Raw genomic sequence first — 57,671 nt, 5'->3', positions numbered from 1 at the left:
ATGACTGAATGTATGGAGGAAGTTCATGATATCTGTTAATGATTTTAAAAATGGCTTGACGATCGAGGTCGATGGTGACCTTTGGCGGATCGTTGAATTTCAGCATGTTAAGCCGGGTAAGGGATCGGCATTTGTCCGTTCGACTTTGAAGAACCTGCGAACCGGTGCCGTTCAGGAAAAAACCTTCCGTTCGACTGAAAAAGTTGAAAAAGCCCAGATTGATAGCAAAAACATGCAATATCTTTATGCCGATGGCGACAACTATGTATTCATGGACACCGATACTTATGATCAGCTGACACTCCCAGGTGACGAAATTCGGGATCAGTTGAATTATTTAAAAGAAAACATGAATGTTAAAATTATCATGCACGGTAATGAAACGCTAGGTATTGAGCTGCCAAAAACAGTTGATCTGGCAGTTAAAGAAACCGAACCGGGTATTCGCGGCAACACCAGTAGCGGCGGTTCAAAGCCGGCAACCATGGAAACCGGTTTGGTTGTTCAAGTGCCATTTTTCATTAATAACGGTGATGTGTTGACGATCAACACCGATGATGGCACTTATATCTCACGTGCTAACAACTAAGGCTAGGAGGATCTCATAATGGCTGAAGAAACCAATATCATATTAGCAAATCGGACTGATGCACAAGGGACGATTGAAATTGTTCCTGAAGTTTTGGAGGTCATTTTGGGCATCGCTGCCAGTCAAGTGGACGGGGTCTACCAAATGCGCGGCACATTAGGATCTTCCATTAATGCCTGGTTTGGCCGGGCTAATCACGGTAAAGGTGTGAGTGTGACAGTTGCCGATGATAAGATTACGGCTGATGTGTACGTCTATTTGGATTATGGTGTTTCGGTACCCAAGGTTGCATTGGCGATGCAAGAGCAGTTACGCGAGCAATTGCTATTCATGACCGATCTTACTTTGGATGAAGTGAATGTTCATGTCGTTGGTGTGATTCCCGAAAAGACCGAGCCAGTCAATCCGGAAGACCTGTTTAAGGATGACGACACAGATGACACGGATGATGCAGCGACAAAAAGCGGACAGGATGACGAATAAGATGGAATCACGACATGCAATCCGTGAAGCTGCCTTTCGGGCGCTCTTTGCCTTGGCAACGAATCCGGAAGCTGATAAAAATGCGGTGTACGCCGAAGTTTTACCTAAAGATACAGAAGTACCGTCATATTTAACGGCATTAGTTGAAGGCGTTTTGGCAAATCAAGCAGCCTTAGACGCAGCTTTGACGCCGCAACTAAAAAAAGGCTGGACGCTGAGTCGGTTAACGAAACCAGATTTAATCATTTTACGTCTGGGCTTATATGAAATTCGTTATGAAGAAGCAATGCCGGAAGCTGCAGCGATTAATGAGGCCATTAATCTGGCTAAACGTTACAGCGACGAGCAGTCGGCGAAGTTTGTCAATGGCATTTTGGCAAACTTCATCGAAGCAGCGCCAAAAGCGTAAGTTAACCGGTCAAAGGCAATTACTTTGACCGGTTTTAATTTATCCGCGAATCTTTAACGATCAAGGTAACAAACAACATCGGGCGTCTGCTGCGAGCAGCGTCAAAAATGAGGAGTGGTTTTTGTGGCAACGCGATTAGATGGCCGGGTAGTGTCAAAGAAAATACTTGGTGAACTTAAACAGACGGTAGCAAAACTGGCACAACAAGACGTCACGCCTACGTTGGCCGTTGTTTTAGTTGGTTCGGATCCTGCTAGCGAAGTCTATGTTCGTAACAAACAGCGGCGGGCTGAAGAAATTGGCGTTCGCTCGTTGATGTATCGATTGCCAGAAGACACTTCTCAGATGACATTGTTAGCTAAGGTGGCCGAGTTGAATCAGGATCCTGATGTGGATGCTATTTTGGTACAGCTTCCGTTACCTGCTGGCTTAGACGAACGCGCGGTTATTGATGCGATTGATCCTAATAAAGATGTTGATGGCTTTAGTCCGGTTAGTGTCGGACGGTTGTGGACGAATGAGCCAACCGTTGTGGCGTCAACCCCTTATGGCATTATGGCGCTGTTGGATGCTTATGATATTGATGTTGCCGGGCAGCGGGTTGTCATTGTCGGGCGCTCGAATATTGTGGGACGGCCACTGGCTGGATTAATGGTTAATCATGATGCGACGGTTACCATCGCTCACAGCAAAACCCGAAACCTCAAACAGTTGACGCGGGAAGCGGATATTTTAGTGGTTGCTGTCGGACGGCCACATTTTATCGGCGCTGATGCCGTCAAACCCGGCGCAACGGTGATTGACGTGGGAATTTCCCGCGGTGCCGATGGAAAACTGCATGGGGATGTTGACGATGATACGGTCGCACCGATTGCAGGCGCCTTGACCCCAGTACCCGGTGGCGTGGGGCCGATGACGATTGCATCGCTCATGGCCCAAACGGTGGCTTTGGCGAAGAGGCGGTTACATGGTTGAGACAAGTCAATATTTAACCGTTACCGCACTGACGCAGTATTTAAAAAGAAAATTCGATGCCGATCCGTATTTAGCCAAAGTTTATCTGACCGGTGAAATTTCCAACTACCGCAAACGCGTGGGCAATCAATATTTTTCACTCAAAGATGATCATGCCAAAATCGGGGCTCTCATGTTTCGTAACGCATTCAGCAAACTTCAATTTAACCTTGAAGAAGGCATGAAGGTGTTGGTGGTTGGTCGCGTTAGCCTGTATGAACCCAGCGGCGAGTATCGACTGATTGTAGAGCGATTAGAGCCAGATGGCGTTGGTGCCTTGTACCAGGCGTTTGAACAATTAAAGAAAAAACTGGCTGCGGAGGGGTTATTTGAACGCCATCAGCGGCCACTGCCACTTTTCCCTAAACGCGTGGCGGTGGTGACCAGTCCAAGTGGCGCGGTGATTCAAGATATTATCACCACAGTGGCCCGGCGATACCCGATACTGCAGTTGACCTTATTTCCGGCTATCGTGCAAGGGGATCAGGCGGCCGATTCGATTGTGAAACAGTTGAATCGGATTAAGACAATGTCCGGATTTGATGCGGTGATCATTGGTCGTGGCGGCGGGTCAATTGAAGATTTATGGCCGTTCAATGAAGAAAAAGTAGCGCGGGCACTAGCTGAGATGCCAATGCCGATTGTGAGCTCGGTTGGTCACGAAACCGACACAACGATTGCGGACTTTGTGGCTGATCGCCGTGCTGCTACCCCGACCGCAGCTGCAGAAATTGTCACGCCAGTCACTTTGGTGGATGCCTTGAATCGCATCTCAGAAGATCAGGTGCGACTGGTAAACGCCATGCATAACCGCTTGAAAAATGCAGCAACACGCTTACAACGATCCGCCCAAAGCGTTGTCTTAACCCAACCGGATCGGCTTTACGATCAATATGTTCAGCGTGTCGATCAACTACGACAACGGCTGCAGCAGAGCATTAACAATCAGTTACGCGAAAACAAGCATCGGTTAGCAATGGCGACTGCCCAACTGGATGGTCGGCAGTTGCTGGTAAAAGTCGCCAACCTGCAGCGGCAGCAGGTGGATGATCGGCGTCGGCTGGATCGGGCAATGATCGCACTTGTGACCGCTAAGCATCAAGCGGTGGCCAATGCGGCACTTGGCTTGGATCATTTAAGTCCGTTGAAAATATTGGGCCGCGGCTTTGCGTTTGTCACCGATGATGCAGGAAAAATGTTGAAAACGACCGCGGATTATCAAGTGGATGCCGCGATTCATATTCACGTTGCGGATGGGCAAATTGGCGCCCGTGTGACGACAAAGGAGAAAAAACATGGCTGAACCAACGTTTGAAGAAAAACTCGCACAACTTGAAGGTATTGTGAATCAATTAGAACAAGGCGATGTCCCCCTTGAAAAAGCCCTAGATCAATTTAAAGTCGGGGTCAAATTGAGTCAGGAACTCGAAAAAACGCTGAAATCAGCAGAAAAGACGGTGACGGAAATGGTGAGTGATGATGGTACCACCCAACCATTTCAGCCCAAAGAAGGCCAACAATGAGTCCAACGCTAACCGACTGGCAAACAGCAATTAATCATACTTTAGACGAACAATTGGCAACTGTGGTCAATCCCCATTTGCGTGCGGCGATGGCTTATTCGGTTGATGCAGGCGGCAAGCGGTTGCGGCCGTTGCTGTTATTGAGCGTTGTTGCTATGTACGATGGTGTGGTTGCCGAGGCATTACCGGCTGCAGCTGCACTTGAATTTGTACATACCTATTCTTTGATTCATGACGATTTGCCTGCTATGGATAATGATGATCTCCGCCGCGGTCAGCCGACGAATCACAAACAGTTTGGCGAGGCGCTCGCGATTTTGGCTGGGGATGCATTGTTAACCGACGCATTCGCTATCTTAAGCCAGCACTATCCGGGAAAAGGTGCCGAACTCGTTCAAATTCTGGCAGAAGCGGCTGGCAGTTCAGGAATGGTTGCAGGCCAGGTACTTGATATGGATGGCGAGCAAACGCAATATGACCTAGCAACTCTCAAACAGATGCATCAGGCTAAAACCGGCGCGCTGATCCAGGCCGGTGTGGCAATGGGTAGTTTGTTTGTCGCGATTCCCGAAGCCGATCAAGCTGCCTTAGCCGATTTTGCGGCTGCTTTTGGTCTGGGTTTTCAAATCAAAGATGATATCAATGATGTGACTAAAACCACCGCGGAATTAGGTAAGACTGCCGATAAGGATGTGGCCGAACACAAAAATACATTTCCCGAACTGCTGGGATTAGCCGGTGCCAAACAAGCATTGGCGACCCAGTTTCAGCTAGCCACTGCTGCGTTAAACAGCCTGACCGTTGATGCAGCCGACTTAAAATCGATTTTGGCGGTGTTACAAGCATGACAAAGGTAAAAAAAGAACGGGTCGATGTACTGCTTGTGGAGCAAGGCTTATTTGAGTCACGCGAACAGGCCAAGCGTTCGGTGATGGCTGGCGAAGTCTATGATCAGAACAATCAACGTTTGGATAAGCCGGGGGTCAAAATCCCCGGCGATGCCATTTTGCATGTGAAAGGCAAAAAAATGCCGTATGTAAGTCGTGGTGGGCTTAAATTGGCTAAAGCACTGAAAGTATTTGCGATTGATTTGACGGGTAAAACCGTGCTTGACATTGGCGCATCAACTGGCGGTTTCACCGATGTGGCCTTACAAAATGGTGCCAAAATGAGCTATGCCTTGGATGTCGGCTATAATCAACTGGCTTGGAAACTTCGTGAGGATCCGCGCGTGAAAGTGATGGAACGGGTGAATTTTCGTTATAGCAAGCCTGAAGATTTTACCGATGGCCCCGTGGAATTTGCCATGACGGATGTTAGTTTTATTTCGTTGAAACTCATTTTGCCGCCGCTAAAAGCCATCTTAATGCCGCACGGTCACGCGGTGGCACTCATTAAGCCGCAATTTGAAGCCGGGCCTGCGCATGTTGGTAAGCATGGCATTGTCCGCGATCCCCAGGTTCATCGGGATGTGTTGAAGATGATCGTTAACTTTGCCAGCGCCACCGGCTATAACGTTTTAGGTTTGGCGTATAGCCCGATCAAAGGCGGCGAAGGCAATATTGAATTTTTAATTCATTTGCAAAATGCTGACCAAACCCCTGGAGAAATCGCACCAACTGTTGATATCGAGCGAACCCTTAGTGATGCGTATGCTGCATTAAAACGCCCTTAATTGAATATTTATGCAAAAATTTGGTAAGCCTGGTGCGTCTGCGCTATGCTATGGGTAAAGCATTTTTCCACGTTAAAAATGCATTCATGACAGAGGTGAGCACATGCGAAAGCGCGAACGACAAGCGACAATTCAACGGTTAATTCAAAGTGAGCCGATAGAACGGCAGGAAGATTTGGTGGCCCGTTTGACCGAGATGAAAATTCCGGTCACTCAGGCAACGATTTCCCGGGATATTAAGGAAATGCAACTGGTCAAGATTCCGGCAGGTGAGGGACACTATCGCTACAGTATGCCCGCGGAAAAGCAGCTGCCCGCTACGGATAAACTGCGGCGGACATTGGTTACCGCGATGAAGTGGGGCGAAGCAATGGATAATTTTGTCCATTTGGCGCTTTTGCCAGGGACGGCAGCCGCGGTTGAGACGTTGATCGAACAATTGGACGACCGGCGAATTTTTGCGACGATTAGCGGGGATGCATCCATTCTCATTATTTGTCGCTCGGCACAGTATGCAACCGATGTATTGGCGGAACTTGAGGCCATGGTGGGGTGAAAAGATGTTACAGGAGTTAGCAATTCATGATTTTGCCATCATTGATAACCTGGCGTTGAGCTTTCAGTCAGGGATGACGGCGCTCACTGGTGAGACCGGGGCCGGCAAGTCAATTATTATTGATGCGGTGGGTTTGTTGGCTGGTGGGCGCGGATCGGTTGATTTCATCCGAACCGGGGCATCCAAGGCAAGCTTGGAAGGTTTGTTTGACGCGCAGGCAAATCCATTGACGGAAGCCAAACTCCAGGCTTTCGGGGTGATGGATCCGGACCAAAACGACACCGTCTTGTTACAGCGCGAATTATTCCGCAGCGGCCGGAACGTTTGTCGCGTTAACGGTCATCTGGTCAACACCGCCACCTTGAAAGCGATTGGCGAAACGTTGGTGGATATTCACGGCCAGAATGAACATCAGCAGCTGATGCATTCGGAAACGCATCTAGGTTTATTGGATGCCTTTGCCGGTGATGATCTGCTGAAAATTCGCCACCAATATGCAGAAGTTTATCAAAATTATCAGCGTACCTTACAAGCAGTGAAGCAAAAACAGGCAAATGAACAGGAATGGGCGCAACGACTGGATATGTTGAAATTCCAGGTGAGCGAAATTCAAAGCGCCGATCTGCAACCGCATGAAGATACCGATTTAAGCACCGAACGCGATCGGTTGGCAAACTTTCAAAGAATCAATGCTGCATTGCAAGAAAGCTATGCCCTGTTGAGTGATGAGGAAGTCAATGCACTTGATCAAATTGGTCAAGCAATGTCGAGTATGCAAAGCATTGCCGATTTGGATCCTGACTTTGCGGCAATTGCCGACAACTTGCAGAGTGCGTATTACAGTTTGCAGGATGTTCAAAATGATTTATCGAAAGAACTCGATGATCAGGAATTTGACGAAGGCCGGCTGGATGAAGTCGAAAAACGGCTCGATTTATTTAATCAGCTCAAACGCAAATACGGCGAAACCCTTGATGAAGTGATCGCTTATGGCAAACGGGCAGCGGCGGAATTGAATCAGATGGAACAAGCCGAAACATCGGTTGAAGATCTAGACAGCAACCTAAAAGAATCTCAAGCCCAGCTTCAGAAACTCGGTGCGGCACTTTCAAAACGCCGGCACGCTGCTGCCAAACAACTGACCAAAGCGATCCACGAGCAGCTGGCGTCACTGTACATGGATAAAACGGTTTTTTCGGTTCATTTTACTAAGGCCAAAGATTTTCGGGCAGACGGGTTAAACGAAGCGGTCTTTTATATTCAGACTAATCCGGGTGAAGAAGCCAAGCCGTTAGCCAAAATTGCGTCAGGTGGGGAATTATCGCGGCTGATGCTTGCGATGAAAACCATTTTTGCGCGCTCGGAAGGGGTCACGGCGATCATTTTCGATGAGGTTGATACCGGCGTTTCCGGACGGGTTGCGCACGCGATTGCCAATAAAATTAGCTTAATTGCCAAAAGGTCGCAGGTGTTGTGTATTACGCACCTGCCGCAAGTAGCTGCCATGGCCGATCATGAGTATGTTATCAGCAAGGCGGTTCATGACGGTCGGACAACGACCCAAGTCAATAAACTAACCCATAAAGCGCGAGTAGAGGAAATTGCGCGGATGCTGGCTGGCGAAAAAATCACTAAGCTGACGATTGAACATGCCGAAGAACTATTAAGAATGGCCGATGAGTTTAAACATGGCAAAGCGTCATCGTAGTCAGGTGAACTGGTGACGGTATTGGATGCGCTAAAAGTTCAATGTTCGTAGATTTTTTCCGGCATAACAAAAAGCGATTCAAGGAGACATCGGTCTTACTTGAATCGCTTTTTGCTTGGTCACAGGAGCCGTATTCAGAAAAAGCTATTTGAATCGTTTAATGTAATTGACACTGGTGCTAGTCATGATGCGGAAAATATTGCTGTGGTATCCTTTAACCAGGAAGCGTTTTTCACCAAGTGGTCGGACAATGTGGCCCACAAATGGCGCGGTTTCATGGTTAAAATACAGTGCAATTTGGTAATGTCGTTGCATCGCCTGATCAATGAAAAGATCCACTTGATGGGCGGGCATTTGCATCGTGGGTGCTGCCAGATCGAATAATTCCCGGTATGAAGCTACAAGGTGATGGGTCACATTTTGCAGTGCTGACGATTTATTTTCCATGATCGCGCCTCCGAACGTTTGTTTGTAACTTCATTATACGAACATGTGTTCAAACTTGCAACTACTTTTTGAAATTTATTCGACCTGTAACAACGGCAAGCTCGTGACAGAATTGGAGGTGGCAAAGTTGGTATTGGCAGTTGTTTTTGGTGGCGGGGCGGCGCATGGTGCTTATCAAGCCGGTGTCTGGAGCGTGCTGGGTCCGCGACTGGCGCCTGCGTTTGTCATCGGTTCTTCAATCGGTGCCATTAACGCTGCTGCTACGGCTCACATGGCGCCGCAACAACTGGCGCATTGGTGGCAGTCTTTGACCAGCTTAAAGACGCGGGGACCGATCTTTGCCAGACGTAACTTTGTCCCATTACTTGAGCAGATGTTGCGGTTGCCAAAACGTGATCAACGGGCGGTTTTAGCCGTTACCACGCGCTTACCCGACTTACGTGCCCATGTGACGCGCATAGATGAACTTTCGGTTGCTGATGCCAGAGAGTGGTTGCTAGCCTCCAGCGCAATGCCGGGGATTTTTACACCGATTGACCGGCATGGCACCAGTTTTGTTGATGGTGGCGTGGTTAATGATCTGCCCGTTGACATTGCAAGAGATATTGGCGCTGATTTTGTTGTGGCCATCAGTGGCGCGGGGATTGGCCGGATCGGGTCTGATCACGGCGATGTTTATCTGAAACCTAGTCGGCCACTGCCTCGTCTCTTCAACTTTCGTCCCGCAGCGATTACCGAAATGATGGCCTTGGGGAAAAAAGATGCCGAGATGACCTTACGCCATATGACGTTTTCATTACCGCGGTCTTGAAGCAGTTGAAATCGGCGGTGAAAAAGTGCAAAATGTTTAGTAATACTTAACGAAAGAGGTTCACACATGCACGAACGGGGAATGCTGATTGTTTTGTCTGGTCCCAGCGGCGTAGGCAAAGGAACGGTCCGACAAGCCATGCTTGAAGGCAACTACCGGGATTTTCAATATTCTATTTCAATGACGACGCGCCAAATGCGTCCTGGCGAGGTTGATGGCGTTGATTATTACTTCAGAACCAAAGCACAGTTTGAGCACGAAATCGCGACAGGTGGTATGCTTGAGTATGCGAAGTATGTCGACAACTACTACGGTACGCCACTGAAATACGTTAATGAAACGCTTGAGTCCGGGCGTGATGTGTTACTTGAGATCGAAGTCAATGGTGCAATGCAGGTGCGCAAGAAGTGTCCCAATGGGGTGTTCATCTTCCTGACCCCACCAGATTTAAGTGAATTACGTCATCGATTGAAAGGTCGCGGTACGGATGACGACGAGACCATCGATAAGCGCATTCGCAAGGCGGCTTCCGAAATTACCATGATGGAAAATTATGATTATGCCGTGGTTAACGACAAAGTGGATTTGGCCGTCAAGCGGATTGAGCGCATCATTGAAAGTGAACATTTACGTGTTCCGCGTGTCATCGACCGCTACAAAGGTATGTTGGCGAGTGCCGATTTAGCTAGATAATGGAGCGCCAATTTGCGACTTGGCAAATTGGCGATTATGAAAAAAGGAGTCTCATCACATGATTATTTATCCTTCAATTGACAAGTTATTGGAAAAGGTGCCCTCACGTTATTCACTTGCTGTTTTAGCAGCCAAGCGTGCACACGAACTTGAAGCGGGCGATTTGAAAATGTTGTCCGACTATAAATCAGATAAGAGTGTCGGCAAAGCGCTTGAAGAAATTGCTGCTGGCGACGTGATTATTGATCCAAAATCAAAGATGCTTGAACGGGATGCCGAAAAACTCGATCACAAAGATTAAGGATTAAAAGACAAACCATTGAAGTAAGGGGCAACGGTAAGCAGAACAACCGGTTGCTCTTTTTTTATGGCAATATTTTTGGAAACATTAATGGATATGCGTTTGCCGGGTTGGTTTAATCGCCATGACCGGAAACTTGGCTCACGTTTGCTATAATAAAGCTACTACGAAATGTAAAAGGGGTGCCTCATGAAAAAGCAACATATTGCCTTGTTTGTTACTGGCGGGATTGCGGCATATAAAATACCACTGTTGGTGCGCGCGTTAGTCAAAGCCGGGCATGACGTCCGAGTTGCGATGACGGCCAGTGCGCAGAAGTTCGTGACCCCTGAAACGTTGGCCATTGTTAGTAAACATGCTGTGTTGACGGACGGACATGAGTTTGACCATCCGGAACACGTGGCGCATGTTGCTTTAGCACACTGGGCGGATTTGGGGGTCGTTGTGCCGGCAACCGCCAATACCTTGGCAAAGCTGGCAGCTGGTTTAGCTGACAACGTTGTCACCACGACGCTGCTAGCAATGACTGCTCCTAAATTAATGGTCCCGGCTATGAACGATCAAATGTGGCAAAATCCACAAACGCAGCGTAATATTGCGCGGCTGATTAGCAGACAAGGCTATCGTCTGCTGCCACCTGCTACCGGACAATTGGCTGAAGGTTATACCGGAGTCGGACGGATGCCTGAACCGGATCAGATCGCGCTGTTTCTTGAAAATCTTGCGGAACCGCGGTTAAAAGGCCGGCGTATCATTGTCTCGGCCGGTGGGACAAAAGAACGACTAGATCCGGTGCGCTATTTAACGAATGACTCATCAGGTAAAATGGGCACCGCCATTGCCAACGCCGCGGCTGGTGCTGGTGCAGCGGTGACTTTAGTGACCACTAGGGAGCTGCCTGTTGTCCCTGGGGTGACCGTGAAGCCGGTGACCAGCGCCCAGTCGATGGCTGATGCAATATTGGCGGATTTTCCGGATGCCGATGCAGTTATTATGGCGGCGGCGGTTGCAGATTATCGCGCGCCGACGATTAGCGACCACAAAATAAAAAAAGTCGATGCTAACAGCGGCTTGACGTTGACCTTGGTCCAGAATCCGGATATTCTGGCGACATTGGGGCAAAAGAAAACCCATCAGGTAGTCATCGGTTTTGCCGCAGAAACCAATGATTTGTTAGCCAATGCCCAAACCAAACTGACGAAAAAAAAGGCCGACATGATCGTTGCCAATCCAGTCGATGCGACCCATGGGTTTAATGCCGATACGGATACGGTCACCTTTTTGCGGCCTGATCAGCCACCGGTGACGCTGCCGGAAATGACGAAGCAAAAAGTCGCCATGGCTTTAATTGAGCAATTAACAACGATGTTACCGAAACAAAAGGGGTGAGCGCTTGGCAACCATTGCCAAAGTGATTGTGGATGTTCCGACCATGCAAACAGACCGGCCATTTGATTATCTTGTGCCACCAAGACTCGATGGCGCGCTTCAACCCGGGATGCGTGTTTGGGTTCAGTTTGGAAAAGGAGCGCGGAAAGTCAGCGGGATGGTTGTCGCTCTTTCCGATCAAAGTGAGTATGCCGGTGAACTCAAGCCGCTGCTGGATGTTTTGGATCCCGCGCCGGTCTTGAATCAGGAAATGCTGGCGCTATCGAAATGGCTGGCAGAAACCACTTATTCTTTTTGGATTGCCTGCATGCAAACCATGTTACCAACCATGCTAAAAATCGATGCGGTTAAGATTGCCGAACCGATTGCATTGTCTGCTGAGGAGCAAGCCCGCTATTTTGGTCAGGCGGATAGCGTCGCCTTCAACACGCTTTCTGATGAGGATCAGGTTGCTTTGATGAAACTGGCACAGGCTGAAAAAGTGGCCATTTCTTACGTTAAGAAAGATCGCGCCCGAGTTAAACAGGTTTTCTACCTCATTCCTCAGTTGTCAGCTGAGCAAGTTGCCGCAGAAAAACAACAAACACGCAAAAATGCCGTGAAACAATTGCAATTGCTTGACCTGATCGGAACCTGGGCGGCCAAACATGAACGACCATTGCTGACGGATGTGGAACATCGCACTAAGTTAACGAAAGCAACGATTAATCAGGCCGCGGCGAAAGGCTGGTTAAAATTAGAAGCCCATGAAACGTACCGCGATCCTTATCCGCAACTTCGGCATCAACCGTTAACGCAACCCCTACCATTAACGGTCGATCAAAAAAAGATTGTGGACACGATCAATCAAGCCGTGAAAGCAAAAGAGCCGAAAACTTTCTTACTTGAAGGGGTGACGGGATCGGGTAAAACCGAAGTCTATCTACAGGTGATTGCGCAGGTGCTGGCGGCGGGGCAAACCGCGCTCATGCTGGTGCCCGAAATTGCTTTGACGCCCCAGATGGTTGATCGGGTTAAGGGACGCTTCGGGATGCATGTTGCCGTCATGCATTCCGGCCTGTCTGATGGGGAAAAATATGATGAATGGCGGCGCATTGCCCGTGGCGAGGCACAAGTCGTCGTCGGTGCGCGTTCAGCCGCGTTTGCACCGCTCAGGCATATTGGGGTGTTCATCATGGACGAGGAACACGAAACCAGCTATAAGCAGGATTCGGTACCGCGTTACCATGCTCGCGACGTCTTACTCAAGCGGGCACAGATTCATCATGCACCGGTTGTATTAGGATCGGCCACGCCATCGTTGGAATCCCGTGCGCGGGCGGAAAAAGGCGTATACACGCTTTTACGTTTGCCGCAGCGGATTAACGATCAGCCATTGCCACCGGTGCACATTGTCGATATGCGTGAAGCGTTTGCGCAGGGGGCTCAGGAAGACTTTTCGGCGCCGTTGTTAGATGCGTTGAAGGTGCGTCTGGAGCGGCATGAACAAAGCGTCTTGCTGTTAAATCGGCGCGGATACTCCAGTTTTGTGATGTGTCGCGATTGCGGTTACGTTGCAAAGTGTCCTAACTGTGACATCAGTCTAACGTTGCACATGGATACGCACACGCTAAAATGTCACTATTGCGGTCATGAAGAAGCAATTCCGCGCCGCTGCCCGCAGTGTGGATCGGACAAGATTCGCTATTATGGCACCGGCACTCAAAAAGTTGAAGCTCAATTGCAGACGTTACTCCCAAACGCGCGCATTTTACGTATGGACGTTGATACCACGCGGCGAAAAGGGGGACATGCCCGGATTTTGAATGCATTTGGCGCTCATCAAGCCGATATTTTACTCGGCACCCAGATGATTGCTAAAGGGTTGGACTTTCCTGATGTCACCTTGGTTGGCGTCATTAATGCTGATACATCGCTGGGATTACCGGACTTTCGAGCCAGTGAAAAGACGTTCCAATTGCTAACTCAGGTAAGTGGCCGAGCAGGGCGGGCCGATAAACCCGGCGAAGTGTTTGTGCAGACGTTTAATCCGGATCATTACGCCATTCAGTATGCCAAACGTCAGGATTACGAAGGCTTCTTTCGCCAGGAGATGGCAGTGCGCCACCAAGGCAACTACCCACCATATTTCTTTTCAACTAAGATTGGGGTTAGTCATCCTGATGAGACGCAGGCAGCGAAGGCAATTTTTTCCTTGGCTAAGGAATTGCGCGCACAGCTGTCAGATCAGGTAATCATGCTTGGACCAACGCCCGGACCGATTGCACGCTTGAAGAATCGCTATATTTATCAGATCGTTTTAAAATATAAACATGAACCGGCCTTAGCCAAAACCTTGCAACATATTCTTGAAGAGACGCAACAAAGCAGCCGGCAAGGATTTCAGGTAACCATTGATCCCGAACCGCTATCATTTGTTTGAAGTTGTTGTCAACGAAGGGTATCACGCATCATATCGAATCGATCGTTTGGAGGAAAACATGACTTCAGTAATTTTTCTAGGAACACCTGATTTTGCCGTCCCGATCCTTGAAGGACTCATTGCCCAGCATTATGACGTGGTGGCAGTGATGACGCAGCCGGATCGTAAAGTCGGCCGTAAGCAGAAACTGGCCGCAAGCCCGGTCAAGCAAGCAGCCGTCGCTCATAACATTCCGGTTTTACAGCCAGAAAAGCTTAGCGGCAGTCCTGAGCTGGCGCAGGCGATTGCCTTAGCGCCGGATCTTATTGTGACAGCAGCGTACGGGCAATTTTTGCCGACCAAATTTTTACAAGCAGCCAAAATTGCTGCTGTGAATGTCCATGGTTCGTTGCTACCGAAGTATCGCGGTGGCGCACCGATTCAGTACAGCATTATCAACGGGGATGCTGAAACCGGCGTCACCATTATCGAAATGGTTAAGAAGATGGATGCTGGCGATATGTTTGCGCAGGCGAAGTTGCCGTTAACCCGCCAAGACGATACTGGCACTGTGTTTGCGAAATTATCTTTATTGGGTCGTGATTTGTTATTGGCAACCTTGCCGAAGATTATTGACCAAACCGCCACCCGTACGCCACAGGATCCCGAGAAAGTCACGTTTGCCCCGACCATCACCAAAGAGCAGGAGCACCTTGATATTCACTTGTCGGCGCAAGCATTGGATCAATGGGTCCGCGGCTTGCGGCCAGAAGTCGGCGGGTATGTTTATATGAACGGCCAACGAACCAAGCTTTGGGCCATCACACCATTAACCGCGACTACAAACTTGCCTGCTGGCAGCGTGGTCGCACGCAGCAAGCATCAACTCGTCATCGCGGCGGGCGAACAGAGCACCTTTCAAATTGATGAGCTCCAGCCAGCCGGGAAAAGCAAACAGCATATTGCCGACTATTTAAACGGCCCTGGCCGCGATTTAACCGTGGGACAGCAGGTGATCACCGATGACCCCGAATAATCCGCGACTGTTAGCCGTTCAAACCTTAACCCGCGTCATGGGTAAAGGCGGCTATTCCAACCTGACGCTCGATCACGTGATCACCAAATATCAGCTGGATTCGCGTGACGCCGGTTTACTGACAAACGTTGTCTATGGCGTGATTCAGCACCAATTAACGCTAGATTATCTTTTGGCGCCGTTTGTTAAAAACCGACAATTGGATACTTGGGTGCGTTGTCTGTTGCAGACGGCGGTGTATCAGCTGCAGTATTTAGATAAAGTGCCGGCACGAGCGGTTTTCTTTGACAGTACGGAAATCGCTAAAAAATTAGGCCATCAAGGGGTGGCTAAATTTGTGACCGGTGTTTTAAGGCAGGCACAGCGCAGTGGGTACCCTGATCCGATGACAATTGCTGATCCGATTCAACGTTTGGCGATTACCAGCAGTACGCCGGTTTGGCTGGTAAAAAAGCTGCAAGCACAGCTAGGCGAGACAAAGACCGCCAAGATTCTAGCAGCCATTAACCAGCCGGCCCATGCTTCGATTCGCGTCAACACAACGAAAACAACGGCGGCAGCTTTATTGAAGGCGTTGCAGCCGCAATTTCCAGCGTTAAAAGAAAGTCCGCTCACGCCAGTTGGACTAGTTGCGCCAGGGGGGCATTTAGCCGGCACCCGGGAATTTGCTGACGGTCTGTATACCATGCAGGATGAAAGCTCGATGCTTGTTGCACCGAGTCTGGATGTACAACCGGGCGATCAGGTTCTTGATGCGTGTGCGGCTCCTGGCGGCAAAACCACGCACATTGCCCAGTATCTGGATCCTGACCAAGGCGGGCGGGTCACTGCCTTGGATCTGCACGCCAATAAAGTCCGCTTGATTCAACAAAATGCTAAGCGGTTAGACCTTGATGATCGCGTGGCGGCACAGGTGATGGATGCGCGTCAGGTTGCGGCTAACTTTGCTGCTGAGTCTTTCGATAAAATCTTAGTAGATGCACCTTGTTCCGGGTTAGGGCTCATTCGGCGTAAACCCGAGATCAAGTACACAAAACAGCCTGAAGACTTGCAACACCTGCAAAAAATTCAGTTGGCGATTCTCGATAGTGTCGCACCTACTTTAAAAATCGGTGGCCGCTTGACGTATAGTACATGTACAATGGTAAAAGAGGAAAACCAGGATGTGGTGGCCCACTTCTTAGCAACGCATCCCGAGTTCGAACAGGTACCTGTTTTGACGCTAAAACCACTTGCCAAAACGCATGGCGCACCAGCTTTGCAATTATTTCCCGACGATTATGATACCGATGGCTTTTTCATCGCCAGTCTGATTCGCCGTAAATGAGGGGTATGTATGGAGTTTGCTTATCGCACCGATATTGGTCGGCGCCGGCCAAATAACCAGGATTATGTTGGCATCTTTAAGAATCAGTCTGAGGCCACCCTTGCTTTAGTGGCTGATGGAATGGGAGGCCATCGCGGCGGGGACGTGGCGAGTGAAATGGCCGTTTCCCATCTCGGCTATGCTTTTGAGAAAACCGACACTGCCGAGATTGAGTCCATCGTCCGCTGGCTTATTTTTGAGTTGCAGCAGGAAAATGACATGATTCTGCAAAAGGCTAAACAATATACTGACTTATCTGGTATGGGTACAACGGTTGTAGCAGTGATCATCAGCGGTACCCGTTTTGTCGTTGCCAATATCGGGGATTCGCGCGGGTATTTATATCGCAACGGGCATCTGGTTCAGATTACCGAGGATCATAGTTTGGTTAACGAATTGGTCAAACATGGTGAATTAACCCCTGAAGAAGCCAAACGTTTTCCCCAACGCAACGTGATCACCCGTTCGCTGGGAGTTAGCAGCGATGTTGACGCAGATGTGACAATTTATGATATGGAATTTGATGATTATTTGCTGCTGTGCTCGGATGGGTTAACGAATATGATCGATAATGAAGCCATTGCGGCTGTTTTACGTCAGGATATGCCAATTGGCAGCAAGGCCCAGGAGCTAATTCTACGGGCTAATGCTGCCGGGGGTCCGGACAATATCACTGCTTTGATCATTCATCAGGATCGGAGGGAACCGTCATGATCGAGCCGGGGACGATTTTAAATGAACGCTATAAGCTCATCAAAACGTTAGGCGAAGGCGGTATGGCCAACGTTTATTTGGCACGCGATCTGATCCTTGACCGTGATGTTGCGGTCAAAGTTTTACGGCTCGATCTTCAAAATGACCCGGATACGGTGCGCCGATTTCAGCGTGAAGCCATGGCGACAAGTGAATTGGTCCATCCCAATATTGTGTCGATTTATGATGTGGGTGAAAGTCACGGCCAACAGTTTTTGGTGATGGAGTATGTCAAAGGCTCTGATTTGAAACACTATATCGTTGAACACTTCCCGATTCCTTATCAACGCGTTGTCGATATGATGGAACAGATCTTGTCAGCCGTTCAGACCGCGCATGACCACAATATTATCCATCGTGATTTAAAACCGCAAAATATTTTGATTGATCCGGATGGCAACGCCAAGATTACCGATTTTGGCATTGCGGTAGCGTTATCGGAAAATTCAATGACGATGACCAACTCTCTGTTAGGCTCTGTCCATTACTTATCACCGGAGCAGGCACGCGGCAGTATGCCCACACGGCAAAGCGATATTTATGCACTTGGTATTATTTTATTTGAAATGTTAACCGGTTCGGTGCCGTTTGAAGGCGACTCGGCGGTTTCGATTGCGTTGAAACATTTTCAAGAAGAAATTCCATCCGTGCGCGCCTTTGATCCCCATATTCCTCAGGCACTAGAGAATGTTGTTTTTAAAGCCACGGCGAAGAATCCGGCTAATCGGTATACAAGTGCCGACGCCATGGCAAGCGATCTCAGCACGGCGCTCAGTCCTGCCCGGGCTCACGAAGCCAAGTATGTGATTCCAAAAGATGATTTGGATGAGACGCGCATTGTACCGGTCATTCCCAACGGCCCCAAGCCACCGCATGATGATGACGATCACGCAGACCAACCTGCTGAACACCATTCACCAGATGGCCAGGCTAAGAAGAAACGACGGCGATGGTTGATGATCGGCCTGAGCGCCTTGATCGTGATGTTAATACTGGTAGGAATTGGATTGGTGACGGCCAATCAAAAAGCCGATGTGACGGTCCCTGATTTGCGCGGGATGACCAAGACGCAAGCTAAAACGGCACTAACCAGTTCGCGATTGAAGGTCGGAAAGTATCGCTATACTTACTCAACCAAAGTCGATAGGGATCTGGTTATAGACTCTAGTCCTAAGCGGCAGGTCAGTGTCAAAGAAGGCTCGGCGGTTGATCTGATACTGAGTCGCGGACAGCCGCGCATTACCTTGGATAATTATGTCGGTCAGGATTATACGGATGCAAAATCCGATTTGCAAAAACGCGGTGTTACCGTCAAGGAAAAAGTGGTCCGAACAAATTCGGTCGCAGCCGGAAAAATCACGGCACAAAGCATTAAACCCGGCAAAAAAGTCATTGCAAGTAAAACCACGATTACGTTTGATGTTGCAGAGCCGATTAAGAAAGTCAATACGGCCTTTGCACTGCGGGATCTTACCGGTTATACGGAAAAGAGTCTGCGTGACTACGCAAATGAGGTCGGACTTAAGATTGTGATTGCTCAGAGTCATTCCGACACCGTTGATACCGGTATGGTAATTAGCCAGAATCCGGCTGCTGGCACGCAGGTTCACGCAGGCGATACGGTCAATGTGACGATTTCTCAAGGTCCGGATCCCGATGAACTCAAAACCGTTACCAAAACCATTTCAATCCCTTATCAGGCGCCGGCATCTTCAAGCACATCCAGCGACAGCGGAAGCAGTAGTGGCAGTGCTAGCAGCAGTGGACCGACGCCAAACGGGGTTCAGGTGTTCATCGGCGATAAGACACATAACATTAATTCGGTTAACAAGACGTTTAATATTACCGCGGATAATCAGGTCACCATTACCTTGCAAGTCAACAAGACGTATCCGGGTAGTTATCGGGTGGTACGAGATGGCACCGTTGTCGCACAGGAGTACAATATTACACAATGAGTGAAGAATTAACCGGAAGAATTATCAAACAAATCAGCGGGTATTATGATCTTGCAGTTGATGGTGCGATTTATCGCACTCGTGGTCGCGGAAGCCTGCGGAATGACAAGATCACGCCACTAGTTGGCGATTTTGCCGTATTTCAGCCGGGTCAAGGTGATGATGAAGGCTATTTGTTGCGGATACTGCCACGGCACAATGCGTTGGTGCGCCCACCAGTAGCCAATGTGGATCAGGCTTTGTTGATTGTCTCAGCCGTTGAACCGGATTTTTCGTTGAATCTGCTCGATCGGTTTTTGGTTTATCTTGAAGGGCATGCGATTCATGCCGAAATTTACCTCACCAAAACCGACTTGGCGCCTGGACGGCTGTTGAAGCAAATTGAAGAAGCTTTAGCCGGTTATCAGGCCATCGGGTATGCGGTTTTCATGCCCGAAGCAGCCTTTGATCCTGCCACGTTAAATCAAGTTCAGGCTAGTTTTGCTGACAAGCTGACTATTTTTACGGGTCAAACCGGTGCCGGGAAGTCGACCTTGATTAATCATTTGGTACCGGGGTTGGATTTGGCTACCGGAACCATTAGTCGGGCGTTAAATCGCGGTAAGCATACCACGCGCACAACCGATCTATATCCGATTCATGGCGGGCTAGTTGCTGATACGCCGGGATTTTCTTCACTCGGTTTGTTGGATGTGACGCTTGATGACTTGCGGGATCGTTTTCCTGAATTTGTTGCCTTGGCCCCGCGCTGTAAATTCCGGGGCTGTCAGCATGTCAGCGAGCCGCAATGTGCCGTCAAAGCCGCATTGGATGCCGGAAAGATCATGGCCAGTCGCTATGAAAATTATTTACAGTTTCGAGAAGAATTAAGTGGCAAGCGCCCAGTGTATAAGAAAAAGTAGTTCATCTTTTAAAATGGAGGGATTCTCATGAAAATTGCCCCGTCGATTCTAAGCGCCGACTTTGCTCATTTAGCCCGTGATGTTGAAAAAGTGGAGCAGGCAGGTGCCGACTTGCTGCATGTTGATGTTATGGACGGTCATTTTGTCGCTAATCTGACATTTGGTCCATTAGTCGTGCAGGCATTACGCCCGGTTACCAACTTACCGTTAGAGGTTCATCTAATGGTCAGTGATCCAGCAGCGTGGGCGCCTGCCTTTGCCGAAGCCGGAGCCGATACGATTTTGGTGCATGAGGAAGCGACTGATCACTTATATGGCGTTCTTCAGCATATCGCAGCGACCGGGGTGCGTGCGGGGGTCGTGGTGAATCCGGGCACGCCTTTAAGCAGTTTGGAAGAAGTTTTACCGCTTGTTGATCAGGTATTGGTCATGACCGTTAATCCGGGATTTGGCGGCCAGAAGTTTTTGACTGCCATGGTGGATAAAGTTGCCCGATTGCATCAATTACGTCAGGATCGCGGGTTGCATTTTGATATTGAAGTAGACGGCGGCATTAATGCCAAAACCGTGAAAGCTGCAGCAGATGCGGGGACCGATATTTTTGTGGCCGGTTCATACGTCTTTGGTGCCAGTGATGTCGGTGCGGCCATCTCATCTTTACGTGAGGCGGTTCAATGACAACTATCAATATCATGGCTGGCGGCCCGCATGATGATTTACCGACTGACTGGCAAGAGTTGCCGGGGGTATGGATTGGCGTCGATCGGGGAACCTTGCATCTTGTTGAAGCGGGCATTCAGCCGGATCTGGCAGTTGGCGATTTTGACTCATTAACCTTGAGCGAGTTACGCGCCGTCCGTGAACACGTCAAGAAAATTCGGCAAGTCCCTTCAGAAAAAGATGATACCGATACAGAGCTTGCCGTCAAAGCTGCTTTACAATGTTTTTCGACTGGTAACGTGATCATACTGGGGGCAACCGGTGGGCGACTGGATCATTTCTTGTCCAATTTGTTTTTGCCGCTCCAGTCGCGATTCCTACCCGCGATTGAACGCATTCACCTTTTGGATGTGCAGAATCGGGTCGATTACTATGCCCCGGGTGTCCATGAAATTCAACCGCTGCCAGATTATCGCTATGTGGCAGTTGTCAATTTAACCCCTATCACCGACCTGACGATTACTGGCGCCAAGTACCCGTTAAAGGCGTGGGACAATGCTTCGCCATTTTCGTGGGCTTCCAATGAATTTGTCGGGACTAAACCATTTACGGTGAGCTGGACAAAGGGTGTCGTCGCGATTGTCTATAGCCGCGATCGCCGCGGACAAAAAGTCGATAATTAACGCGGTAAGGTCGGAAAAAAGAGCAGATTGAGCTGTTGTTTAAAGCCTGTCAAGTATTTTTACTTTGCAAAACTTCTTGCATTCACCGCGGGCCTATGATAAGTTAGTTGAGTGAAAAATTCGAGGGTGACCTTGAAAAAAAGGAGGTCATATTGTGGCTAAAGATGTTATTACTGGTCGTCATACCACGTTTGGCAACAAGCGTTCTCACGCTTTGAATTCAAGCCGGCGCCAATGGAAAGCCAACCTGCACAAGGTTCGGATCCTTGTTGATGGTAAACCAAAGCGGGTATGGGTTTCTGCACGTGCCCTTAAATCAGGTAAAGTGACCCGGGTTTGATCCCATAACGATTAAAAAGATCCTGACAATGAATGTGATGCATCCTTCATTGTCAGGATCTTTTTGTGTCAGGTCATCAGGGAAGCAATGACAGGCAGCATGATTAGCTTAGTCGACCGTGGTTTCGAATCGTGCGCGCTTTTAATGACTTCTTCCCTATGCTAAACTATCTGTTAGAATTGTATGCGGTGAAAATAGCATCGTTAATGGCTAGGAGGATACAGCATGGCGGTCAAGATCAAAACCAAATATGGGATTATCGACATTTCCAATAGTGTCATTGCAACAGTGGTTGGCGGTGCGGCAACGTCAATCTATGGCATTGTCGGGATGGCCAGTCGTAACCAGATCCGGGATAATCTCAATGATATTTTGAAGCGCGAGAATTATGCGCGCGGTGTTGTGGTACGTCAAACCGACAATGGCGTGAAAATCGAAGTGAATATCATTGTCAGTTATGGCACCAAAATATCCGAAGTTTGCCGAAATGTCCAAGACAAAGTAAAATACAACCTCGAAACGATGTTGGGGGTCACAACCGATGAAGTGACCGTCATCGTCCAAGGCGTCAAGGTATTAGGCGACTGACGTTAACGCACCGTTTTGCGACGGTGATCAGATAATGAAGTTCTTCGAGGAGGATGTTTCGTGGCAGTAACCGAAATTACGGCGACTAAATTCCAGGACATGATCCGGGTAGCCGCACATCGTATTAATAAAAATGCTGAATTTGTGAATTCACTAAACGTTTTTCCGGTTCCGGATGGTGATACCGGAACTAACATGAATCTGACTTTTCAGACCGGTGCCAAAGCAGTATTGGAGTCAAATGAAGACGCTGTCGGTGCGCTGGCTAAACGCCTCGGGAAAGGCTTGCTGATGGGTGCTCGTGGTAATTCGGGCGTGATCAGTTCGCAGCTTTTCCGAGGATTCGCCAAAAGCGTTGAAGGTAAGAAGAATCTGAGCGCACAGGATTTGGCCGATGCTTTTGTCCACGGGGTGGAGACTGCCTACAAAGCGGTCATGAAGCCGGTTGAAGGCACGATCTTGACGGTTGCGCGTGAAGCAGCCAAAGCGGGGCTGAAGGCGGCTAACGGCTCGGACGATGCTTTAGTCGTGATGACCGCGGTGGTTAAAGGCGCCAAACGTGCTTTAGCCAAAACTCCCGATCTTCTTGCGGTATTAAAAGAAGTCGGGGTGGTTGATTCAGGCGGTCAAGGATTGGTTTTCATTTATGAAGGTTTCCGTGAAGGCTTGTCCGGTGAAATCAGTTCAGATGTACATGATGTGACCGATGAAGAAATGACGGAAATGATCAACGCCGTGCATCATCAAAGCGCTCAGACTCAACTTGATCCGGCTGATATCGTGTACGGCTACTGTACCGAAATGATGGTCGAGCTAGGTCATGGCGATCAGTTTAAACACTTTGATTACGAGCCATTCCGTAATTACCTGAATACTTTGGGTGATTCAACGCTGGTCGTGGCCGATGAAGAAGTCGTTAAAGTGCATGTCCATACCGAACATCCAGGAACGGTTTTTCGATACGGGCAACAGTTTGGCGATCTGTTAAAGATCAAAGTCGATAACATGCGTTTGCAACAAGAAAGTATCATCGAACGTGAAGGGGCTTTGGATGCTAAGGCCGATACGCAACCGTTAGCTGAAATGGGCGTGGTTGCCATTGCAGCCGGACAGGGGCTTGGTGAGCTATTCAAGAGTTTAGGCGTCACGTATGTGCTCAACGGTGGCCAGACCATGAATCCAAGCACCAATGATATTTTGGATGCGGTCAAGTCAGCCCATGCCAAGCATGTTATCGTACTACCGAATAACGGTAATATTTTCATGGCCGCTGAAGCCGCAGCCAAGGCCGCCACAGATGTTGAAGTGGCCGTTGTCAAAAGTAAGACGATTAACCAAGGTATGACCGCAATGCTTGGCTATAATCCGGATGCCGATTTGGCGACGAATCAAAGTGAAATGACCGCGCAATTGCCAAATGTTGTCAGTGGTTCCATCACCCAGGCTATTCGGGATACGACCATCAATGGACTTGCTATTAAGAACCACGACTGGATGGGTATCATTGACGGAACGATCAGTGTGACCGATCAGAATCGTGAAGTTGCGGCGATTGCGATGGTGAATAAGATGATTAACGCTGACAGTGAAATCGTCACCATTATTGTTGGGGCAGATGCCAGCCAAAGCGAAGCCAAAGCAATTGCAGCTGCGGTGGGCGATCAGCACCCAGACCTTGAATTTGAAATTCATCAAGGGGATCAACCGGTTTATCCTTATTTTGTTTCGGTTGAATAAAGCGTTTGCCTCACTTGCCAAGGTGTCCCGCATGCGGGGCACTTTTTTACGAGACTGACAGAAGATCCATGCCGTGATGAGGTTAAGGCATCAACGCGAAAGGAGGTAGAAGATGGCGCTCACGGATCCGGTTCGGGTTTTACCTGGTGTAGGGCCAAAACGAGAAGAAGGATTGGCCAGTCTCGGTATTCATACCGTGGGCGACGTCCTTTTTTATTTTCCGTTTCGCTACGACGATCTTAAAGTCAAAGATCTTGCTGAGGCAGCTGATCAGGAAAAATTGACGATTAAAGGTGTCGTGGTGGCTGATCCGGTTATCAGCCGCTTTGGTCCGCATCGCAGCCGGGTGAACGTTAAATTGCAAGTCGAACGCAGCGTGATTTTGGTGACCTTCTATAATCAGCCATGGTTAAAAGATCGGTTCCAAATGGGCGATGAAGCTGCGGTTTTTGGCAAGTGGGATGCTCAGCGGCGCAGTCTTACCGGGATGAAGATTCTGGCAACCCAGTCTCAGAATCAACCGTCAATGGCGGCGATTTATACGGTGAATAAAAATGTCCGTATGGGGACCTTGCTGGAGCTAATCAAGGCAGCGTGGGCACGGGATCATCAAAATATCCATGACTTGATTCCGGCTAGTATCCGCGCGCACTATCGTCTGATGTCTGACGAACAACTGGTCCATGGCATGCATTTTCCGGATACGCCGCAGGAAGCAAAAGCAGCCCGGCGCAGCGGTGTTTTCCGGGAGTTCTTCCTGTTTCAGCTACAGATTCAGGCGCTGAAACAGCTGAACGATAATGCCAATAACGGCCTGGCAATTCCGTATGATAATCATGCGTTGCGGGCGTTGATTGCAACCTTGCCATTTTCGCTGACGAATGCCCAAAAGCGTGTGGTTAACGAAATCTGTGCCGATATGCGCCGACCCAATCACATGAATCGCCTATTACAAGGAGATGTCGGTAGCGGGAAAACCATTGTTGCCGCTATCGTATTATACGCTGCGGTGACTGCGGGCTATCAAGCAGCGCTGATGGTACCCACTGAAGTGCTTGCAGAACAGCATTTTGCCAAACTGGAGGCATTATTTGCTGATTTTCCTGTCAAGTTGGGATTGCTAACAGGATCGACCACGGCAAAAAAACGGCGGGAAATGTTGGCAGAATTGCGCGATGGCACCTTGAATTTAATCATTGGCACGCATGCTTTGATTCAAAAAGGCGTTGATTTTAAAGCGCTTGGCTTAGTTGTCATTGATGAACAGCACCGTTTTGGGGTTAACCAACGGAAAATTCTGCAGGAGAAAGGGCAAAAACCGGATCTCTTGTCAATGACAGCGACGCCCATTCCGCGAACGTTAGCAATCACGGCTTATGGTGAAATGGACGTTTCAACGATTGACGAACTACCCGCCGGACGGAAGCCGATTACGACCACTTGGCTGCGTAAGAATCAGGTAGGACAGGTTTATCGACTGATTCGCAGTCAGGTGCAAGCCGGCAGTCAGGTTTTTGCCATCACGCCGCTAATTGCCGAATCTGAAAAAGTTGATTTGCAAAACGCCGAGCAGCTCTTTGCGGATATGCAAAAGGCCGTGGGGGATGTGGGGCAAGTTGCCTTGCTTCACGGCAAAATGAAGCCGGATGAGAAAGATCAAATTATGCGCGCCTTTAGCCATGGCGACATTGCAGTGTTAGTTTCCACAACCGTTGTCGAAGTGGGCGTGGATGTGCCGAATGCAACGGTGATGGCGATTTTTGACGCTGATCGTTTTGGCTTATCCCAACTGCATCAGCTCAGGGGTCGAGTGGGGCGTGGCAGTAAGGCTGCCCAATGTTTGTTGATTGCCGATCCGAAAAATGAACAAGGAATTGCACGAATGCAAATCATGACCAAGACCAATGACGGCTTTTTGTTAGCTCAAAAAGACTTGGAAATGCGCGGTTCCGGTGATATTTTTGGTGATAAGCAATCAGGTTTGCCGGAATTTAAAGTGGCCGATCCGGTCGGGGACTTTCCGACTCTGGAAGCGGCTCAACAGATTGTTGCTAAAATTTTTAAAACTGATCCTCACTTGCTGGCACCGGAGCATCAACCGCTAGCGGCATACTTAGCCGCGAGTCGCTTGATGCAAGGCAGTTTGGATTAAACTCGAAAGGACCGATAAACTCCATGAAAATTGCAGTAGATGCAATGGGCGGCGATCATGCCCCCGAAGTTGTGATTGCCGGCGTTGAAAAAGCCCGCGACCATGATGCCAATTTAGAATTCCTGCTTTACGGTGATGAAGCTAAGATTAAGCCGCTGATTCACAATCAAGATCGGCTAACGATTATTCACACTGCCGAAAAAATCAATAGTGATGATGAACCGGTACGTGCCATTCGCCGGAAGAAGCAAGCCTCGATGGTACTGGCAGCTCAGGCAGTCAAGCAAGGCGAAGCAGCGGCGATGGTTTCACTCGGTTCCACCGGGGCGCTGCTTGCAGCCGGACTGTTTATCATCGGTCGAATCCGCGCCATTGAACGTCCGGGCTTGCTACCAACGCTGCCGACAGTCGATGGGAAAGGGTTTGTCATGCTCGATGTTGGGGCCAATGCCGAAAACCGTCCGTATCATCTATTGCAATATGCCATTATGGGTAGCTACTATGCCAAAGACGTGCGCGGCGTGGCTAATCCACGTGTTGGCTTGCTTAATAACGGTACAGAAGCAAACAAAGGCGATAAGTTGCATCAGGAGGCGCATGATCTTTTGGCCGCCGCTCCGGGGATTAACTTTGTCGGGAATGTTGAATCTAGTAACATTTTGAACGGCCCGGCTGACGTGGTGGTGACCGATGGCTTTACTGGGAATGCGACCTTAAAAGCGATCGAAGGTACCGTGCGCACGGTCATGCATATGCTAAAAGGCGCGATTTATGACGGCGGCGTCTCCGGCAAATTAGGCGGTTTGTTCCTGAAAAACAATCTGAAATCCATGGCCCAAACATTTGATATTTCGTCATATGGCGGCGCAGTTTTGCTGGGGCTCAAAGCACCCTTAATTAAAGCCCATGGCGCTGCTGATGCCGACACCGTCTACTACACGTTATTGCAAACAGCAACGATGGTTAAAAACGGCACCGTTGCTAAAGTTGCCGATTACTTTGATGCCCACCCGGAAATTGCCGAAGCGAAAACTACTGAGAAAGCGTAGACATTCTTTGAGCAAACAAGTAAACTGAATTGGCAGATGAATGGAGGAGCAGTATGAGTGAAGACGAAATTTATCAAAAGATTGCCGGCTTGATTCAGGATCACTTTCAACTAAGTCCTGATAAGATCAGCCCGAGTTTGAACTTTAAAGAAGATCTTGATGCAGATTCGATTGACATTGTGGAATTCGTTTTGGAACTAGAGGATGCCTTTGGTTCAGAAATTCCGGATGACGATGCAGAAAATATCAAGACAGTTCAAGATGCCGTCGATTATATCAAGGCACATCAAAAATAATGTACAAAGAGCTGTCATTCATGGCGGCTTTTTTATTTTGCCTGAAGGCGTTCCAAAACTGCAAAATGAGCCTTTAAAATGACTTCTAAGCCTTTTTTCTTTTCGTCAAGCAAGCATATTCTTGTAAGCAAAACATGAAGGGGCTTTTCGGGAGAATTCACGGATAAATCGCGCAGGAACGCAATTTTCGCTTGCATAACTACTATAATTTCTTTATACTTAGAGACAATTATTTCGAAAATCTCATCTTGTTTTAATCTTGCGTTTAGGGCGCAAAGGAGGAGTTCGCTTGGATAAACCTGAAGATTTATTATTGGATGTGCAACATTTGCACACCGGATTCAGACTTGGAGATGCTTTTTACGATGCTGTCGATGATGTCAGCATCACGTTACGAAAAGATGAGATTTTGGCGATCGTAGGTGAATCGGGTTCTGGTAAGAGTACCTTGGCAACCAGTATCATTGGCCTGCATGATCCACGTAACACAAAGGTCACTGGTGATATTTTGTACAATAACCTAAACCTAGTTGGCTTAAACGAAACGCTTTTTGATCGAATTCGTGGTAAAGATATTGGCATGATTTTCCAGGATCCCTTGGCTGCTTTGAACCCATTGATGCGTATTGGCGAGCAGATTGAAGAGACGCTTGTCTACCACACCAAGATGAACAAGGAACAACGCGAACAACGGGTTTTGGAATTGCTGAGTCAAGTCGGCATTCCTAATCCGGAGCGGACAGCACGCTCCTATCCGCATGAACTGTCCGGCGGGATGCGTCAGCGGATTGTCATTGCAATTGCGATTGCCTGCAAGCCGCCGATTATCATTGCTGATGAACCAACCACCGCATTGGACGTGACGATTCAGGCTCAAATTCTTGATCTGCTTGAAGATATTCAGCGGGAAATGCATTCAGGCATTATTTTAATTACCCATGATTTAGGTGTGGTGGCAGAAACGGCTGATCGAGTTGCCGTGATGTATGCCGGGCAGATTGTCGAAAGCGGCTCGGTGATGGATGTTTTCAAGCACCCGACTCACCCGTATACGCGCAGTCTTTTGCGCTCCATGCCTCAAGCGGATTCTGATGATGACGAATTGCACGTGATCCAAGGCGTGGTGCCGTCACTGAAGAATATGCAGATGGAAGGATGCCGCTTTGCTCCACGAATTCCATGGATTCCGGAATCGGCACACGAAGAACATCCGACCATGCATGAAGTCGCACCGGATCATTTTGTTCAGTGTACTTGCTACAAGGACTTCTATTTCCCGGATGACAAACAAGCGGCTGGAAAAGGTGAGTAATAATGGCAATGATTGAGGTAAAAAATTTAAAAATCCACTATCCGATCCGTTCGGGTTTCTTTAATCGTGTAACTGATCATGTGTTAGCCGTTGATGGTATCAATTTCGATATTGAGCAAGGCGAAACATATGGCTTAATTGGCGAATCTGGCTCGGGTAAGTCAACGACTGGTAAAGCGATTGTCGGACTTGAACCGGTTACTTCCGGATCGATTATCTACAAAGGTGAAGATATTACCAAACGCAGCGTGCGAAAACGACTGCAATATAATAAAGACGTGCAGATGATTTTTCAGGACTCCTTGTCTAGTTTAAATCCGCGCAAACGAATTGAGGACATTATCGCCGAACCGATTCGTAATTTTCAGAATCTGACTAAAGATGAGGAACGGCATCGGGTTCAGGAACTACTTGATATTGTCGGTATGCCAAGCGATGCATTGTATAAATACCCTCATGAGTTTTCTGGTGGACAGCGGCAACGAATCGGTGTTGCTCGGGCGATGGCAACGAATCCTAAGCTGATTATTGCCGATGAACCGGTATCAGCGCTAGATTTGTCGGTTCAAGCTCAAGTTCTCAACTTCATGAAGCGGATTCAGGAAGAATATAATATTTCTTACTTGTTCATTTCCCATGACTTAGGCGTTGTTAAGCATATGTGTAAGAAGATGGCGATTATGCATCGTGGTCGCTTTGTCGAAATCGGTACTCGGGAAGACATTTATCAGCACCCGCAACATATTTATACCAAGCGTCTTTTGTCAGCCATTCCGGATGTTAATCCTGATGATCGCGCGCAAAACAAGGAACATCGCCGGGAAGTGGAACGCATTTTTAAAGAAGAAGAATCTAAATATTATTCCAAAGAAGGCCGCGTTTTGGATCTCCAGAAGATTTCCGATACACATTACGTTGCGCTGCCAGATTCAACCATGAAGGGAGTGCATGATTAATGTGGAAAACAATTCTACGCCGGATCTTAATCATGATCCCGCAGTTGATTTTACTGAGTGTGTTAGTCTTTGTCCTATCCAAAATGATGCCGGGCGATCCATTGGCAGGTAATTTTTCGCAAGGACAAAGTGCTGCTCAGATGGCGGCATTACGGCAACAGTATGGATTAAATGATCCATGGTACATTCAGTACGTGAAGTGGATCGGTAATATGTTCCATGGTGATTTAGGTCAAAGTTTTGTTTACAAACGTTCGGTGACTGGTTTGATCGGCGAACGTGCGGCGAACACGTTTTGGTTGGCTTTGTTATCAACCGTTATTCTATACGTCATTGCAATCCCTGCAGGCGTGATTGCAGGTCGTTATGAAGGAAGCAAACGCGACTCTGCTATCTCGATTGCTTCCTTCATCTTGATGGCGGTTCCGCCGTTTGTTTTCTATCTTTTGGGCCTTATTTTCTTCGGGTTCTTCCTTCAGTGGTTCCCGACCGGTGGTAGCGTGTCGTCCACTTATAATCCCGGTACTTTGGGCTATGTCTGGGATCGGATATATCATATGATTTTACCTGCGCTGGTTTCTGGGATTATCACGACATCGAGTACGATTCAGTATCTGCGGACCGGCGTTATCGATAACACCCATCAGGATTTTGTTCGAACCGCAAGATCAAAAGGGGTTCCAGACCGCGTTATCTTCAATAAACATATTTTGCGTAATTCCTTATTGCCGATTGCGGCGTTTATGGGTAACCAAATCACGATGTTACTTGGCGGGTCGGTTATTTTGGAAACGGTCTTTAGTTATCCGGGAATGGGACAGCTTTTTGTATCATCTATGACCAGCCGTGACTATCCGGTCGTTATATCGTTAGTGTTGCTATTCGGATTCTTGACGTTACTTGGTAATTTGTTATCTGATATCATCATGAGTATCGTGGATCCGCGGATTCGGATTGAATAGAAGGTGGGGAAAGCTTATGCAAAATAATGCGAATGAGGTGGCGACAGATACCACTAAAATTGAACAATCACCTTCTAACTTCAAGGTGATTCTGAATGAATTCCGAAAAGATAAAGTTGCTGTGGTTTCGCTTTTTCTCGCTGTAACGATTATACTTGCTGCGTTTATTGGCTCGATGCTCTTTAATGTTGGTGGCGCTACTGAGGTCAACATTTTGGATCGGTACATGGCTCCGGGGACAGGCGGCTATATTCTCGGTACCGATGAAGGCGGACGCGATATGTTCAAGTATCTTTTCTTCGCTGCCCGTAACTCGATTACCATCGGGATTTCGGTTGCTTTGATTATTGAGTTTGTCGGGGTTGTGCTGGGAACAATCTCCGGGTACTTTGGCGGCCTGGTTGATGCTGTCATCATGCGGTTTGTTGACTTTATGATGATCATTCCATCTTTATTGGTCATCATTGTTTTGGTTACTATTATTCCGCAATACAACGTCATCACCATTATTCTCATCATGGCGGCCTTTTATTGGATGACGACAACGCGATTAATGCGGTCACTGGTGTTGTCTGAAGCTCGAAGTGAATATGTTATGGCGTCAAAAACGTCAGGGACATCGAACCTTAAAATTATGTTTACCGGTGTCTTGCCAAATATCAGTTCTTTGATTATTACGGACTTGACGCTGACAATTGCCAGTTCCATCGGGATCGAAACGGCGTTGTCTTTCTTGGGCTTTGGTTTGCCCATGGAAACTCCTAGTTTAGGGACACTGATTGGATACGCGTCAAACCCGGATTTGATTTTTAATCGCTGGTGGGTTTGGTTTCCAGCAGTATTGGTTCTGTTAACTTTGTCGTTATCAATTAATTTTGTCGGTCAAGCGATGCGACGGGCAGCCGATTCGCGGCAACGGCGTGGTTGAAACATTGACAATTTCCTGAAAATAATGAAGAGCTACTCAGAGAAATCAGAGTGGCTCTTTTTTTTGAAGAAAAAATGTAAAAAATATGACGAAACATTGGTTATTTTGTTCTAATTATGCTATCATTTAACTCACATGAAGCGTTGCTTCGCTACATATCGCGATGACGACGCGGAAGGGGGAAAAAGTATGAAAAAGCGTTCTGTGCTCGGAATGATCACGCTCGCTACCGCTTTATCAATCACCTTGGTAGCCTGTGGCAATAAGAGCTCGAACTCCAGCTCAAGTACAGCTAATAAGAGTGTGAAGTTCCCAGTTTCTTATAATAACACTGCAAAGGCAATCAAAGGCGGTAATGTCAATGTGGCTGTCGTCAATGACTCTCCATTTAAGGGGGTCTTTAACGAAGAACTATACACTGATGCGTATGATAATGACTACATGAGCCCGGCAGCTGAGAGCTTGTTTGCGTATAACAGCACATTTAAATTTAATAATAATGGTGCTGCAACAATCAAACAGGACAACAGTGCCAAGACCATCACGGTGACTATCAAACCAAATGTTAAATGGTCGGATGGTCAGCCAGTTGTTGCCCGTGATTTGGTTTATGCTTATGAAATCATGGCTAACAAAGCGACTAAGAGTCAGCGGTACACCGAATCACTTCAGAATATTGAGGGGTTGACCGAGTATCATGACGGCAAAGCGGATACTATTTCTGGTTTAACGATGCCTAAGGGTGATAATGGTAATACCATGGTGATTCACTTTAAGCAGATGAAGCCGTCATTTAACACTTCTGGGAACGGGTACTTCCTTGAAAGTGCTGCGCCATATCATTACTTACATGATGTTGCGTTTGACAAACTGGAATCCAGTGATAAGGTTCGTAAACAACCATTGTTCTTTGGTCCTTATAAGATCAGTAAAGTTGTCGCTGGACAAAGCGTTGAATACACACCGAACCAATACTATTGGAAGGGCAAGCCGAGTCTTTCAAAGATTACATTTGAAAATGTTTCATCTGCTTCAATCACCTCAGCTTTAAAGAACCACAAGTATGATATCGTTTATGGCATGCCTTCCGACAGTTATAGTGACTGGAAGAACATTAGTGGTTACACGAATCTGGGTCATCAAAGCCTTGCTTATAATTACCTTGGTTTCAAACTCGGTAAATGGGATGATAAGAAGAGCGAAAACGTTTATGATCCAAATTCGAAGATGGCCAACAAGAGTCTTCGTCAGGCAATGGGCTATGCGTTGAACAACGATCAAGTCGCGGCCAAGTTCTATAACGGTACGCGGTCTCGTGCAACGACATTGATCCCACCTGTTTTTGGTAAAGATGTTCACGCTGATATCGATGGCTATGATTTGAACATTGACAAGGCTAATAGCTTGCTGGATAAAGCAGGTTATAAGAAGGGCAAAGATGGCTATCGAACCGATCCTAAAGGCAAGAAGTTAACGATTTACTTTGCAACCATGGCTGACGGTTCAACGGCGCAACCATTGGCACAGGATTATATCCAGCAGTGGAAGAAGATCGGTCTGCGCGTCAAGCTGACAACCGGTCGTCCAATCGAGTTTAATTCCTTCTATGACAAGGTTCAAAATGATTCCAAGGGTATTGATGTTTATGCTGCTGCTTGGAGCCTCTCTTCTGATCCTTCACCAATGGACTTGTTCTCACAGAAAGCACCGTTTAACTACACTCGGTTCGTTTCTGCTAAAAACACCAAGTTGCTGAATGATATTGATAGTCAAAAAGCAATGGATCCTGCCTACCGTGCTAAGGCTTTGAAGGCATGGCAGAAATATGCTAACGATGAAGCATTTGTCATCCCTACGCTTTATCGTCAGGAAATCTTCCCTGTTAATAAACGTGTGAAGAATGCGAGTGTTGACTATGCTTCAGCGAAGTACCTGAACTGGAGTAAAATGACGGTTACAAGTAATAGCCGTGCAACAAAGTAATTCGGTTTAAAAGTTAAACCATTAAGGCATCTGCAATCGCAGGTGTCTTTTTTGGTGCGCTCTAGTATAATTAGATAGTGCGATAAAAAGGAGGGCTCTTCATGGTTGCCTCAGAGTTTGTGAGCGAATTGCGTCAACGCTATGGGATTGAGTTTCATGATCTCAGCTTACTGGATGAAGCATTCACGCATTCTTCGTATGTCAATGAACATAAAGAATTAGGACTAAAAGATAACGAACGACTTGAATTTTTAGGTGATGCCGTGCTCGAATTAACGGTTTCAGACTATTTGTACCGTAAATTTCCGGATAAACCGGAAGGCGATTTGACCCGAATTCGGGCAGCGGCAGTGCAAACCGCGGCATTTTCTGCTTTTTCGAAAGAAGCTCATTTTGATCGTTATATTAAATTAGGTAAAGGCGAGGAAAAAGCCGGTGCCCGACAACGGTTGACGCTGCTTGAAGATTTGTTTGAAGCTTTCAATGGTGCCTTGTACCTCGATCAAGGACGAGAAGCTAATATTAAGTTTGCCAAGCGGATTATTTTTCCTAAAATCGATGCGGGTGAGTTTTCGGCCGATCAGGATCATAAAACGGCCTTGCAGGAGACCTTGCAGCAAAATGGTGATGTCGCGATTGTTTATCACCTGTTAGACGAAAAAGGACCCGCGCATGAGCGTCAATTTCACGTTGATGTTGAAGTTGAAGGCCACGTTTTGGGCACGGGGTTTGGCAAGAACAAAAAAGCAGCGGAGCAAGCTGCAGCTAAGGCGGCTTTGGCCCGTCTTAAAAAGTAAGATTTAGAATGGAGTCATCATGGAATTAAAGCGTTTGATCATTAATGGCTTCAAATCATTTGCAGATAAAACCGAAATTGATTTTGTTTCCGGCTTAACCGGAATTGTCGGGCCAAATGGAAGCGGGAAAAGTAACATCACCGAGGCGATTCGCTGGGCGCTGGGTGAACAGAGTGCCAAGAGTTTGCGAGGCGAACGAATGGGTGATGTTATCTTTGCAGGTACGGATAGTCGTCCTGCTTTAAATCGGGCAGCAGTCACAATGACTTTTGACAACAGTGATGGTTATCTTAAAAATCAACCGGCAGAAGTTTCAGTGACGCGGCGACTATACCGCGACGGCACTTCGGAGTTTTTATTAAATAACCAGGATGTGCGACTGAAAGACATTGTGGATCTGTTTATGGATTCCGGCTTGGGACGCGAAAGTTTTTCATTTATTTCGCAAGGCCGGGTTGAAGCCATTTTTAATAGCAAACCAGAAGAACGCCGGGGCATCATTGAAGAAGCCGCTGGCGTTTATAAATATAAGCAGCAAAAAACCAAAGCAGAGCGCGAGTTAGCTAACAACGACGACAATCTGGCGCGGATCAACGATATTATTGTCGAGTTGAAACATCAGGTTGAACCGTTGCGGGAACAAGCCTCGTTGGCCAAGGATTACCAACAGCAATCAGCTGATTATCACCGAATCCATCAAACCTTGTTGGCACTTGAAATTGAGCAGCTAGCGGCTGAACAGGAGAAAACACAAGGTGAGGCCAAGGTTACCAAAGCAACAATTGCGGCGTTGACGGCTAAGGTTAAGGACTTGGAGCATCAATCCGAACAGCTGAGTGCGGTTGATCACCAGTATGAAGAACAGCTGAACCACCTTAATGATCAAGTCTTAAGTCGTTCGATGAAACTGGAGAATCTCAGCGGTGAGGCTAATTTATCCAGTGAACGGTCGGCTAATGCAGCAACGACTCTGGCTGATTTGAAAGAACGTCTGGCCCATACGCAGCAATCGTTAACCGAAGCCAACCAGCGGCTAGCGGATTTGGCTAAGCAAGCAAAAACGGCTCAAGCCAAACAGCTTGAGCTCAAAACGCAATTGGCCCAACAAAAGCAAGCCAGCCAAGATCCGGCAGCCATTAATCGGCAATTGGAAACGGTGCAGAATCATTACATTGATTTGTTAAAAGCCCAGGCGGATAACAAAAATGCGCAGGCCGCTTTACAAAAAGATCAGCAACTGGCGGCGAGTCAAAATGCCGCTCATGATCGTCGAATTTATGAGCTGAGTAAACAGGCTCAGGATCAGGAAGCCAAAGTTAATACACTATTGAATCAACAGCAGCAGCTTCAAACCAAAGTCGATCAACAACAAGCGGCGGCACAAGAAGCCAAAGACAAGCTGACACAAATTCAAAAAGTACGAACTGATCAGCAACGGACTTATCAAGATGAGATGGCGACTTATCAGCGCGCGCGGGCTCGATACGAAACCTTGTCCGAATTAAATGAAGATTATGCCGGCTTTTATAATGGTGTGCGTGTAGTGTTAAAACATAAAGCTTCCTTACCAGGTGTCATCGGAGCGGTTGCGGAATTACTTGAGGTGCCATCTGCTTACCAACAAGCGTTTGATTTAGCGTTAGGCAGTAATTTGCAGGCCATTGTGACGCGTGATGAGGCAGCCGCACAACGCGCCATCAGTCTTTTGAAACAACAACGCGCTGGTCGGGCGACCTTCCTGCCGGCTGCGGTGATGCGGCCGCGGGAATTACCAAGTGCGGTTTTGCAGTTAGTTGAAAGTGCAGACGGCTTTTTAGGAACAGGGTTGCAACTGGCACAGTATCCAGCTGATTTGAAAGCCGTGATGGCGAACTTGCTGGGTAGTGTGTTAATTGTGGACACCTTGCCACATGCGATTGTTATTGCCAACTCAACACATCATCGGTATCGCATCGTCACAACCGCTGGGGATATTTTAAACCCAGGCGGCTCGCTGACGGGTGGCCAGGTTAAGCAAGGCCGGCAAGCATCACCACTGGCGCGTAATCAAGAAGCGCGCCATCTCAAAACGCAATTGCAGGATCTAGTTGCAGATTTGAAGCAAAAGCAAGCTGACTTGACGACCTTGACGAAACAGGAAAACGCGGCTCAGGAAGCCTGGCAAACTGCCACTGCTCAAGCGCAAGCATTAGCAGCCGATCTTACTGCCATTACCAGTCAGCATAATGCCCAAGCTGAGACGTTGCGGCAGGCGCAGCGGCAATTGGCAGCCGCGCAACAGGCCAATACCGCACAGGCTGATTTGAGTACCAAATTGGCTGATTTGCATCAAGCAGGTCAAAAGATTGCCAAAGAAATTGCCGATGCGCAGGCCAAGATTGATCAGCTTAAGGAAGCCGCTGTTGCTGCAGCTGACTCAAGTTCTAAGCAAGCAGCAGCCGTTAATGGTTTAAAGACCAAGTTAGCCGTCATCGCGAATGATCTGCAAACGCTCCATGATCAGCAGCAGCAATGGCAGGCGCAAGCGATCGATGCGCAAACCCAGTCAACAGAGTTTCAACAACGAATTGCGCACATTACGGCAACCGCCAAGGAAACTGCCGCAGAAAAGGAAAGCCGGACCGCAACAATTGCCAGCTTGAAAAAAGAACTGACGCAGCTTAAAGCCGATCAAACTAAGCTGACGCAGGAAAAAGCGGCTAATCGCGGAAAATTAAGCGACATTTCAGCCAGGATCACGACCACTTATGATCAGCAGCATCAGGCGATGGCGACTTCTGAACAGCAAGCAGTGGCGCTTAATCGCGTGAAACTGGGACTGGATTCGCGGCTGAATACTTTGGCTGAAGATTATCAGTTAACTTATGAAGCAGCTAAAGCAGCAGTTGCGGCGGATCATGCCCCGATTCCTGAGCTTAAGAGCAAATTGAAACTGTTGAAGCGAGGAATAGATGAATTAGGTCCGGTTAATTTAAATGCGATTGACCAATTTAAAGAAGTTAATGAACGGTACGAATTTCTCACTAAGCAGCAGGATGATCTTTTAGCGGCTAAACAACAGCTAGTCGCTACAATGCACGAATTGGATGAAACGGTCAAAACCAGATTTAAAGCCATGTTTGATCAGACAAATAGTGCATTTGAAGCTATCTTCCCGCAGATGTTTGGTGGCGGTCACGCGCATTTGAGCCTGACCAATCCGGATGATCTGTTGACGACGGGCATTGAGATTTCTGCACAGCCGCCTGGCAAGAAGTTAACCCGCCTATCGCTGTTGTCTGGAGGCGAACGGGCATTGACGGCAATCGTGTTGTTATTTGCGATTCTCAAAGTGCGGCCGGTGCCATTTTCCATTCTGGATGAAGTTGAAGCCTCACTGGATGACGTTAATGTGAACCGGTTTGGCGAATTCCTACGCCATTATGCCAGTGCAACTCAGTTTATTGTCATTACTCACCGTCATGGTACGATGGTTGCAGCCAACGTCTTATATGGGGTAACCATGCAGGAGTCGGGTGTGAGTCGAATTATGGCCGTTAGTTTGGACCAATCACAGAAAGAGGCGACAAGTTAATGGGACTTTTTGATGCGATTAAAAAAGCGTTCACCGGTACTGAACCGGAGACGCCTGAAGAAAATAAATATGATGAAGGCCTGGAAAAAAGCCGTAGTAGTTTTGGTGAAAAGCTGAATGCACTGTTTGCCAACTTTCGAACGGTTGATGAAGATTTTTTCGAGGATCTTGAAGAAATGCTGATCGAATCCGATGTCGGGTTTGAAACGGCGGTGCGGCTTAGTGATGAGTTGCGCGAAGAAGTGAAACTCAAAAATGCTAAGGATCCCAAGGCGGTTTCGCGAGTAATCGTTGAAAAGTTGGTCGATATGTATGGTGAAGCAGGCAAAGGTGAGGACAATCAGCTGCATTTTGCCGAAGAAGGGCCAACCGTTTTCTTATTTGTCGGTGTCAACGGTGCGGGCAAAACCACAACGGTCGGCAAACTGGCCCATCAACTCAAAGAAGAAGGTAAACGCGTTTTGTTAGTGGCCGCCGATACCTTCCGTGCCGGTGCCATCCAACAGTTGCAGGAATGGGGTCGCCGGGTTGAAGTGCCGGTTGTGGCAACGAATCCAGGCGGTGATCCGGCTGCAGTTGTCTTTGACGGGGTTAAACGGGCTAAAGATGAAGGTTATGATGTTGTGCTGGTAGACACTGCCGGCCGCTTGCAAAATAAAGTCAACTTAATGAACGAGTTAAACAAAATTAAGCGGGTGATTGTTCGCGAGTTACCTGATGCACCACAAGAAGTTTTACTGGTTCTGGACGCAACGACAGGGCAAAATGCGTTGAATCAGGCCAAGGAGTTCAATCAAACAACCCAAATTACCGGTATCGTTTTGACCAAGCTAGATGGTTCTGGTAAAGGCGGCATTGTGCTTGCAATCCGGAATGAGTTGCATGTTCCGGTCAAGCTGGTCGGCTTAGGTGAAAAGATGGATGATTTACAAGCCTTTGATCCGACTAAATTTGTCGCTGGGCTATTTAAGGGTCTAATTCAAGTTGATGCCTAAATGGCGTGCATATAAAAATCGTCACACCCGAGTTTGAGGTGTGACGATTTTTGCGTTTCGTGAACCAATGATTAAGCTGTCTGGACTTGCTTTTCTCGGCCAAGTACGACCTGCAAGACAATCAAGACAAGGTAACCGATCAGCAGGTAAGTAAACCATGCAGATGGCTGAACCTTACTTGCAAACCAGTATTGCTGCCATGCGGTGTTACTCATGATCCATGCGAACAACCAGCCCAAAAGGCCAAAGATGGCATTGATAATAGCAAAGAACCATAAGTTGCCGTTTTCATGGTTGCTCAGGTAAACACATGAGAAAACCAAACTCCACAATCCCCAAGCAGCAAGAACAGCAAAGACGGCCCAGTAAATAAAGGTTGCGACCATATTCTTCCCTCCAATTTTTCACATGTTCAGTGTACCACGAAATAGGGGAAAACTGGAAATCGCGAACTATTGGATTGTTACGTATTCCTTGATCAACGCCAGCTTATCGGCATCACTCTGGTGGTAAGCCAGCTCTTGAGCAAAAGCAATCGCCAAGAATCCGTACCCAGTTTGATCAAGCTTCTGCATCACTGCAACGATTAGATCATCAATATTTTTTGAATCTGTGCTTGTTAAAGTTAGCGTTGTTTTTGGCATAAAGTTCACCCCTCGTATATTTAAAGGTATAATAGCACATTATGTAATCGGTTTCATATCCTGACGAGTTTGCGCCTGATTAGATACCCTACAAGTCACCTTGTTTTGTACGGCACTTATAGAAAGCAAGAGCTGGCGGAGCGGTGGCGGGCTCAGTTGCCACGACATGCACCCTATAACGCGTTCCCCGGCGCAGAAGCCTGCGTGTAAGGACCTCAGCCGCAATGGCCAAAGCCCGGCCATCACGTCCGAGGCCACTTACACTCCGACTTCTAAGCGCGCCGGCTCACTTTCTATAACGCGCTCCCCGGCGCAGAAGTCTGCGTGTAAGGACCTTAAGCGCAATGGCCAAGACCGGGCCATCACGCTTAAGGCCGCTTACACTCCGACTTCTAAGCGCGCCGGCTCACGCTCACAAAATAAAAACGTTAATTGACCATTTCAAATGATACCGGTATCCTTATACAAGGACCATGTTCGAGCGGCCGGGTAGTTGATAGACCGGCAATCATGGGATTAAAGGAATGACATCATGGAAATCGAAAAAAATTATCGAATGAACTCGTTGTTTGAGTTTTATGGCCCGTTATTGACTGATAAACAGCATGCTTATCTTGCCTTGTACTATGGTGATGATTATTCGCTAGGCGAGATTGCCACGGAGTTTAACGTGTCACGTCAGGCGGTGTATGACAATATTCGCCGCACGGAAGCCAGTTTGGAAGAGTATGAGCAGAAACTACATCTTTTTGCCAACTACCAGGCACAAAATGAGGCGGTGGATGCGCTGGTCGGCTACGTCCGCACGCATTATCCAAGTGACAAGAATTTAAGTACATTATTAGAACGAGTCGCGGATCAAACTGCGAAATAACAGGGGGATACTATGGCATTTGAAGGATTATCAGAACGGTTACAAAAAGCCTTTAGCGGACTGAGACGTAAAGGTAAGGTTAGTGAAAGCGATGTGCGCGATGCCATGCGTGAGATCCGACTGGCATTGCTGGAAGCCGATGTCAATTTTGATGTGGTCAAGACCTTCATCAAGAATGTTCGGACTAAGGCTGTCGGCTCGGAAGTGCTTGAAAGCCTGACGCCGGCGCAACAGATTATAAAAATTGTTAACGATGAGTTAGTCAAAACGATGGGCGAGGCGGCAGTTCCGCTCAATAAGGCACCGCACATTCCGACCGTTATCATGATGGCCGGGTTGCAAGGGGCCGGGAAAACGACCACAGTCGGCAAGCTTTCCAAGTATTTGATGGAGAATGAAAAGGCGCGGCCGTTACTCATCGCGGCTGATGTCTACCGGCCTGCCGCCATTGATCAGTTGCAAACCATTGGTAAACAACTCAATGTTCCGGTTTTTGAAATGGGCACGGACACGGATCCCGTTGAAATTGTGCGTCAAGGGCTGGCCACTGCCAAAGAAAACAAAAACGATTATGTTCTGATTGATACTGCGGGCCGGTTGCAAATTGATGAAAAGCTCATGACCGAGCTGAAAAACATCAAAGAACTTGCGCACCCAAATGATATCTTACTCGTGGTTGACGCAATGACCGGTCAAGCAGCAGTTGATGTGGCCAAAGGGTTCAATGAGCAACTTGATATCACCGGTGTTGTTTTAACCAAATTAGACGGCGATACCCGTGGTGGGGCGGCGCTGTCAATTCGTGCGGTAACCGGCAAACCGATTAAGTTCATCGGGCAAGGCGAAAAGATGGACGCCTTGGATGTCTTTTATCCCGACCGCATGGCGAACCGTATTCTTGGCATGGGTGACATGCTGACGCTGATTGACAAGGCGCAAAAGACCTACGATGAGAAACAAGCTCAGGAAATGGCTGAGAAAATCCGCGAAAATTCGTTTGACTTCAACGACTTTCTCGATCAAATGGATCAGATCAGCAAAATGGGCCCGCTGGAAGACATCATGAAAATGATCCCCGGAATGGCCAATAACAAGGCCTTAGCAAACGTCAAAATGGATCCCAAAGATATTGCGCATATGAAGGCCATTGTTTATTCCATGACCCCCAAAGAACGCGAAGATCCCGATTCGCTCAATCCCAGTCGTCGGCGCCGGATTGCGGCCGGTTCCGGTCGTCCGGTTGTTGAAGTTAACCGCATGATTAAACAGTTCAACCAAAGTAAGCAAATGATGAACCAAATGAGCAAAGGCAATATGAAGGGCCTTGATGGACTTATGGGTGGCGGTGTTTCCGGCAAACTAGGCAAAATGGCCATGAATTCCATGGTTCGCAAGCAAAAGCGGAACAAGAAAAAACGGCTTAAAAAGGCCAAGCGATTCCATTCATAATCAGAACAATTTCCTGTGTAAAGAAAAAAGGCTTTACAGCTTAAAATATTTTTGCTATGCTATCAAGGTTGATAAATGAGCAGGAGGTGGACTTAGTGGCAGTTAAAATTCGTTTAAAGCGGATGGGTTCAAAGCGTAAGCCTTTCTACCGGATCGTTGTAGCAGACTCACGTTCGCCGCGTGACGGTCGTTTCATCGAGGCCGTGGGCTATTACAACCCGTTGACTAATCCAGTCGATTTAAAGTTAAATGAAGAAGATATTTTGAACTGGCTTCAAAAAGGCGCACAGCCTTCAGATACTGTACGTAACTTGCTTGGTAGCAAGGGCATCATGCAGAAGTATCACGAAGCGCGCTTTGCCAAGAAATAAAGGCGGTTGTTAATGGTGGATATCGGCAGCTTAATTAAAGCCATCGTTACCCCGTTGGTTACCAAACCAGAAGCCGTGGCGGTGACGGCACACGAAACAGACGAGTATATGGCCTTCGATTTGGCTGTTGCGCCTGAAGATGTCGGCCGCGTCATCGGTAAACAGGGGCGAGTTGCCCAGGCAATTCGAACCATTGTATACAGTGTAAAAAGCCCGTATAGCAAACGGGTGCGGCTCAATATTTTGGACGCGCCGCATGCAAAATAAAAAGACTGGCGCATATTGCGCTGGTCTTTTTATTTTGAAAGAAACGACAGCACACAGAGGTGAGAAAATGCCAGATTACTATGATATTGGTACGATTGTAAATACGCACGGCATTCGAGGTGAAGTCCGCGTACTGGTGACGACTGATTTTCCGGAACAGCGGTTTAAAGTTGGCAACAAGGTCTATGTTGCAACCACGCCGAAGACAGCCTTGACGATTAACTCGGTTCGCCAGCATAAGGGACTCACGATGCTGACGTTTAAAGACTATACCGATATTAATCAGGTGTTACCGTTTAAAGGCAAGAAGTTACAAGTGACCGAGGCGGCATTGAAGCCACTTGAAGAAGGCAGTTACTATTATAAGGACATTATTGGCTTAACGGTGATTGATGAACATGGCCAGACGTTAGGCAAAGTCAGCGAAATCTTAAGTCCCGGCCCTAATGATGTTTGGGTGATTCCGCGTCCTGGCAAAAGTGAGTTGCTTTTACCATTCCTAAAATCAGTGGTACAAACAATTGACCTTGAGCAAAAAGAGGCACATGTCATCGTACCGGAAGGGTTGATTGACGATGCAGATTGATGTTTTAAGCCTATTTCCGAATATGTTTGAACCATTGCGGGAAAGCATGATTGGTAAAGCACTTGAACGCCATCTGCTTGATTTTGATGTGGTTGATTATCGCAGCTATAGTCACGATAAACACCACCATGTTGATGATACCCCTTATGGCGGCGGGGCCGGAATGTTGTTGAAGCCGGAACCGCTTTTTGAGGCGATGGATGGCGTTAACCAGCGGCATCCCGGACCGAAACGGGTGATTCTCATGGATCCGGCTGGCAAGAAGTTTGATCAACAAGCCGCACGGGAACTTTCGCAAGCAGAGCATCTCGTATTTATTTGTGGGCATTATGAAGGGTATGATGAGCGGATTCGCACCTTGGTGACCGATGAATATTCACTTGGCGACTATGTCTTGACGGGTGGCGAGCTTCCAGCGATGGTGATGATTGATGCCATCGTGCGCCTGCTGCCGGGAGTTTTAGGTAACGACGAAAGTGCCCATACCGACAGTTTTGAGAATGGCTTGTTGGAATACCCACAATACACGCGACCACCTGAATATCGCGGGATGAAGGTGCCGGAAGTGCTGCAAAACGGCAATCATCAACTCATTGCCCGCTGGCGGTTAAAGGAAAGTCTGCGCCGAACTTATTTGCGGCGACCCGATCTTTTACAAGCTGCCGACCTTGACCAGGATGCGATGCGCTTGTTACGTGAAGTCAAGACGGAAGAAGCGACAAAAGCTGCGGAAAAGCGGTTAAAAGGAACAATAAGCAATCAAGACGTTGATTAAGGAATGGCGTGTCTTTAGCCAATAAAAAGAGTGTAGGTTGACAAGGCAGCCATTTCTTTACGATCGACACTTTGCGAGTAGGTAAAGAATTTTACCTTTACACGCCAAGACGGACATGCTAAACTTATTGACTGTGATACGTCACATATCAACGGCATTCCGCTGGTCGGGATGATTATGAATGTCGGCAAAGGAGAAAGACCAATGAACCCATTGATTCAAGAAATTACTAAGAAACAGTTACGCGACGACATTCCTGATTTTCGCGCAGGTGACAATGTCCGTGTTCACGCCAAGATCGTTGAAGGCGAACGCGAACGTATTCAGTTGTTCGAAGGCGTTGTTATCAAGCGTCACGGTGTTGGCATTTCAGCTACTTACACCGTCCGTAAGATCTCTAACGGTGTCGGCGTGGAACGAACCTTCCCGTTACACTCACCACGGGTCGAAAAGATCGAAGTAACCCGTCACGGCCAAGTTCGTCGGGCAAAACTCTACTACCTACGCGCACTCCGCGGCAAAGCAGCACGTATCCGCGAAAAGCGTCGTTAATATGGAAAAGGCCGGAAACGGTCTTTTTTTTTGGAAGCGCGAACCGGCGCGTTTAGGAGCTGAAGTGTAAGTGGCCTAGAACCCAATGGCGTTCTTTGCCATTGGGTTCTAGGTCCTTACACGCAAGCTCCTGCGCCGGTGAGCGCGTTATGGGAGTGTCATAGGACTCAGGCTCAACAGAAAAGTGGCTTGCCATTGCGACCAAGGTCCTTATGTGCAGGTTTCTGGGCTGGTGAGCGCGTTATAGGAGTATCATAGGACTCCCCCAGGGACTCCCCCAGTTTAGCTGGAATGTAGGGCGCGGCCATTGGGGGGCTAGGTCCTTACATGCAAGCTCCTGCGCCGGTGAGCGCGTTATGGGAGTGTCATAGGACTCCAGTTCAGCTGGAATGTAAGCTTGGTCATTGTGGTCTAGGTCCTTACATGCAAGCTCCCGCGCTGGTGAAACACAAATAAACTCACCTGAAGCACCCTTTTAACCCCCATCATTCAAGCCACCCAGCTACAGACTCGAGGTGAAGGCTTATGGATGATCAATGGATATACGTTGTCTACTATGCGGATCAGTCAGCGCCGATTGAGTTGTTAAAAGCCTTCTCATCCCAGCGGCGTGCCGCAGAATATGTTGCGATGTTGCAAAATGCGCCTTATCCTAATCATGAGGCCGCACATTATCACTACACCGCGGTTCAACTGAACTAAGCAGGATGCACCAAAACTGATGATCGAACGTTTTACCGGTCGGAAATACGCAGATAGTGTCAAGGCCAAAGTCCGGCAATTAATTCAGTGCTAATTTCTAATAGTACCGGTTGCAGTTTAGAACGTTTATAGGAGGTAGCACGATGGCAGAACAACCAAAAGAACGATTGGATCGAATTAATGAACTCGCCAAAAAAGATCGGAGCGTGGGTTTGACGCCTGAAGAGAAAATCGAGCGGCAAAAATTGCGTGAAGCTTATTTAAAAGATTTTCGCGCGGGCTTGCGTGATCAAATCGAGCATACCCAGGTCTTTGATAAAAAAGGCCATGAGATCACGAGCAAAAAGGTTCAAAAAATTCAACGCGAACACGGTTGGCGCGAAGATTAGTCTTTTCAACATCGAAGCGCTTTAGTACAATGAGAAATGAAACTTGAAGGAGGCCGCACATTGTTAGTCACAATACTTGTGGGGATCATTGCGTTACTGGTCGGCTTAGCAGGCGGATTCTTCGGCGCACGGGCATATATGAAGAAGTATTTTCAAGATAATCCGCCTGTGAACGAAGAGATGCTGCGTACCATGATGATGCAAATGGGACAAAAACCATCTGCTAAGAAACTCAACCAGATGATGGCGCAAATGAAACAAGCCCAACGTAATGCTAAGTAATTACTAAGAAAACGCGATGACAGAATTCTTTTTTGTCGTCGCGTTTTCGCGTCCTGGCGATGTTTGTGCTATCATGAGAAGATGTTCATTATTGCCGAAGCTTATGAGAAATTGTAAGCCATTTATTTCATAAACAGCTGATCCGGTTTGTTAAACCTGGATCAAAACGTTGATTTAAGGAGCAAGTGTTGTGGGAATTTTCAAAAAATTAGGGTGGTATTTTAAGCAGGAATGGCGGCGATATTTGCTAGGTGTGACTTTTCTGCTGTTAGTTGCATTGGTTAATTTGATTCCGCCAAAAGTGATTGGTGATTTAGTTGATGCGATGAGCAAATCGCGATTAACTAGCAGTCACTTAGTATTCATGTTGGGGCTTTTGCTCTTTTCCGGGATTTCGCAGTATCTGTTTCGCTATGGTTGGCGCAACGCTATTTGGGGCGGGGCGGCCAAGCTGGAGCGGACGTTGCGTACCCGGCTGTTTTGGCATTTTATGAAAATGGATGCCACCTTCTATCAAAAACACCGTACTGGCGATTTAATGGCGCATGCAACAAACGATTTAAATGCGGTCCAAAATGTCGCGGGCGCCGGCATTTTGACTTTATTTGATTCATTTATTACTGGCGGCACCACGATTATTGCCATGATTTTGGTAGTGGACTGGCGCTTGACGTTGATTGCCATTTTGCCGATGCCATTGTTGGCGGTGATGGCCCGTAAACTGGGAACGCGGTTGCATGCTGCGTTTTCGGAGTCGCAGGCTGCTTTTTCGCGGTTGAATGATAAAACCCAAGAAAGTGTCAGTGGCATCAAGGTCATTAAGACATTTGGGCAAGAGGCTGAGGACACGGCTGATTTCAATCGCATTGTCGATCACACGGTTCAGATTAATCGGCGGGTTAACTTTATTGATGCGTTGTTTGATCCGACGACCAGTTTGATCATGGGACTGACTTACGTGATTACGATTATTTATGGCGGTTGGCAAGTGGTGCACAGCCAAATTTCGATTGGGCAGTTGGTTTCGTTTGTGACGTACGTTTCCGCTTTGGTGTGGCCGATGTTTGCAATTGGCCGACTATTTAATATTCTTGAACGTGGTAATGCCAGCTATGATCGCGTGGACGACTTGCTTAAAGAACGTTCCACGATTTTGGAAGCCAAAGATGCCATTACGACACCGGCACATGGTGATATTCGGTATCAGATTAACAAATTCAGCTACCCTAATGATCAGCAAGTGGCTTTGAGCCGGGTGCATTTTACCTTATTAGAAGGCAATACGCTGGGCATTGTGGGTAAAGTCGGTGCCGGTAAAAGCACGATTTTTAAGCTTTTATTGCGGGAATTCGATAACTACGACGGCTTCATCAAGTTCGGCGGTCACAACATCAAAGATTACTCGCTGGATGCATTGCTGGATTCAATTGGCTACGTACCCCAGGATAATTTTCTTTTTTCAACCACGGTCGCGGACAACATCCGCTTTTCGGCGTTTGAAAAGGGTCAGCCGGAAGTGGAAAAGGCGGCCAAGGAAAGTGCCGTGCACGATGATATTCAGAAATTTACAGCCGGCTATGAAACGCTGGTCGGTGAAAAAGGGGTCAGTTTATCCGGCGGGCAAAAGCAGCGGTTGGCGATTGCACGGGCGGTCATTAATGCGCCTGAATTGTTGATTTTGGATGATGCGCTGTCGGCGGTTGATGCCAAAACCGAAGAAGAGATCCTTGCCAACATGAAACGTGACCGGGCGCACAAAACCACGATCATTGCGGCTCATCGCTTGAGCTCCGTGATGCATGCTGACGAAATTATTGTGTTGGAAAATGGCCAAGTGATCGAACGCGGCACTCATGCACAGTTATTAGCTAAGCATGGCTGGTATGCGGAAATGTGGGCTAAGCAGGAAATGGAAGCAGCGGAAGAAGGTGAAATGCGTGGCAAGTAAAGGATACGAAAGCGCTTGGTCAAAAAGCATTCCGGTTCGGCAACAGCTAAAAATTATGCGGCGGTTGATGGGTTATACGCGGCCGTATAAACGTCAATTTATCGGCGCAATTGTCGCAGCGGCGTTACTGGCAGGGATGAATGTTCTGTTGCCAAAGATTCTGCAGGTTTTCATGGATCGTTATTTGGCAAATCAAAGTGCAACGGTTCAGATTCTGCTGCTGTTTGCGGTGCTTTATGCATTTGGTACTCTGGTTAAGGCCGTATTTCAGTTCTTCCAAACCTTCTTGTTCAACATGGGCGCTGAACGTGGACTGGAAGATGCGCGCCGGCAACTGTTTGCTAAATTGCACACACTGGGGATGCGCTATTTCGATCAAACGCCGGCTGGCTCGATCGTATCGCGAGTCACCAACGATACCATGACTTTTTCCGACTTTTGGAATGTGATTTTGGCCGTCATTGTCGGGTTATTCTCGGTCATCAGCAGCTTTGCGATTATGTTTGCGGCTAATCCTAAAATTGCCTTGTTGGTCGCGGCATTCTTACCGATTCTGTTAGTAGTGGTCTGGTATTACAGCACTTATAGTTCCAAGGTATACCGCCACATGCGTGAAAAATTGTCTGAGCTGAATACCCAACTGAATGAATCGATTGAAGGCATTGCGATTATTCAGCAATTTCGGCAGGAGAATCGCATTAGTCGGGAATTTGAAGCGACGAATCAGGAGTATCTCGATGCCCGCAAAGCGATGATCCGCGTAAACTCGCTGTTGCTGTCCTCGGTGATTAACCTTCTATATTCACTGGCTCTGATTGCGGTTTTGTGGGCATTTGGCCTGATTTCCATGCATAGCTATGTCGAGGCCGGCTTGGTGTATGCGTTCACCACTTACACTGCCAATTTCTTCAATCCCATGGTTAACATGATGGATAACCTGTCGTTTCTGCAGGATGGCGTTGTTGCCGGCAGTCGCATTTTCCGGATTCTTGACAGCAAGGAATACGCGCCCGCACAACATCCGGATGCACATGCCGTTATTCAGCAAGGCAAAATCGAATTTCGCCATGTCAGTTTTGCCTATGATGGTGAACATGACATTCTGCACGATATTAGCTTTGTGGCCAATCCTGGCGAAACGGTGGCGTTAGTCGGTCATACCGGTTCCGGGAAAAGCTCGATTATCAATGTGATGATGCGCTTTTACGAGTTTGGCCAAGGACAGATTTTGATTGACGATGTGGATATTCGCGATTATCCGATGCCGGAGTTGCGCAAAAAGCTCGGCTTAGTCTTGCAGGATTCGTTTATGTTTTACGGCGATATCAGCAGCAACATTCGCCTGTTTAATGATCAGATTACCGATCAGCAAGTCAAAGCAGCGGCGGAATTTGTACAGGCTGATCGCTTCATCAATAAATTGCCCGACACTTATCACGCGCGGGTTATTGAAGGCGGAAGTGAATTCTCGAGTGGCGAGCGTCAACTGATTTCATTTGCCCGCACGGTGGTGACTGATCCTAAAATTCTGGTACTGGATGAAGCAACGGCAAACATTGATACCGAAACCGAATCCGTGATTCAGGAAGGACTGCGGCGGATTCGTCAAGGTCGCACCACCATCGCCATTGCCCACCGATTGTCCACGATTCAGGATGCCAATTTGATTTTGGTCTTAGATGCCGGTCGCATTGTCGAGCGCGGCACACATGAATCGCTACTTGCACAGCATGGGCGGTATTACGAAATGTATCACCTGCAAGTTGGCGAGGGTGAGGAAGCATCGCGGTAATGGCAGCTTAGATATAAAAGAACATCCGCTACTTTTGGCTTTTGCACAAAGTAGCGGATGTTCTATTTTTTTATCTTCGTGTCAAGTTGCGTACGGTTTGCCTCGTCTTGACTGGCTTTAAGTAAGGCCAGCTGCTGCCGCGTTTCACTTAGCTGATTAACCATTTCGCCTAACACTTCGACGGTTAGGCGCTGGCTTTCGAACAGATTAGGGTTATCGTCAGCAATGATATGATCCAGTTTTGAATGCAGCAGGCGAATTTCTTCTTCGGATTTAAGATTCACATGGTAATCGTTTTTGGCTTCCAAGCGATCATACTCCGCTGCCCGATTTTGGCTCATCATAATTAACGGTGCTTGTAAGGCTGCGACCATACTCAAAAATAGGTTTAACAGAATAAACGGGAACGGATCAAACCGTTTACCGAAAATCCCGACCGTATTGAGGATCATCCAGACAATCATAAAACTGGAAAAGATAATGATAAACGGCCATGAACCGGCATATTTGGCCACCGCATCGGCAATCCGTTCGCCAAATGTGATCGTGGACTCCATGTTGTCATAAACATCAGTCAGCTGAAAATCATCTTTAACCAAAGCCTGCGACATTTTGCGATTGATCTTTTCATGTGCCCGTTCATCCTGGCGTTGTTGCCGGCGCATGCGCTCAAGTCGGTAATTTAATAGATGCGCATTGCAGATGAAGCTGTTTTTGGTCGCGCGCGGATAGTCGTTTTTAATGATATTGACCAGTTTGGTTTCAAGATCGCTTAAGAAAAGGCCATCACTGATCGCGTAAACTTGACCATCAACAAGGCAGGTTGCCGTTTGATTATTGACCACTGTTCATTATCCTTTCTTTAACGTTTACCGGATTTTGGCTTCAGACACGTGACCGTGACGAATGCCGTAGCTGAAATAGATGACTAATCCAAACGCAAACCAAGCCAGACTCATCAGCCACGTCTCGGCACTTAGTTGGGTCATCAGCAACAAGCAAAAGAGAAATGAGACAATCGGCGTCACCGGATAGCCGGGAACCTGAAAGCCCTGATTGTTAATGGCTTCGTGGCGACGAAGGGGGATGATGCCGATTGAAACAAACGCAAAGGCAATTAACGTTCCAATATTAACTAAGTTGACAAGCTGATTTAGCGGCACCAAGCCACCCATCAAAGCAATCACCGTAACCACTGTCCACAGCGCATTTTCCGGTAAGTGCCCGCTGACATGACCGAACCAGCGTGGTAACAAGCCGTCACGCCCGATCGCATAAATCAGGCGGGATGAGCTATAAATCATGGTGACCATCATGGTGAACATGCCAGCCAGCGCGCCTACCGAAATGAACCCGCCGAGACCGCGTAGATGAACAACGCGGAGCGCAAAAGCAACCGGATCAGCTACGTCCAGTTTGGTAAACGGCACCATGCCTGTCAAGACAATGGCGACCAAAACATACAAAATTGTCGCGATGATTAAGGTACCGATGATGCCGCGGGGTAACGTTTTCTGCGGCTGTTTAACCTCAGGTGCCGAGGCCGATACCGCATCAAAGCCGAGATAAGCAAAGAAAACCAAGGCCGCTCCGGCAAGAACGCCTTTTGCCCCGAACGGCATATAAGGGTGCCAATTGGCGGGCTGCACATAAAAGAACCCAACGACAACGAAAATTAGGATGATGAGCAACTTGACCAGTACCATTAACCGGTTAATCGCCATCGATGACTGCATGCCGCGCGAGAGCATCATGCCGATCAGCAAAACAACGATCACCGCAATGAGATTAATGTACGTACCGTGACTAGGTGAAAATGGACCGGCAATAGCAGTCGGCAGCGTGATGTGAAACCCGGAAAGCAAACTGGCAAAATAAGCTGAGAAACTAGTCGAGACAGCAGCTACCGCCAACATATATTCAAGAATCAATGCCCAGCCGATAATCCAGCCGAATACCTGACCAAACACAATATTGCCATATGCATAAGCCGAACCTGCGACAGGCAGCGCCGAAGCAAATTCGGCATAACACATGGCAGCCAGTGAGCATACGATGGCGGCCAAAATAAAGGCAATCGTGATCGCCGGGCCACTGGTGGTTGCGGCCACGGTGCCGGGTAAAATAAAAATACCGGTACCAATAACGGCGCCAATGCCAAGTGCAATCAAGTCGCGGGTTGTCAGGCTGCGGGTCAACAAGTCATCGGCTTTAAGAGCAGCTTGCAAATCCGGTTTGCGGGTCATTTGTTTCCAAAGCTTCATTAACTTACTCGCTTTCTTTTATTTGGTAACAAAGGAAAAAGGCTCGACAAGCGAACCTTATACTTCTCCGTGTTCTTTTTCTTCCAGATACTTTTTCTTATCAGGAACGTATTTGTAATGGGGATTAATCGCATGATCCAAAGCAGCAAAATTTTCCTGTAGCTCGTCGCTGAAAGCAGCAAGCGCTTCATCAGTCAGCCTTCCTTTTGGCGGATCAACAGGTTTGCCGAACCGAACGATAATCGGTTTGCGTTTAAACAGAGACCAAAACGTCCCGGGACCTTGATAAACTGCTGGAACAATCGGTGCTTTTGCCAGTTTGGCGATTAAAATTGCGCCGCCTTTCATATCTGCCGAATAGCGCGAACCGGTTGGAAAGATCATCAACGCTTTGCCTTCCTGTTTCAATGCGCGAACCGGAACCTTGATCGCACTCGGCCCGGGATGCGCCCGATCAACCGGAAAGGCCCCGACTTTCACCAGTAGCCAGTGGAGCAATGGATTTTTAAACAGTTCACTTTTAGCCATAAATGAAAAATGGTGCGGCCAAGCGGCAAGTGCGAGGAAAACCGGATCGAGCCAGGAACGATGTGGCGCGACCAGAACAAACGGCCCATCCGGCAATTCCTGTTTCTCCTGGGTTTGAGAGTGTCCGTTTATGAGCCAGATTAAACTGGCAACGACGTAACGCAGAAAACTATAAAACATGGCTTATTCTTCCTTCGTGGTTAAACTTTTGATGTAGATTATACCATTAATCGGTTAGCATTGGCTTCCTCCCGTTTTATAATGGAGCGCGAACCACCAGACTGAAAAGCTGTAGCTAGTGGCGGTTTGTGTGTGCTATGATTTCATCTGTTATCGCGATTCACGGAAGGCTGTTTGCCGAATTTTAGCTTTTTAGGAAAAAGGTGTTGGAGATGTCATTATTGCCTGGTGAGCGGGTTGATGTGCTTGCTAGTCGGCACATTAAAATTATTCAAAGCGGGGCCGTTTTTTCTTTTTCATTGGATGCGGTGCTGTTGGCAAATTTTGCCCAGATTAAACGGCACAGTCGGGTGGTTGACTTGGCTGCCGGCAATGGTGCGGTGGGGCTTTTCTTGGCGCGTAAAACGGATAACCGCGTGACCATGGTTGAGTTGCAGCCGCGGCTGGCCGACATGGCGCGTCGCAGTGTGGCGTTGAATGCATTGGCTAACGTTGACGTCCACGAAGGTGATTTGGCGGACACTACCAAGTTTGTGGCCAAGGATTCAGTGGATGTGGTGACCTGTAATCCGCCATATTTCAAGATCAGTGCCCGGAGTATTACGAATCCTAATGATCATCTGGCCATCGCGCGCCATGAGTTGACGACTGATTTTGCAACGGTGGCGAGAGTAAGCGCTGATTTGTTGAAATATCAAGGGAAAGCCTACTTTGTGCATCGTCCGGATCGGCTGGCTGAGTTATTGGCAACGCTGACCGCGGTCGGATTGGCACCTAAACAGCTGCAATTCATTCATCCGCGTGAAGACCGGGAAGCCAATATGGTCTTGATTGCCGCGATTAAAGCCGGTCGTCCGGATGGTTTGCGGATTATGCCACCGCTGATTGTTCATGAAGCTGATGGCGGTTATACGCCGTTTGTCAGGAGGCTGTTACATGGCGACTAAACCGTATTACTTTTATGTTTTACTATGTGCGGATGGGACGTTTTATGGCGGGTTTACGGATGACGTGGCAGCCCGGGTGGCAACACATAACGCTGGCAAAGGAGCCAAGTATACGGCTTCTCGCCGCCCCGTGCGCTTACTGTATCATGAAGCGTTTGCGGACAAACACGAAGCGCTGTCGGCGGAATGGCATTTTAAACATCAGAGCCGCCGTCGTAAAGAACTTTTTTTGTCGGCGCATCATGTCAAGTGGCAGGGCTTGTCAAAGTGATGAAAAGTCGGTATACTTTATCGAGTGCGGTATGCACAAACCACATTGACTGACTGATCGTGAGTGGGGTGCTTCTGTTGAAGTCCATCTGCGAGGCGACGTCGTCAAGAGGAATAAAACCAAATGGAGGAACAAACACATGGCAGTATTAAGCATGAAACAGCTTCTTGAAGCTGGTGTACATTTCGGGCATCAAACCCGTCGTTGGAACCCTAAGATGAAGCCGTATATCTTTACGGAAAGAAACGGTATCTACATCATTGATCTGCAAAAGACCGTTAAGATGATTGACGATGCTTACAATTTCGTTAAAGAAGAAGCACAAAACGGCGGGGTTTTCCTGTTCGTTGGGACCAAGAAACAGGCTCAGGATGCGATTGCCGAAGAAGCAACCCGTGCCGGCCAATTTTACGTCAACCATCGCTGGCTTGGCGGCACTTTGACCAACTGGAACACGATTCAGACTCGAATCAAACGGCTTAAAGACATCAAGAAGATGGCAACTGATGGCACTTTTGATGTCCTTCCTAAGAAAGAAGTTTCTCTTCTGAAGAAGCAACAAGACAAGCTTGAGAAGTTCCTTGGCGGGATTGAAGATATGCCACGGATTCCTGACGTATTGTTCATTGTTGATCCACGCAAAGAAAAGATTGCCGTTCAGGAAGCCCAAAAGCTGAACATTCCGATTGTTGCGATGGTTGATACCAACACCGATCCTGATGACATTGACGTGATTATCCCTTCAAACGATGACGCGATTCGTGCCGTTCGTTTGATTACTTCCAAGATGGCAGATGCGATTATTGAAGGTAACCAAGGCGAAGATCAAGAAGATGATCAGGAACAACAACCGGCTGCCGACAAGAAGGCTGATTCCATGGAAGATATCGTGGAAGCTGTCGAAGGCGACAACAAGCGCGCTAACTAATTAATTAAACATTAAGCTGTCTGAGGGTTTCGCATACTGCAAGATCTGCAGGCAGCTTTTTTACAATCAAGGAGGATCAGATCCATGGCTCAAATTACTGCTGCACAAGTTAAAGAATTACGTGATCGTACCCAAGTCGGCATGATGGATGCTAAGAAGGCATTGGTTGCAGCTGATGGCGATATGGATAAGGCAATTGATGTCTTACGTGAAAAAGGCTTGGCAAAAGCGGCTAAGAAGAGTGGCAACATCGCCGCTGAAGGCTTAGCGGAAATCGCAGTTGACGGCAATACTGCCGCAATTGTTGAAGTTAACTCTGAGACCGATTTTGTTGCTTCAAATGATCAGTTCAAAGACTATGTTAACAAGGTAGCTGCTGCGATTGCTGCTAATAAGCCAGCTGATCTTGATGCTGCCAAGGCCACCAAGATGAGCGACGGCCAGACCATTGATGAAGGTGCCATCGCCTTGACCAGTGTTATTGGTGAAAAGATCAGCTTGCGGCGCTTCCAGATTGTGACCAAGACCGACAATGAACATTTTGGTGCCTACTTGCATAATGGTGGCCAAATTGCAGCGCTGACGGTTTTGGATGGCGCCGATGATGCCACTGCCAAAGACGTTGCTATGCATGTTGCTGCGATCAATCCTGAATATTTAGATCGTAGTAAAGTGCCAGCTGATGAATTACAACATCAGACCGACATTTTCACTGAAGAAACCAAAAACGAAGGCAAGCCGGAAAAAATTGTTCCGCGGATCGTTGAAGGTCGCGTTAACAAGTGGTTGAGTGAAATCTCACTGGTTGATCAGGAATTCGTTAAGGATCCGGATCAGACAGTTGCCAAGTACGTTGCGGCTAAAGGCGGCAAGGTTAAAGGCTACGTTCGTTATGAAGTCGGCGAAGGCATTGAAAAGAAACAAGAAAACTTCGCAGATGAAGTCATGGACCAGATCAAGGGTTAATGACAAGAAAAGGGCACTGTCTCTGTGGCAGCGTCTTTTTTTTGCTGAGCGCGAGCCGGCGCGGATAGAAGTCGGAGTGTAAGTGGCCTCAGGCGTGATGGCCGGTCTTTGGCCATTGCGACTGAGGTCCTTACACGCAGACTTTTGCGCCGGGGAGCGCGTTATGGCTGAGCGCGAGCCGGCGCGGTTAGAAGTTGGAGTGTAAGCGGCCTCAGGTGTGATGGCCGGTCTTTGGCCATTGCAACTGAGGTCCTTACACGCAGACTTCTGCGTCGGGGGAGCGCGTTATGGCTGAGCGCGAGCCGGCGCGGATAGAAGTCGGAGTGTAAGTGGCCTCAGGCGTGATGGCCGGTCTTTGGCCATTGCGACTGAGGTCCTTACACGCAGACTTTTGCGTCGGGGGAGCGCGTTATGTGAGGACGAATAGCCAGCTCAGACTATTGGAGTTTACCTATTAGAGTAAAACTGAGAAAAAGTTGACAGTGACAGCCTATGAATGTTTTTGATATTCAGCCGAATTGCCGGTAAAACTTAGCGGTTAGCAACAGCTTCTTGCCGCAGAAACTCTGCGACTATGGTAAAATAGTGCCAGCAACCAACGGAGGTATAAGATACATGGTCAAATATAAACGGATCATTTTAAAGATCAGCGGTGAGGCATTGGCAGGCGAGGCTGGGTTTGGCATTAAGCCACCAGTCATTGCCAAAATTGCCCAACAGATCAAAGAGGTGCACGAACTGGGTGTACAAATTGCCATTGTGTGCGGTGGCGGCAATATCTGGCGCGGTGAAACCGGCGCCGAGATGGGAATGGAACGCGCCCAAGCCGACTATATGGGGATGCTGGCAACGGTGATGAATGCGTTGGCTTTGCAAGATAACCTGGAGAGCCAAGGTGTACCGACTCGGGTTCAGACGTCAATTGAAATGCGGCAAATCGCCGAACCTTATATTCGGCGTAAAGCTATTCGCCATCTGGAAAAAGGCCGCGTCGTTATTTTCGCTGGCGGCACCGGTAACCCATACTTCAGCACTGACACGACTGCAGCGTTACGGGCAGCAGAAATCGGCGCTGAGGTTATCCTGATGGCAAAGAATAATGTTGACGGCGTTTATTCAGCCGATCCAAATAAAGACACCAATGCCGTCAAGTATGAGAGTCTGACACACATGGACATCATCAACAAGGATCTAAAAGTCATGGACTCGACTGCCAGCACCTTGTCAATGGACAACGATATCGACTTAGTTGTCTTTAACTTAAACGAGCCCGGCAATATCAAACGGGTTGTGGAAGGTCAAAAAATCGGCACCACAATCGAAGGGAGAAGCTAATGGCAAATCAAATTATTGAACAAGCAAAAGTCAATATGGGTAAAACCGAAGAATCATTACAGCGTGAACTAGGCAACATCCGTGCAGGCCGTGCTAATGCCAGCTTGCTTAATCAGATTACGGTCGATTATTACGGTGCGCCAACGCCATTGAACCAAATGGCGGCAATCACGGTTCCGGAAGCACGGGTTTTGCAGATTAGTCCATATGACAAATCATCACTTAAGAACATCGAAACGGCTATCAACGCCAGTGATCTTGGCATTAACCCTGCCAATGACGGCGATGTGATTCGTTTGGTCATTCCTCAGCTGACGGGTGAACGGCGGAAGGAAATTGCCAAAGAAGTCGGCAAGTTCTCTGAAAACGCCAAAATCGCAGTTCGTAATATCCGCCGTGAAGGACTTGATAAGTTAAAGCGACAGGAAAAAGACGGTGACATCACCGAAGACGAATTGCATCGACTTGAAAAAGATATGCAAAAAGCCACTGACGATGCAACCAAACGCATCGATGAAATTGCTGCAGCTAAGGAAAAGGAAATTACCGAAGTTTAGCGTGGTATTTTAATTGGTGAATGAAAACCTCAGAGTAG

At 47.9% G+C, this 57,671-nt stretch carries 61 protein-coding genes; 54 read left to right on the top strand and 7 right to left on the bottom strand.

Features of this window, described 5'->3' with window-relative positions:
• Positions 1-25 precede the first annotated feature (25 nt).
• The 10 genes from efp to recN all read left to right on the top strand — a co-directional run bounded on the left by efp (position 26) and on the right by recN (position 7,957).
• The gene (gene efp / locus ACWP87_RS06825) at positions 26-589 is read left to right on the top strand and encodes an elongation factor P (RefSeq protein ID WP_005684398.1); all 564 of its coding nucleotides are present in this window, start codon (positions 26-28) and stop codon (positions 587-589) included.
• 18 nt (positions 590-607) lie between these two features.
• Positions 608-1,072 carry an Asp23/Gls24 family envelope stress response protein gene (locus ACWP87_RS06820; RefSeq protein WP_005684397.1) on the top strand — a complete coding sequence of 155 codons (465 nt, stop codon included), beginning with the start codon at positions 608-610 and terminating at the stop codon, positions 1,070-1,072.
• Position 1,073: 1 nt separating this feature from the next.
• A complete protein-coding gene (gene nusB, locus ACWP87_RS06815; RefSeq protein WP_005684396.1) occupies positions 1,074-1,481 on the top strand; it encodes a transcription antitermination factor NusB in 408 nt (135 codons plus the stop codon).
• Positions 1,482-1,604: 123 nt separating this feature from the next.
• Positions 1,605-2,456 (top strand): bifunctional methylenetetrahydrofolate dehydrogenase/methenyltetrahydrofolate cyclohydrolase FolD, encoded by an 852-nt coding sequence (gene folD, locus ACWP87_RS06810; RefSeq protein ID WP_005684395.1) that lies wholly within the window; start codon positions 1,605-1,607, stop codon positions 2,454-2,456.
• Complete coding sequence (gene xseA, locus ACWP87_RS06805) at positions 2,449-3,798, top strand: exodeoxyribonuclease VII large subunit (protein ID WP_005684393.1); 1,350 nt, start codon at positions 2,449-2,451, stop codon at positions 3,796-3,798. The genes folD and xseA overlap by 8 nt, the downstream gene beginning before the upstream one ends.
• A complete protein-coding gene (locus ACWP87_RS06800) occupies positions 3,791-4,018 on the top strand; it encodes an exodeoxyribonuclease VII small subunit (RefSeq protein ID WP_005684391.1) in 228 nt (75 codons plus the stop codon). The genes xseA and ACWP87_RS06800 overlap by 8 nt, the downstream gene beginning before the upstream one ends.
• Positions 4,015-4,866 carry a polyprenyl synthetase family protein gene (locus ACWP87_RS06795; RefSeq protein ID WP_005684389.1) on the top strand — a complete coding sequence of 284 codons (852 nt, stop codon included), beginning with the start codon at positions 4,015-4,017 and terminating at the stop codon, positions 4,864-4,866. Before ACWP87_RS06800 ends, ACWP87_RS06795 begins: the two co-directional genes overlap by 4 nt.
• Positions 4,863-5,693, top strand: a complete 831-nt coding sequence (locus ACWP87_RS06790; protein WP_005684387.1) for a TlyA family RNA methyltransferase — start codon at positions 4,863-4,865, stop codon at positions 5,691-5,693. Before ACWP87_RS06795 ends, ACWP87_RS06790 begins: the two co-directional genes overlap by 4 nt.
• Before the next feature lie 103 nt (positions 5,694-5,796).
• Positions 5,797-6,249, top strand: coding sequence for an arginine repressor (locus ACWP87_RS06785; RefSeq protein WP_005684386.1), 453 nt, complete (start codon positions 5,797-5,799; stop codon positions 6,247-6,249).
• 4 nt (positions 6,250-6,253) lie between these two features.
• Positions 6,254-7,957 carry a DNA repair protein RecN gene (recN, locus tag ACWP87_RS06780; RefSeq protein ID WP_005684385.1) on the top strand — a complete coding sequence of 568 codons (1,704 nt, stop codon included), beginning with the start codon at positions 6,254-6,256 and terminating at the stop codon, positions 7,955-7,957.
• A gap of 144 nt (positions 7,958-8,101) precedes the next feature.
• Here the strand turns inward: recN and ACWP87_RS06775 are convergent, their stop codons facing one another.
• Positions 8,102-8,404, bottom strand: coding sequence for a hypothetical protein (locus ACWP87_RS06775; RefSeq protein ID WP_005684384.1), 303 nt, complete (start codon positions 8,402-8,404; stop codon positions 8,102-8,104).
• A 127-nt stretch (positions 8,405-8,531) separates the two neighbouring features.
• Between ACWP87_RS06775 and ACWP87_RS06770 the strand changes: the two genes are divergently transcribed.
• The 18 genes from ACWP87_RS06770 to acpP all read left to right on the top strand — a co-directional run bounded on the left by ACWP87_RS06770 (position 8,532) and on the right by acpP (position 27,519).
• Entirely contained in the window at positions 8,532-9,215 is a 684-nt protein-coding gene (locus tag ACWP87_RS06770) for a patatin-like phospholipase family protein (protein ID WP_005684383.1), read from the top strand.
• Between the two features lie 66 nt (positions 9,216-9,281).
• Positions 9,282-9,908: a guanylate kinase gene (gmk, locus tag ACWP87_RS06765; RefSeq protein ID WP_005684381.1), complete on the top strand. Its 627-nt coding sequence runs from the start codon at positions 9,282-9,284 to the stop codon at positions 9,906-9,908.
• A gap of 58 nt (positions 9,909-9,966) precedes the next feature.
• The gene (gene rpoZ / locus ACWP87_RS06760) at positions 9,967-10,209 is read left to right on the top strand and encodes a DNA-directed RNA polymerase subunit omega (protein ID WP_005684379.1); all 243 of its coding nucleotides are present in this window, start codon (positions 9,967-9,969) and stop codon (positions 10,207-10,209) included.
• A 189-nt stretch (positions 10,210-10,398) separates the two neighbouring features.
• Complete coding sequence (gene coaBC / locus ACWP87_RS06755; RefSeq protein ID WP_005684378.1) at positions 10,399-11,598, top strand: bifunctional phosphopantothenoylcysteine decarboxylase/phosphopantothenate--cysteine ligase CoaBC; 1,200 nt, start codon at positions 10,399-10,401, stop codon at positions 11,596-11,598.
• Positions 11,599-11,602: 4 nt separating this feature from the next.
• Entirely contained in the window at positions 11,603-14,020 is a 2,418-nt protein-coding gene (gene priA / locus ACWP87_RS06750; RefSeq protein WP_005684377.1) for a primosomal protein N', read from the top strand.
• 58 nt (positions 14,021-14,078) lie between these two features.
• Positions 14,079-15,035, top strand: coding sequence for a methionyl-tRNA formyltransferase (gene fmt, locus ACWP87_RS06745; protein ID WP_014569713.1), 957 nt, complete (start codon positions 14,079-14,081; stop codon positions 15,033-15,035).
• Positions 15,022-16,362, top strand: a complete 1,341-nt coding sequence (gene rsmB / locus ACWP87_RS06740) for a 16S rRNA (cytosine(967)-C(5))-methyltransferase RsmB (RefSeq protein WP_014569712.1) — start codon at positions 15,022-15,024, stop codon at positions 16,360-16,362. Before fmt ends, rsmB begins: the two co-directional genes overlap by 14 nt.
• Positions 16,363-16,371: 9 nt before the next feature.
• Positions 16,372-17,115, top strand: coding sequence for a Stp1/IreP family PP2C-type Ser/Thr phosphatase (locus ACWP87_RS06735; protein WP_005684374.1), 744 nt, complete (start codon positions 16,372-16,374; stop codon positions 17,113-17,115).
• Positions 17,112-19,112: a Stk1 family PASTA domain-containing Ser/Thr kinase gene (gene pknB / locus ACWP87_RS06730; protein WP_005684373.1), complete on the top strand. Its 2,001-nt coding sequence runs from the start codon at positions 17,112-17,114 to the stop codon at positions 19,110-19,112. Before ACWP87_RS06735 ends, pknB begins: the two co-directional genes overlap by 4 nt.
• Entirely contained in the window at positions 19,109-20,014 is a 906-nt protein-coding gene (gene rsgA / locus ACWP87_RS06725) for a ribosome small subunit-dependent GTPase A (protein ID WP_005684372.1), read from the top strand. The genes pknB and rsgA overlap by 4 nt, the downstream gene beginning before the upstream one ends.
• Before the next feature lie 27 nt (positions 20,015-20,041).
• The gene (gene rpe / locus ACWP87_RS06720; RefSeq protein ID WP_005684370.1) at positions 20,042-20,692 is read left to right on the top strand and encodes a ribulose-phosphate 3-epimerase; all 651 of its coding nucleotides are present in this window, start codon (positions 20,042-20,044) and stop codon (positions 20,690-20,692) included.
• The gene (locus ACWP87_RS06715; protein WP_005684368.1) at positions 20,689-21,357 is read left to right on the top strand and encodes a thiamine diphosphokinase; all 669 of its coding nucleotides are present in this window, start codon (positions 20,689-20,691) and stop codon (positions 21,355-21,357) included. The genes rpe and ACWP87_RS06715 overlap by 4 nt, the downstream gene beginning before the upstream one ends.
• A 154-nt stretch (positions 21,358-21,511) precedes the next feature.
• Positions 21,512-21,697: a 50S ribosomal protein L28 gene (rpmB, locus tag ACWP87_RS06710; protein WP_005684367.1), complete on the top strand. Its 186-nt coding sequence runs from the start codon at positions 21,512-21,514 to the stop codon at positions 21,695-21,697.
• Between the two features lie 225 nt (positions 21,698-21,922).
• Positions 21,923-22,285 (top strand): Asp23/Gls24 family envelope stress response protein, encoded by a 363-nt coding sequence (locus ACWP87_RS06705; RefSeq protein ID WP_005684366.1) that lies wholly within the window; start codon positions 21,923-21,925, stop codon positions 22,283-22,285.
• A gap of 60 nt (positions 22,286-22,345) precedes the next feature.
• Entirely contained in the window at positions 22,346-24,022 is a 1,677-nt protein-coding gene (locus ACWP87_RS06700; RefSeq protein WP_005684365.1) for a DAK2 domain-containing protein, read from the top strand.
• A gap of 112 nt (positions 24,023-24,134) precedes the next feature.
• Entirely contained in the window at positions 24,135-26,174 is a 2,040-nt protein-coding gene (gene recG, locus ACWP87_RS06695; protein ID WP_005684364.1) for an ATP-dependent DNA helicase RecG, read from the top strand.
• A 23-nt stretch (positions 26,175-26,197) separates the two neighbouring features.
• Entirely contained in the window at positions 26,198-27,223 is a 1,026-nt protein-coding gene (plsX, locus tag ACWP87_RS06690) for a phosphate acyltransferase PlsX (RefSeq protein WP_005684363.1), read from the top strand.
• 53 nt (positions 27,224-27,276) lie between these two features.
• Positions 27,277-27,519 carry an acyl carrier protein gene (gene acpP / locus ACWP87_RS06685; protein ID WP_005684360.1) on the top strand — a complete coding sequence of 81 codons (243 nt, stop codon included), beginning with the start codon at positions 27,277-27,279 and terminating at the stop codon, positions 27,517-27,519.
• A gap of 32 nt (positions 27,520-27,551) precedes the next feature.
• Here the strand turns inward: acpP and ACWP87_RS06680 are convergent, their stop codons facing one another.
• Positions 27,552-27,716 (bottom strand): hypothetical protein, encoded by a 165-nt coding sequence (locus ACWP87_RS06680; protein ID WP_005684359.1) that lies wholly within the window; start codon positions 27,714-27,716, stop codon positions 27,552-27,554.
• A gap of 92 nt (positions 27,717-27,808) precedes the next feature.
• On the opposite strand from ACWP87_RS06680, the gene ACWP87_RS06675 reads away from it, so the two are divergent.
• From ACWP87_RS06675 to ftsY, 8 genes are all read left to right on the top strand, one after another.
• Positions 27,809-28,831, top strand: a complete 1,023-nt coding sequence (locus ACWP87_RS06675; RefSeq protein WP_005684358.1) for an ABC transporter ATP-binding protein — start codon at positions 27,809-27,811, stop codon at positions 28,829-28,831.
• A 2-nt stretch (positions 28,832-28,833) separates the two neighbouring features.
• Positions 28,834-29,787, top strand: coding sequence for an ABC transporter ATP-binding protein (locus tag ACWP87_RS06670; RefSeq protein WP_005684357.1), 954 nt, complete (start codon positions 28,834-28,836; stop codon positions 29,785-29,787).
• Entirely contained in the window at positions 29,787-30,749 is a 963-nt protein-coding gene (gene opp4B, locus ACWP87_RS06665) for an oligopeptide ABC transporter permease (protein ID WP_005684356.1), read from the top strand. Before ACWP87_RS06670 ends, opp4B begins: the two co-directional genes overlap by 1 nt.
• A 16-nt stretch (positions 30,750-30,765) precedes the next feature.
• The gene (locus ACWP87_RS06660) at positions 30,766-31,677 is read left to right on the top strand and encodes an ABC transporter permease (protein ID WP_005684355.1); all 912 of its coding nucleotides are present in this window, start codon (positions 30,766-30,768) and stop codon (positions 31,675-31,677) included.
• A 189-nt stretch (positions 31,678-31,866) separates the two neighbouring features.
• Positions 31,867-33,660, top strand: a complete 1,794-nt coding sequence (locus ACWP87_RS06655; protein WP_014569711.1) for an oligopeptide ABC transporter substrate-binding protein — start codon at positions 31,867-31,869, stop codon at positions 33,658-33,660.
• A 101-nt stretch (positions 33,661-33,761) separates the two neighbouring features.
• Positions 33,762-34,457 carry a ribonuclease III gene (gene rnc / locus ACWP87_RS06650; protein ID WP_005684353.1) on the top strand — a complete coding sequence of 232 codons (696 nt, stop codon included), beginning with the start codon at positions 33,762-33,764 and terminating at the stop codon, positions 34,455-34,457.
• Between the two features lie 19 nt (positions 34,458-34,476).
• On the top strand, positions 34,477-38,031 hold the full coding sequence (smc, locus tag ACWP87_RS06645; protein ID WP_005684352.1) for a chromosome segregation protein SMC: 3,555 nt from the start codon (positions 34,477-34,479) through the stop codon (positions 38,029-38,031).
• The gene (gene ftsY / locus ACWP87_RS06640; protein WP_005684350.1) at positions 38,031-39,026 is read left to right on the top strand and encodes a signal recognition particle-docking protein FtsY; all 996 of its coding nucleotides are present in this window, start codon (positions 38,031-38,033) and stop codon (positions 39,024-39,026) included. Before smc ends, ftsY begins: the two co-directional genes overlap by 1 nt.
• Before the next feature lie 71 nt (positions 39,027-39,097).
• Here ftsY and ACWP87_RS06635 read toward each other — a convergent pair whose 3' ends face one another.
• Together ACWP87_RS06635 and ACWP87_RS06630 are read right to left on the bottom strand one after the other, a co-directional pair.
• Positions 39,098-39,412 carry a hypothetical protein gene (locus ACWP87_RS06635; protein ID WP_005684349.1) on the bottom strand — a complete coding sequence of 105 codons (315 nt, stop codon included), beginning with the start codon at positions 39,410-39,412 and terminating at the stop codon, positions 39,098-39,100.
• 66 nt (positions 39,413-39,478) lie between these two features.
• Positions 39,479-39,670: a hypothetical protein gene (locus tag ACWP87_RS06630; RefSeq protein ID WP_005684347.1), complete on the bottom strand. Its 192-nt coding sequence runs from the start codon at positions 39,668-39,670 to the stop codon at positions 39,479-39,481.
• A gap of 532 nt (positions 39,671-40,202) precedes the next feature.
• Here ACWP87_RS06630 and ACWP87_RS06625 point away from each other — a divergent pair.
• The 12 genes from ACWP87_RS06625 to ACWP87_RS06570 all read left to right on the top strand — a co-directional run bounded on the left by ACWP87_RS06625 (position 40,203) and on the right by ACWP87_RS06570 (position 49,657).
• A complete protein-coding gene (locus ACWP87_RS06625; protein ID WP_005684346.1) occupies positions 40,203-40,544 on the top strand; it encodes a putative DNA-binding protein in 342 nt (113 codons plus the stop codon).
• Between the two features lie 12 nt (positions 40,545-40,556).
• A complete protein-coding gene (ffh, locus tag ACWP87_RS06620; protein ID WP_005684345.1) occupies positions 40,557-41,993 on the top strand; it encodes a signal recognition particle protein in 1,437 nt (478 codons plus the stop codon).
• Positions 41,994-42,088: 95 nt separating this feature from the next.
• The gene (gene rpsP, locus ACWP87_RS06615) at positions 42,089-42,364 is read left to right on the top strand and encodes a 30S ribosomal protein S16 (protein WP_003564756.1); all 276 of its coding nucleotides are present in this window, start codon (positions 42,089-42,091) and stop codon (positions 42,362-42,364) included.
• Positions 42,365-42,376: 12 nt separating this feature from the next.
• Positions 42,377-42,631, top strand: a complete 255-nt coding sequence (locus ACWP87_RS06610; RefSeq protein WP_005684342.1) for a KH domain-containing protein — start codon at positions 42,377-42,379, stop codon at positions 42,629-42,631.
• A gap of 67 nt (positions 42,632-42,698) precedes the next feature.
• Positions 42,699-43,217, top strand: a complete 519-nt coding sequence (gene rimM / locus ACWP87_RS06605) for a ribosome maturation factor RimM (RefSeq protein ID WP_005713961.1) — start codon at positions 42,699-42,701, stop codon at positions 43,215-43,217.
• Positions 43,207-43,992 (top strand): tRNA (guanosine(37)-N1)-methyltransferase TrmD, encoded by a 786-nt coding sequence (gene trmD, locus ACWP87_RS06600; protein ID WP_005684340.1) that lies wholly within the window; start codon positions 43,207-43,209, stop codon positions 43,990-43,992. Before rimM ends, trmD begins: the two co-directional genes overlap by 11 nt.
• Positions 43,993-44,196: 204 nt before the next feature.
• Entirely contained in the window at positions 44,197-44,544 is a 348-nt protein-coding gene (gene rplS, locus ACWP87_RS06595; protein WP_005684339.1) for a 50S ribosomal protein L19, read from the top strand.
• 525 nt (positions 44,545-45,069) lie between these two features.
• Positions 45,070-45,246 (top strand): hypothetical protein, encoded by a 177-nt coding sequence (locus ACWP87_RS06590; RefSeq protein WP_005684338.1) that lies wholly within the window; start codon positions 45,070-45,072, stop codon positions 45,244-45,246.
• A gap of 143 nt (positions 45,247-45,389) precedes the next feature.
• Positions 45,390-45,635, top strand: a complete 246-nt coding sequence (locus tag ACWP87_RS06585) for a DUF896 domain-containing protein (protein WP_005684336.1) — start codon at positions 45,390-45,392, stop codon at positions 45,633-45,635.
• 60 nt (positions 45,636-45,695) lie between these two features.
• Positions 45,696-45,917, top strand: coding sequence for a YneF family protein (locus ACWP87_RS06580; RefSeq protein WP_005684335.1), 222 nt, complete (start codon positions 45,696-45,698; stop codon positions 45,915-45,917).
• Between the two features lie 190 nt (positions 45,918-46,107).
• Positions 46,108-47,865, top strand: a complete 1,758-nt coding sequence (locus ACWP87_RS06575; protein WP_005684334.1) for an ABC transporter ATP-binding protein — start codon at positions 46,108-46,110, stop codon at positions 47,863-47,865.
• Entirely contained in the window at positions 47,855-49,657 is a 1,803-nt protein-coding gene (locus ACWP87_RS06570) for an ABC transporter ATP-binding protein (RefSeq protein WP_005684333.1), read from the top strand. The genes ACWP87_RS06575 and ACWP87_RS06570 overlap by 11 nt, the downstream gene beginning before the upstream one ends.
• Before the next feature lie 62 nt (positions 49,658-49,719).
• Here the strand turns inward: ACWP87_RS06570 and ACWP87_RS06565 are convergent, their stop codons facing one another.
• From ACWP87_RS06565 to ACWP87_RS06555, 3 genes are read right to left on the bottom strand one after another with little or no spacing between them, the layout of a single operon-like run.
• Entirely contained in the window at positions 49,720-50,502 is a 783-nt protein-coding gene (locus tag ACWP87_RS06565; protein ID WP_005684332.1) for a DUF1003 domain-containing protein, read from the bottom strand.
• Positions 50,503-50,526: 24 nt separating this feature from the next.
• Complete coding sequence (locus ACWP87_RS06560) at positions 50,527-51,921, bottom strand: APC family permease (RefSeq protein ID WP_005684331.1); 1,395 nt, start codon at positions 51,919-51,921, stop codon at positions 50,527-50,529.
• 57 nt (positions 51,922-51,978) lie between these two features.
• Entirely contained in the window at positions 51,979-52,629 is a 651-nt protein-coding gene (locus ACWP87_RS06555) for a lysophospholipid acyltransferase family protein (protein ID WP_005684330.1), read from the bottom strand.
• A 212-nt stretch (positions 52,630-52,841) separates the two neighbouring features.
• On the opposite strand from ACWP87_RS06555, the gene ACWP87_RS06550 reads away from it, so the two are divergent.
• The 6 genes from ACWP87_RS06550 (at position 52,842) to frr (ending at position 57,633) form a co-directional block, all read left to right on the top strand.
• The gene (locus ACWP87_RS06550; RefSeq protein ID WP_005684329.1) at positions 52,842-53,576 is read left to right on the top strand and encodes a tRNA1(Val) (adenine(37)-N6)-methyltransferase; all 735 of its coding nucleotides are present in this window, start codon (positions 52,842-52,844) and stop codon (positions 53,574-53,576) included.
• The gene (locus tag ACWP87_RS06545; protein ID WP_005684328.1) at positions 53,566-53,847 is read left to right on the top strand and encodes a GIY-YIG nuclease family protein; all 282 of its coding nucleotides are present in this window, start codon (positions 53,566-53,568) and stop codon (positions 53,845-53,847) included. The genes ACWP87_RS06550 and ACWP87_RS06545 overlap by 11 nt, the downstream gene beginning before the upstream one ends.
• A 139-nt stretch (positions 53,848-53,986) precedes the next feature.
• Entirely contained in the window at positions 53,987-54,775 is a 789-nt protein-coding gene (gene rpsB, locus ACWP87_RS06540) for a 30S ribosomal protein S2 (protein ID WP_005684326.1), read from the top strand.
• A gap of 84 nt (positions 54,776-54,859) precedes the next feature.
• Entirely contained in the window at positions 54,860-55,741 is an 882-nt protein-coding gene (gene tsf, locus ACWP87_RS06535) for a translation elongation factor Ts (protein ID WP_005684325.1), read from the top strand.
• A gap of 615 nt (positions 55,742-56,356) precedes the next feature.
• Positions 56,357-57,076, top strand: coding sequence for a UMP kinase (pyrH, locus tag ACWP87_RS06530; protein WP_005684324.1), 720 nt, complete (start codon positions 56,357-56,359; stop codon positions 57,074-57,076).
• Positions 57,076-57,633, top strand: coding sequence for a ribosome recycling factor (gene frr, locus ACWP87_RS06525; protein ID WP_005684323.1), 558 nt, complete (start codon positions 57,076-57,078; stop codon positions 57,631-57,633). Before pyrH ends, frr begins: the two co-directional genes overlap by 1 nt.
• The last annotated feature ends 38 nt before the right edge of the window (positions 57,634-57,671 follow it).

This window comes from Lacticaseibacillus sp. 22 (assembly GCF_055413445.1).
The sequence above is the reverse complement of the archived record's forward strand: the minus strand, read 5'-3'. Positions and strand labels throughout refer to the sequence as shown.

What these genes read in the sequence shown, in the direction of transcription:
- smc (WP_005684352.1), top strand. Translation starts at nt 34,477, where the DNA reads ATGGAATTAAAGCGTTTGATCATTAATGGCTTCAAATCATTTGCAGAT.
- ffh (WP_005684345.1), top strand. Translation starts at nt 40,557, where the DNA reads ATGGCATTTGAAGGATTATCAGAACGGTTACAAAAAGCCTTTAGCGGA.
- ACWP87_RS06660 (WP_005684355.1), top strand. Translation starts at nt 30,766, where the DNA reads ATGCAAAATAATGCGAATGAGGTGGCGACAGATACCACTAAAATTGAA.
- rpsB (WP_005684326.1), top strand. Translation starts at nt 53,987, where the DNA reads ATGGCAGTATTAAGCATGAAACAGCTTCTTGAAGCTGGTGTACATTTC.
- ACWP87_RS06560 (WP_005684331.1), bottom strand. Translation starts at nt 51,921, where the DNA reads ATGAAGCTTTGGAAACAAATGACCCGCAAACCGGATTTGCAAGCTGCT.
- rplS (WP_005684339.1), top strand. Translation starts at nt 44,197, where the DNA reads ATGAACCCATTGATTCAAGAAATTACTAAGAAACAGTTACGCGACGAC.
- gmk (WP_005684381.1), top strand. Translation starts at nt 9,282, where the DNA reads ATGCACGAACGGGGAATGCTGATTGTTTTGTCTGGTCCCAGCGGCGTA.
- recG (WP_005684364.1), top strand. Translation starts at nt 24,135, where the DNA reads ATGGCGCTCACGGATCCGGTTCGGGTTTTACCTGGTGTAGGGCCAAAA.
- rpe (WP_005684370.1), top strand. Translation starts at nt 20,042, where the DNA reads ATGAAAATTGCCCCGTCGATTCTAAGCGCCGACTTTGCTCATTTAGCC.
- ACWP87_RS06820 (WP_005684397.1), top strand. Translation starts at nt 608, where the DNA reads ATGGCTGAAGAAACCAATATCATATTAGCAAATCGGACTGATGCACAA.
- xseA (WP_005684393.1), top strand. Translation starts at nt 2,449, where the DNA reads ATGGTTGAGACAAGTCAATATTTAACCGTTACCGCACTGACGCAGTAT.
- ACWP87_RS06625 (WP_005684346.1), top strand. Translation starts at nt 40,203, where the DNA reads ATGGAAATCGAAAAAAATTATCGAATGAACTCGTTGTTTGAGTTTTAT.
- recN (WP_005684385.1), top strand. Translation starts at nt 6,254, where the DNA reads ATGTTACAGGAGTTAGCAATTCATGATTTTGCCATCATTGATAACCTG.
- ACWP87_RS06705 (WP_005684366.1), top strand. Translation starts at nt 21,923, where the DNA reads ATGGCGGTCAAGATCAAAACCAAATATGGGATTATCGACATTTCCAAT.
- ACWP87_RS06790 (WP_005684387.1), top strand. Translation starts at nt 4,863, where the DNA reads ATGACAAAGGTAAAAAAAGAACGGGTCGATGTACTGCTTGTGGAGCAA.
- coaBC (WP_005684378.1), top strand. Translation starts at nt 10,399, where the DNA reads ATGAAAAAGCAACATATTGCCTTGTTTGTTACTGGCGGGATTGCGGCA.
- pyrH (WP_005684324.1), top strand. Translation starts at nt 56,357, where the DNA reads ATGGTCAAATATAAACGGATCATTTTAAAGATCAGCGGTGAGGCATTG.
- efp (WP_005684398.1), top strand. Translation starts at nt 26, where the DNA reads ATGATATCTGTTAATGATTTTAAAAATGGCTTGACGATCGAGGTCGAT.
- rsgA (WP_005684372.1), top strand. Translation starts at nt 19,109, where the DNA reads ATGAGTGAAGAATTAACCGGAAGAATTATCAAACAAATCAGCGGGTAT.
- tsf (WP_005684325.1), top strand. Translation starts at nt 54,860, where the DNA reads ATGGCTCAAATTACTGCTGCACAAGTTAAAGAATTACGTGATCGTACC.
- ACWP87_RS06795 (WP_005684389.1), top strand. Translation starts at nt 4,015, where the DNA reads ATGAGTCCAACGCTAACCGACTGGCAAACAGCAATTAATCATACTTTA.
- ACWP87_RS06800 (WP_005684391.1), top strand. Translation starts at nt 3,791, where the DNA reads ATGGCTGAACCAACGTTTGAAGAAAAACTCGCACAACTTGAAGGTATT.
- ACWP87_RS06775 (WP_005684384.1), bottom strand. Translation starts at nt 8,404, where the DNA reads ATGGAAAATAAATCGTCAGCACTGCAAAATGTGACCCATCACCTTGTA.
- ACWP87_RS06680 (WP_005684359.1), bottom strand. Translation starts at nt 27,716, where the DNA reads ATGCAAGCGAAAATTGCGTTCCTGCGCGATTTATCCGTGAATTCTCCC.
- ACWP87_RS06610 (WP_005684342.1), top strand. Translation starts at nt 42,377, where the DNA reads ATGGTGGATATCGGCAGCTTAATTAAAGCCATCGTTACCCCGTTGGTT.
- ACWP87_RS06590 (WP_005684338.1), top strand. Translation starts at nt 45,070, where the DNA reads ATGGATGATCAATGGATATACGTTGTCTACTATGCGGATCAGTCAGCG.
- frr (WP_005684323.1), top strand. Translation starts at nt 57,076, where the DNA reads ATGGCAAATCAAATTATTGAACAAGCAAAAGTCAATATGGGTAAAACC.
- ACWP87_RS06670 (WP_005684357.1), top strand. Translation starts at nt 28,834, where the DNA reads ATGGCAATGATTGAGGTAAAAAATTTAAAAATCCACTATCCGATCCGT.
- ACWP87_RS06735 (WP_005684374.1), top strand. Translation starts at nt 16,372, where the DNA reads ATGGAGTTTGCTTATCGCACCGATATTGGTCGGCGCCGGCCAAATAAC.
- ACWP87_RS06585 (WP_005684336.1), top strand. Translation starts at nt 45,390, where the DNA reads ATGGCAGAACAACCAAAAGAACGATTGGATCGAATTAATGAACTCGCC.
- ACWP87_RS06785 (WP_005684386.1), top strand. Translation starts at nt 5,797, where the DNA reads ATGCGAAAGCGCGAACGACAAGCGACAATTCAACGGTTAATTCAAAGT.
- ACWP87_RS06630 (WP_005684347.1), bottom strand. Translation starts at nt 39,670, where the DNA reads ATGCCAAAAACAACGCTAACTTTAACAAGCACAGATTCAAAAAATATT.
- ACWP87_RS06555 (WP_005684330.1), bottom strand. Translation starts at nt 52,629, where the DNA reads ATGTTTTATAGTTTTCTGCGTTACGTCGTTGCCAGTTTAATCTGGCTC.
- nusB (WP_005684396.1), top strand. Translation starts at nt 1,074, where the DNA reads ATGGAATCACGACATGCAATCCGTGAAGCTGCCTTTCGGGCGCTCTTT.
- ACWP87_RS06715 (WP_005684368.1), top strand. Translation starts at nt 20,689, where the DNA reads ATGACAACTATCAATATCATGGCTGGCGGCCCGCATGATGATTTACCG.
- ftsY (WP_005684350.1), top strand. Translation starts at nt 38,031, where the DNA reads ATGGGACTTTTTGATGCGATTAAAAAAGCGTTCACCGGTACTGAACCG.
- opp4B (WP_005684356.1), top strand. Translation starts at nt 29,787, where the DNA reads ATGTGGAAAACAATTCTACGCCGGATCTTAATCATGATCCCGCAGTTG.
- rpoZ (WP_005684379.1), top strand. Translation starts at nt 9,967, where the DNA reads ATGATTATTTATCCTTCAATTGACAAGTTATTGGAAAAGGTGCCCTCA.
- ACWP87_RS06655 (WP_014569711.1), top strand. Translation starts at nt 31,867, where the DNA reads ATGAAAAAGCGTTCTGTGCTCGGAATGATCACGCTCGCTACCGCTTTA.
- trmD (WP_005684340.1), top strand. Translation starts at nt 43,207, where the DNA reads ATGCAGATTGATGTTTTAAGCCTATTTCCGAATATGTTTGAACCATTG.
- rsmB (WP_014569712.1), top strand. Translation starts at nt 15,022, where the DNA reads ATGACCCCGAATAATCCGCGACTGTTAGCCGTTCAAACCTTAACCCGC.
- ACWP87_RS06550 (WP_005684329.1), top strand. Translation starts at nt 52,842, where the DNA reads ATGTCATTATTGCCTGGTGAGCGGGTTGATGTGCTTGCTAGTCGGCAC.
- rnc (WP_005684353.1), top strand. Translation starts at nt 33,762, where the DNA reads ATGGTTGCCTCAGAGTTTGTGAGCGAATTGCGTCAACGCTATGGGATT.
- pknB (WP_005684373.1), top strand. Translation starts at nt 17,112, where the DNA reads ATGATCGAGCCGGGGACGATTTTAAATGAACGCTATAAGCTCATCAAA.
- plsX (WP_005684363.1), top strand. Translation starts at nt 26,198, where the DNA reads ATGAAAATTGCAGTAGATGCAATGGGCGGCGATCATGCCCCCGAAGTT.
- fmt (WP_014569713.1), top strand. Translation starts at nt 14,079, where the DNA reads ATGACTTCAGTAATTTTTCTAGGAACACCTGATTTTGCCGTCCCGATC.
- acpP (WP_005684360.1), top strand. Translation starts at nt 27,277, where the DNA reads ATGAGTGAAGACGAAATTTATCAAAAGATTGCCGGCTTGATTCAGGAT.
- ACWP87_RS06635 (WP_005684349.1), bottom strand. Translation starts at nt 39,412, where the DNA reads ATGGTCGCAACCTTTATTTACTGGGCCGTCTTTGCTGTTCTTGCTGCT.
- rimM (WP_005713961.1), top strand. Translation starts at nt 42,699, where the DNA reads ATGCCAGATTACTATGATATTGGTACGATTGTAAATACGCACGGCATT.
- ACWP87_RS06545 (WP_005684328.1), top strand. Translation starts at nt 53,566, where the DNA reads ATGGCGACTAAACCGTATTACTTTTATGTTTTACTATGTGCGGATGGG.